This is a genomic window from Fundidesulfovibrio sp. (genome assembly GCF_058402725.1).
The window spans coordinates 1-46,362 of the sequence record NZ_JBZVFJ010000009.1 but is presented as its reverse complement, the minus strand read 5'-3'; the positions used below and the strand labels follow the sequence as shown (position 1 = coordinate 46,362).

46 protein-coding genes and 1 pseudogene are annotated in these 46,362 nt (G+C 69.8%); 27 read left to right on the top strand and 20 right to left on the bottom strand.

Going from position 1 to position 46,362, the window contains the following annotated elements:
• Positions 1-243, bottom strand: a 243-nt coding sequence (locus tag ACV4UX_RS02625) for a hypothetical protein (protein ID WP_491591778.1), incomplete at its 3' end; no start/stop codon positions are given.
• Positions 244-321: 78 nt separating this feature from the next.
• Positions 322-801, bottom strand: a complete 480-nt coding sequence (locus ACV4UX_RS02620) for a hypothetical protein (protein ID WP_491591777.1) — start codon at positions 799-801, stop codon at positions 322-324.
• A 124-nt stretch (positions 802-925) separates the two neighbouring features.
• On the opposite strand from ACV4UX_RS02620, the gene ACV4UX_RS02615 reads away from it, so the two are divergent.
• The 3 genes from ACV4UX_RS02615 to ACV4UX_RS02605 are packed head-to-tail and all read left to right on the top strand — an operon-like array spanning position 926 to position 3,037.
• Positions 926-1,441: a toxin-antitoxin system YwqK family antitoxin gene (locus ACV4UX_RS02615; RefSeq protein WP_491591776.1), complete on the top strand. Its 516-nt coding sequence runs from the start codon at positions 926-928 to the stop codon at positions 1,439-1,441.
• Between the two features lie 8 nt (positions 1,442-1,449).
• The gene (locus ACV4UX_RS02610) at positions 1,450-1,803 is read left to right on the top strand and encodes a hypothetical protein (RefSeq protein WP_491591775.1); all 354 of its coding nucleotides are present in this window, start codon (positions 1,450-1,452) and stop codon (positions 1,801-1,803) included.
• Positions 1,804-1,807: 4 nt separating this feature from the next.
• Positions 1,808-3,037, top strand: a complete 1,230-nt coding sequence (locus ACV4UX_RS02605; RefSeq protein ID WP_491591774.1) for a CgeB family protein — start codon at positions 1,808-1,810, stop codon at positions 3,035-3,037.
• A gap of 141 nt (positions 3,038-3,178) precedes the next feature.
• On the opposite strand, the gene ACV4UX_RS02600 is transcribed toward ACV4UX_RS02605, so the two are convergent.
• The 6 genes from ACV4UX_RS02600 to ACV4UX_RS02575 all read right to left on the bottom strand — a co-directional run bounded on the left by ACV4UX_RS02600 (position 3,179) and on the right by ACV4UX_RS02575 (position 9,064).
• Positions 3,179-3,475, bottom strand: a complete 297-nt coding sequence (locus tag ACV4UX_RS02600) for a hypothetical protein (RefSeq protein ID WP_491591773.1) — start codon at positions 3,473-3,475, stop codon at positions 3,179-3,181.
• A gap of 96 nt (positions 3,476-3,571) precedes the next feature.
• Positions 3,572-4,456 (bottom strand): M23 family metallopeptidase, encoded by an 885-nt coding sequence (locus ACV4UX_RS02595; protein WP_491591772.1) that lies wholly within the window; start codon positions 4,454-4,456, stop codon positions 3,572-3,574.
• Complete coding sequence (locus tag ACV4UX_RS02590; protein WP_491591771.1) at positions 4,453-5,892, bottom strand: DNA integrity scanning protein DisA nucleotide-binding domain protein; 1,440 nt, start codon at positions 5,890-5,892, stop codon at positions 4,453-4,455. Before ACV4UX_RS02590 ends, ACV4UX_RS02595 begins: the two co-directional genes overlap by 4 nt.
• A 189-nt stretch (positions 5,893-6,081) precedes the next feature.
• A complete protein-coding gene (locus ACV4UX_RS02585; protein ID WP_491591770.1) occupies positions 6,082-6,531 on the bottom strand; it encodes an ATP-binding protein in 450 nt (149 codons plus the stop codon).
• On the bottom strand, positions 6,528-6,887 hold the full coding sequence (locus ACV4UX_RS02580) for an STAS domain-containing protein (protein ID WP_491591769.1): 360 nt from the start codon (positions 6,885-6,887) through the stop codon (positions 6,528-6,530). The genes ACV4UX_RS02585 and ACV4UX_RS02580 overlap by 4 nt, the downstream gene beginning before the upstream one ends.
• Positions 6,884-9,064 carry a SpoIIE family protein phosphatase gene (locus ACV4UX_RS02575; protein WP_491591768.1) on the bottom strand — a complete coding sequence of 727 codons (2,181 nt, stop codon included), beginning with the start codon at positions 9,062-9,064 and terminating at the stop codon, positions 6,884-6,886. The genes ACV4UX_RS02580 and ACV4UX_RS02575 overlap by 4 nt, the downstream gene beginning before the upstream one ends.
• Before the next feature lie 106 nt (positions 9,065-9,170).
• On the opposite strand from ACV4UX_RS02575, the gene ACV4UX_RS02570 reads away from it, so the two are divergent.
• From ACV4UX_RS02570 to ACV4UX_RS02555, 4 genes are read left to right on the top strand one after another with little or no spacing between them, the layout of a single operon-like run.
• Positions 9,171-9,809, top strand: a complete 639-nt coding sequence (locus tag ACV4UX_RS02570) for a hypothetical protein (protein ID WP_491591767.1) — start codon at positions 9,171-9,173, stop codon at positions 9,807-9,809.
• Positions 9,806-10,651 (top strand): flagellar motor stator protein MotA, encoded by an 846-nt coding sequence (gene motA / locus ACV4UX_RS02565; protein WP_491591766.1) that lies wholly within the window; start codon positions 9,806-9,808, stop codon positions 10,649-10,651. The genes ACV4UX_RS02570 and motA (ACV4UX_RS02565) overlap by 4 nt, the downstream gene beginning before the upstream one ends.
• Positions 10,652-10,654: 3 nt before the next feature.
• The gene (locus ACV4UX_RS02560) at positions 10,655-11,413 is read left to right on the top strand and encodes an OmpA/MotB family protein (protein WP_491591765.1); all 759 of its coding nucleotides are present in this window, start codon (positions 10,655-10,657) and stop codon (positions 11,411-11,413) included.
• Positions 11,414-14,710 (top strand): response regulator, encoded by a 3,297-nt coding sequence (locus ACV4UX_RS02555; RefSeq protein ID WP_491591764.1) that lies wholly within the window; start codon positions 11,414-11,416, stop codon positions 14,708-14,710.
• Between the two features lie 248 nt (positions 14,711-14,958).
• Here ACV4UX_RS02555 and ACV4UX_RS02550 read toward each other — a convergent pair whose 3' ends face one another.
• From ACV4UX_RS02550 to rplU, 5 genes are all read right to left on the bottom strand, one after another.
• Complete coding sequence (locus tag ACV4UX_RS02550) at positions 14,959-15,384, bottom strand: response regulator (RefSeq protein ID WP_491591763.1); 426 nt, start codon at positions 15,382-15,384, stop codon at positions 14,959-14,961.
• Between the two features lie 3 nt (positions 15,385-15,387).
• Positions 15,388-16,248: a flagellar motor stator protein MotA gene (motA, locus tag ACV4UX_RS02545; protein WP_491591762.1), complete on the bottom strand. Its 861-nt coding sequence runs from the start codon at positions 16,246-16,248 to the stop codon at positions 15,388-15,390.
• A 21-nt stretch (positions 16,249-16,269) separates the two neighbouring features.
• Positions 16,270-17,244: a flagellar motor protein MotB gene (locus ACV4UX_RS02540; RefSeq protein ID WP_491591761.1), complete on the bottom strand. Its 975-nt coding sequence runs from the start codon at positions 17,242-17,244 to the stop codon at positions 16,270-16,272.
• Positions 17,245-17,459: 215 nt separating this feature from the next.
• The gene (gene rpmA, locus ACV4UX_RS02535) at positions 17,460-17,729 is read right to left on the bottom strand and encodes a 50S ribosomal protein L27 (RefSeq protein ID WP_173083973.1); all 270 of its coding nucleotides are present in this window, start codon (positions 17,727-17,729) and stop codon (positions 17,460-17,462) included.
• A 10-nt stretch (positions 17,730-17,739) separates the two neighbouring features.
• On the bottom strand, positions 17,740-18,051 hold the full coding sequence (rplU, locus tag ACV4UX_RS02530) for a 50S ribosomal protein L21 (RefSeq protein WP_173083975.1): 312 nt from the start codon (positions 18,049-18,051) through the stop codon (positions 17,740-17,742).
• A 190-nt stretch (positions 18,052-18,241) separates the two neighbouring features.
• On the opposite strand from rplU, the gene ACV4UX_RS02525 reads away from it, so the two are divergent.
• Positions 18,242-19,987: a carbamoyltransferase C-terminal domain-containing protein gene (locus tag ACV4UX_RS02525; RefSeq protein WP_491591760.1), complete on the top strand. Its 1,746-nt coding sequence runs from the start codon at positions 18,242-18,244 to the stop codon at positions 19,985-19,987.
• An 80-nt stretch (positions 19,988-20,067) separates the two neighbouring features.
• Here the strand turns inward: ACV4UX_RS02525 and ACV4UX_RS02520 are convergent, their stop codons facing one another.
• The 4 genes from ACV4UX_RS02520 to ACV4UX_RS02505 all read right to left on the bottom strand — a co-directional run bounded on the left by ACV4UX_RS02520 (position 20,068) and on the right by ACV4UX_RS02505 (position 24,801).
• Positions 20,068-20,826, bottom strand: coding sequence for a DUF268 domain-containing protein (locus tag ACV4UX_RS02520; protein WP_491591759.1), 759 nt, complete (start codon positions 20,824-20,826; stop codon positions 20,068-20,070).
• Positions 20,827-20,830: 4 nt separating this feature from the next.
• Positions 20,831-22,408 carry a Gfo/Idh/MocA family oxidoreductase gene (locus ACV4UX_RS02515; protein WP_491591758.1) on the bottom strand — a complete coding sequence of 526 codons (1,578 nt, stop codon included), beginning with the start codon at positions 22,406-22,408 and terminating at the stop codon, positions 20,831-20,833.
• A gap of 53 nt (positions 22,409-22,461) precedes the next feature.
• Positions 22,462-23,646 carry a hypothetical protein gene (locus ACV4UX_RS02510; RefSeq protein WP_491591757.1) on the bottom strand — a complete coding sequence of 395 codons (1,185 nt, stop codon included), beginning with the start codon at positions 23,644-23,646 and terminating at the stop codon, positions 22,462-22,464.
• Between the two features lie 177 nt (positions 23,647-23,823).
• The gene (locus tag ACV4UX_RS02505; RefSeq protein WP_491591756.1) at positions 23,824-24,801 is read right to left on the bottom strand and encodes a hypothetical protein; all 978 of its coding nucleotides are present in this window, start codon (positions 24,799-24,801) and stop codon (positions 23,824-23,826) included.
• Between the two features lie 107 nt (positions 24,802-24,908).
• Between ACV4UX_RS02505 and ACV4UX_RS02500 the strand changes: the two genes are divergently transcribed.
• From ACV4UX_RS02500 to ACV4UX_RS02485, 4 genes are all read left to right on the top strand, one after another.
• On the top strand, positions 24,909-25,601 hold the full coding sequence (locus ACV4UX_RS02500; RefSeq protein WP_491591755.1) for a class I SAM-dependent methyltransferase: 693 nt from the start codon (positions 24,909-24,911) through the stop codon (positions 25,599-25,601).
• Positions 25,602-25,605: 4 nt separating this feature from the next.
• Positions 25,606-26,868 (top strand): glycosyltransferase family 4 protein, encoded by a 1,263-nt coding sequence (locus ACV4UX_RS02495; RefSeq protein WP_491591754.1) that lies wholly within the window; start codon positions 25,606-25,608, stop codon positions 26,866-26,868.
• A 155-nt stretch (positions 26,869-27,023) separates the two neighbouring features.
• Positions 27,024-28,205 carry a glycosyltransferase family 4 protein gene (locus ACV4UX_RS02490; RefSeq protein WP_491591753.1) on the top strand — a complete coding sequence of 394 codons (1,182 nt, stop codon included), beginning with the start codon at positions 27,024-27,026 and terminating at the stop codon, positions 28,203-28,205.
• Positions 28,205-29,287, top strand: coding sequence for a glycosyltransferase (locus ACV4UX_RS02485; RefSeq protein ID WP_491591752.1), 1,083 nt, complete (start codon positions 28,205-28,207; stop codon positions 29,285-29,287). Before ACV4UX_RS02490 ends, ACV4UX_RS02485 begins: the two co-directional genes overlap by 1 nt.
• Before the next feature lie 129 nt (positions 29,288-29,416).
• Here ACV4UX_RS02485 and ACV4UX_RS02480 read toward each other — a convergent pair whose 3' ends face one another.
• The 3 genes from ACV4UX_RS02480 to ACV4UX_RS02470 are packed head-to-tail and all read right to left on the bottom strand — an operon-like array spanning position 29,417 to position 33,206.
• Complete coding sequence (locus ACV4UX_RS02480; RefSeq protein WP_491591751.1) at positions 29,417-30,631, bottom strand: glycosyltransferase; 1,215 nt, start codon at positions 30,629-30,631, stop codon at positions 29,417-29,419.
• 9 nt (positions 30,632-30,640) lie between these two features.
• Complete coding sequence (locus ACV4UX_RS02475) at positions 30,641-31,732, bottom strand: methyltransferase domain-containing protein (RefSeq protein WP_491591750.1); 1,092 nt, start codon at positions 31,730-31,732, stop codon at positions 30,641-30,643.
• Positions 31,722-33,206: a hypothetical protein gene (locus ACV4UX_RS02470; protein ID WP_491591749.1), complete on the bottom strand. Its 1,485-nt coding sequence runs from the start codon at positions 33,204-33,206 to the stop codon at positions 31,722-31,724. The genes ACV4UX_RS02475 and ACV4UX_RS02470 overlap by 11 nt, the downstream gene beginning before the upstream one ends.
• A 135-nt stretch (positions 33,207-33,341) precedes the next feature.
• On the opposite strand from ACV4UX_RS02470, the gene ACV4UX_RS02465 reads away from it, so the two are divergent.
• The 15 genes and pseudogenes from ACV4UX_RS02465 to ACV4UX_RS02395 all read left to right on the top strand — a co-directional run.
• Positions 33,342-34,499: a DegT/DnrJ/EryC1/StrS family aminotransferase gene (locus ACV4UX_RS02465; protein ID WP_491591748.1), complete on the top strand. Its 1,158-nt coding sequence runs from the start codon at positions 33,342-33,344 to the stop codon at positions 34,497-34,499.
• A 7-nt stretch (positions 34,500-34,506) separates the two neighbouring features.
• Positions 34,507-35,697 (top strand): N-acetyl sugar amidotransferase, encoded by a 1,191-nt coding sequence (locus ACV4UX_RS02460; protein ID WP_491591747.1) that lies wholly within the window; start codon positions 34,507-34,509, stop codon positions 35,695-35,697.
• 14 nt (positions 35,698-35,711) lie between these two features.
• Complete coding sequence (hisH, locus tag ACV4UX_RS02455) at positions 35,712-36,329, top strand: imidazole glycerol phosphate synthase subunit HisH (protein WP_491591746.1); 618 nt, start codon at positions 35,712-35,714, stop codon at positions 36,327-36,329.
• Entirely contained in the window at positions 36,329-37,093 is a 765-nt protein-coding gene (locus tag ACV4UX_RS02450; RefSeq protein WP_491591745.1) for an AglZ/HisF2 family acetamidino modification protein, read from the top strand. The genes hisH and ACV4UX_RS02450 overlap by 1 nt, the downstream gene beginning before the upstream one ends.
• A 13-nt stretch (positions 37,094-37,106) precedes the next feature.
• Positions 37,107-38,927, top strand: coding sequence for an asparagine synthase (glutamine-hydrolyzing) (asnB, locus tag ACV4UX_RS02445; protein WP_491591744.1), 1,821 nt, complete (start codon positions 37,107-37,109; stop codon positions 38,925-38,927).
• A gap of 82 nt (positions 38,928-39,009) precedes the next feature.
• Positions 39,010-40,041, top strand: a complete 1,032-nt coding sequence (locus ACV4UX_RS02440; protein WP_491591743.1) for a DUF354 domain-containing protein — start codon at positions 39,010-39,012, stop codon at positions 40,039-40,041.
• Positions 40,042-40,802: 761 nt separating this feature from the next.
• Positions 40,803-41,213: an NADH-quinone oxidoreductase subunit A gene (locus ACV4UX_RS02435; RefSeq protein ID WP_173084027.1), complete on the top strand. Its 411-nt coding sequence runs from the start codon at positions 40,803-40,805 to the stop codon at positions 41,211-41,213.
• Positions 41,183-41,728: an NADH-quinone oxidoreductase subunit B gene (locus ACV4UX_RS02430; RefSeq protein ID WP_491591742.1), complete on the top strand. Its 546-nt coding sequence runs from the start codon at positions 41,183-41,185 to the stop codon at positions 41,726-41,728. The genes ACV4UX_RS02435 and ACV4UX_RS02430 overlap by 31 nt, the downstream gene beginning before the upstream one ends.
• 1 nt (position 41,729) lies before the next feature.
• Entirely contained in the window at positions 41,730-42,401 is a 672-nt protein-coding gene (locus tag ACV4UX_RS02425; RefSeq protein WP_491591741.1) for an NADH-quinone oxidoreductase subunit C, read from the top strand.
• Positions 42,398-43,516 (top strand): NADH-quinone oxidoreductase subunit D, encoded by a 1,119-nt coding sequence (locus tag ACV4UX_RS02420; protein WP_491591740.1) that lies wholly within the window; start codon positions 42,398-42,400, stop codon positions 43,514-43,516. Before ACV4UX_RS02425 ends, ACV4UX_RS02420 begins: the two co-directional genes overlap by 4 nt.
• Before the next feature lie 15 nt (positions 43,517-43,531).
• Positions 43,532-44,527: an NADH-quinone oxidoreductase subunit NuoH gene (nuoH, locus tag ACV4UX_RS02415; protein ID WP_491591739.1), complete on the top strand. Its 996-nt coding sequence runs from the start codon at positions 43,532-43,534 to the stop codon at positions 44,525-44,527.
• A 2-nt stretch (positions 44,528-44,529) separates the two neighbouring features.
• On the top strand, positions 44,530-44,970 hold the full coding sequence (locus tag ACV4UX_RS02410; protein WP_491591738.1) for a NuoI/complex I 23 kDa subunit family protein: 441 nt from the start codon (positions 44,530-44,532) through the stop codon (positions 44,968-44,970).
• On the top strand, positions 44,967-45,497 hold the full coding sequence (locus ACV4UX_RS02405) for an NADH-quinone oxidoreductase subunit J family protein (protein ID WP_491591737.1): 531 nt from the start codon (positions 44,967-44,969) through the stop codon (positions 45,495-45,497). The genes ACV4UX_RS02410 and ACV4UX_RS02405 overlap by 4 nt, the downstream gene beginning before the upstream one ends.
• Positions 45,494-45,820: an NADH-quinone oxidoreductase subunit NuoK gene (nuoK, locus tag ACV4UX_RS02400; RefSeq protein ID WP_173084041.1), complete on the top strand. Its 327-nt coding sequence runs from the start codon at positions 45,494-45,496 to the stop codon at positions 45,818-45,820. The genes ACV4UX_RS02405 and nuoK overlap by 4 nt, the downstream gene beginning before the upstream one ends.
• Before the next feature lie 18 nt (positions 45,821-45,838).
• Positions 45,839-46,362 (top strand): annotated as a pseudogene (locus ACV4UX_RS02395) (monovalent cation/H+ antiporter subunit D family protein); the annotation flags it as partial.

Below are 46,362 nucleotides of genomic sequence, written 5' to 3'. Positions count from 1 at the left end.
AAAGTCGATTCTTGCAGCCTGTTCGAAAAACTTGCTGGCAAGGCGCAGGGGAAAGACCGTGCTCCCGCCTCCGCTGCGCGGCGCGGTGAGCGCGCGAAGCGGAGGCGGGAGCACGGTCTTTACCCTGCGCTTCCCCCTGGCGGACGGGGACGGGCGCTGACAGGCCGCTAGAAGCCCGTTGATAAAGTCGATTCTTGCAGCCTGTTCGAAAAACTTGCTGGCAAGGCGCAGGGGAAAGGCCAAGCCCGAAGCATATTTCCCATATGTGAGGGTTTGGCTTTTTCCCTGCAACGCAGCCAGCGAGGATTTTCCAACAGGCTGCTAGAAGCCCTTGTTGCGCTTGCGCTCCTCGAAGCGGCCCACCACGAAGCCCAGGAAGATGCCGAGCACGCACGACGTGATGCACATGATCCCGGAAAAACCCACCAGGGCGTTGATCTCGCCCACCTCGCGCATGCCGAAGAGCATGCCGAAGAAGGCGTAGACGATCCAAAGGATCATGCCCGCGTGGAAGCCGTAGAAAAGCCCGTCCATGATGCGGTCGTGCACGTCGGAGGACTCTATGTAGCGGTAGCACAAGAGCTGGCTGATCACGCCGAAGAGCGTGATGGAGCCGAACGAGGCCAGAAACTGGATGAGGATGGTGATGAACGAGGCGTAGAGCGGGTCCTTCTTGAAAACCGAAATGAGAAACGCGGGCACCAGGCTGACGACCCAGATGCACACCACGAAGAGATCGCCTCGGTGGGGGGAGAAGAAGGAGGTGGATTTGTCGCGCTTTTGGGTCGGTGGCAGGCTCATGACGGTGGAGGCTCCCGGATTCGCGGGCAAGGCCGCGTCTGGGGAAGCTAATGCCAACTTCCCTGGAAAGCAAGCAGGGCTTGGCCCTTGCCAGCCAATTCGTCTTGAGGGTATCAAGGCTTCGATGCGCGTCCTTTTCCTCCTCCTGCTTCTGGCCTTCAGCGCCGTGTCGGCCCGGTCCATGGACCAGCCTTCCGTCTCCCCGGAGGAGATGGAGGAGCGCGGCGGGCTCATCCACAAGGCCGGGGACAACGCCCCCTTCACGGGCCTCGTGCGCGACCTGCACGCCTCCGGCAAGCCCCGCCTGGAGGCCCGCTACGAGGCCGGCAGGCTGGCCTGGAGCAGGCTCTGGTACGAATCGGGCCAGCTGGCCGAGGAGGTGACGGTGGCCCAGGACACCTGGACCATCAGGCGCTACGCCGAGAACGGGCGCATCGAGGAGGAGACCGTGGCCCGCTTCCGCGACGGCCGCAAGTTCTCCGAGCAGTCCAAACTGTGGGACGAATCCGGCGTGCTGCGCACGGAGGCCGGGTTCCAGGGCGGCAAGCTGCAAGGCCCCCTCAAGGAATACGCCCCGGACGGAGCCCTCGTGCGCGACGAAGTCTACGAACAGGGCAAACTGGTCCGCAAAAACAAATAGGGACCCCCATGCACTCCACCCCCAAGACCCTCGCCACCCCCCTGGCCCTCGCCCTGATCCTGGCCCTGCTGCCGCCCGTCCTGGGCGGCTGCTCCGGTGAAGACCTGAAAAAACAGCTCGAACAGAAGAACCAGCTCCTGGCCGCGCAGGAAGGCGAAATCAAGAAGCTCAAGGAAGACATGGCCGCCCGCGACCTGGACCTCAAGAACCAGTGCGAGCAGCGCATCCAGAAGCTCACCGCCCAGAACAAGCACCAGGTGGACGCTCTCAACGCCCGGGTGGCCGAACTCTCCCGCAAGAAGGAACAGGACCGCTCCCAGAAGGCCGAACCCGACAAGTCCAAATCGAAATCGAGGCGCTAGGCCCGTGGCCGGCCAAGCCGCAAGCGGCTTCTGGGAGGCCGTGCGCAGGCCGCGCTTCCGCTCGCCCCAGCCCCGCGCCCTGGTGCTCACCAGCGGCTATTTCCTCCAACGCGAGGCGCTTTCGGCCATGGAGCGCCTCGGCTGGCGCTCCATGGCGCTCAGCCTCCCCCTCGGGGAGCGCGTCAGCGGCGCCTACGTGGAAGCCCTGCTGGAGGCCGCCTTCACCTTCAGGCCCGACTTCGCGCTCACCGTGAACCACCTGGGGCTCGACCGCCAGGGCGAGATCATGGCCCTGTTCGAGAAGATGGCCCTGCCCCTGGCCACCTGGTTCGTGGACAGCCCCCGGCTCATCCTGCACGAATTCCCCGGCCTGGCGAGCCCCTGGTGCCAGGCCTTCACCTGGGACCGCGACACCCTGCCCTTCCTGTCTGGGGCCGGTTTCCACGATCCCCGCTGGCTGCCCCTGGGCTGCGACACGGCGCTCTTCGCCCCAGGCGCTCACGGCAAAGCGGCCTGGGAGCGCGACGTGAGTTTCGTGGGCGACTCCATGGCCCAGCCCTCGGCCCGGCTGTCCAGTCGGCTCCGCAAACACCCGGGCGCGGCCCTGGCCGCCCGAGCCGCCGCGCCGGACTACGCCCTGGCCCCCGAGCGCGACGCCATCTCCTTCTTCCGCGCCAGACGCCCCGACCTGCTGGCCCTTTGGAAATCCCTGGACGATCCCCTGGCCCGGCTGGACCTGGAACAGCTTGTCACCTGGGAGGCCACGCGGCTCTACCGCCTGGACTGCGTGAAACGGCTCGCGCCCTTCGCGCCCCTGGTGGCCGGGGACGACGGCTGGCGCAAGCTCCTGCCGGGGGACGGCTTCAGCTTCCACCCGCCGCTGGATTACCGGGAGGAACTGCCGGGCTTCTACCCGCGCAGCAAGGTGAACTTCAACGCCACCAGCCTCCAGATGAAAGGCGCGGTGAACCAGCGGGCCTTCGACGTGCCCGCGTGCGGGGGGTTCCTGCTCACGGACCGCCGCGAGCAAATGGACGAACTCTTCGAGCCGGGAAAGGAGTCGGCCACCTACGCCGACCCGGGGGAGATCGAGGACCTGGCCCGCCACTTCCTGGCCCGCCCGGCCGAACGCGAGCGCGTTGCCCTGGCCGCCAGGGCCCGGGTGCTGGCCGGACACGACTACACCCACCGTCTGCGCGCGGTGCTCAAGGTTCTGCGGCGGCGCTACGCCTGATGCGCGCGGTGCGGGCGCGGGGGCCGTTCCGACGGGCGTCGGCCGGAATGGACCGGCCGAAGCGACCGCCCGGACCGGACGAACCGCGTCGACAGCGCGGACGGTCCCTCCCGGGGCGGCGAGGGGCAGGCCGCGAAGCGGCTACCAGGTGCGGTTGCGCCGCCTGTCTTCCGAGGTGATGGAACGCTGCTTGGTCTCCATGTCCTTCAGGCGCGCGCGGGCTTCCTTGATGCGCTGGGGATCGCCGGAGGCCTCGGCCTGGGCGAACTGGACCTGGGCGACGCCCAGGTCGCGGGCCACGGCTTCCTTTTCCATCTGGTAGATGGTGGGGTTCATGTACTGCAGATTGCGGTCGTAGACTTCCAGCTTGCTGCACGCGCCCAGGCCGAAAGCCGAAAGGAGCAGCAGCGCGGAAACGAGGCGTAGGGTTTTCGTCATGGTTCTTGGACCTTTGGACTTAGAGCTTCCGGGGATGGGGCTGCATACGCGTTTGAGCGTCCAGCGTAAAGCAGGACGGCCCAACCTGAACAAAGCTTAATTGACCATGAAAGGCATGGGGTCCACGGGCTGTCCGTTCACGCGCACCTCGTAATGCAGGTGCGAGCCGGTGGTGCGCCCGCTCATTCCCGAGTGGGCGATGCGCACCCCGCGCCGCACCTCCTCGCCCGGCGCCACCTCGGCCGAACGCAGGTGGGCGTAGGCGGTGCTCACGCCGCTGCGGTGCTCGATGACCACCATGAGCCCGTAGCCGGACTCGTACCCCACGAAGGACACCGTGCCGTCGGCAGGGGCCGACACGGGCGTGCCCACGGGCACGCCGATGTCCACGCCGTTGTGGAAATCGCGCGCGCGCCCCATGAAGCGGTAGCCGAAATCGGAGTTGAGCGCGCCGCGCACGGGCCACAGGGAGGGCCGTCCGGCCAGCTCCGTGGCGCGCTCGCGCAGGATGGAGGCCAGCAGGCGCTGGCGCGCCTCCTGGAAGGCCATCTCCTCCAGCAGGGCGCGCGAGGTGGCGGCCAGCTGGCGGCTCAGACGCATCTCGTCGGCGAAGCCCCCCTCCACCTGCCCCGCCGAGCCCATGGACCGCTCCGGACCGCGCGCCGGGGGCAGCTTGACCACGGAGGCAAGGCCCGCGTTGAAGCCGGCCGAGGCGTCGAGCTCGCGGGCCAGGGCGGCAAGGCGGCCGTGCTGCGCCAGGAGCGCCTCGCGCCAGGCCTGGCGCGAGCCTTCCTCGCCGCGTTCCAGGACATCCAGCCCGGCGAGCCCGGCCAGGTCGGGCAGCCTCCAGGCCAGATGGACCGTCCCCGCCGCAGCCGCCAGAACCGCCAGGCCAAGGACCCATGCGGGCAGGCGCAGGCCGCGTCGCAGGCTGCCGTCGCGGCGGCGCACGTAGAGCACCCAGGCGGTGGAACGTCTCACTGGCCCTCCAGCCAGTCGGCCAGGGCGGGAGGGGTCAGGTCCAGGTCGTCCTCGTGGCCCAGGTCGCACATGGCGTTGAGCTGCACGCCGCCCTGGAAGATGAACACCGGCGCGTCGGCCGAGACCACCACGGCGATGATGCCCCGGTGCATGGCCGTGAACCGCAGGGCCGAATTGAAGCGCGCCCCGCGCGAGCGGTCTTCGGATTCCACGCCCTTGCCGTCGAGCAGGCAGGCGAAGGCCGCCAGGTTCGACCCCCCCGTGAGGTGGAGCGCGCCGTCGAGCTTGGCCAGGGACTTGGCCAGGTCCAGGTTCTGGGGGTCGTCCAGGTCCAGGGGCGGGTCCACGTGCTGTCCGGCCATGGGCGGGAGCGAGCCCTCGGGGTCGAGCACGAGGGAGCAGCCGAAGCCGCGCCGCCGGGCCTCGTCCACCACGGCGGTCACGATGTGGAAGAGGCGGCTGGCGTCGTCGGGAGAGAGGTTCGATTCGAGCAGGGCCTCTTCCAGGAGCACCAGGTTGGGCTTGCGCGTGCTGGACTGGTAGGCCCCGTCCACGAAGCTGCACACGGGGCGTCCGCCCAGGCGCAGGAAGCCGAAGCGGTCCTGGAAGTCGGCGGTGAGACGCGCCGCCAGGTGCCCCGCCGGGGCGCTGATGCCCAGCACCCGCTCGCCGTCGCTGACCAGGCGGCGGGTGGAGTCCTCCACGGCCAGCAGGAGCTTGCGCACGTGCTTGGCGTTGGAGAGCGAGGGGCGCTCGGTGGCCGGGAAGCGCACCAGCCAGGGGATGTCCTGGGCGTCGCGCGGCTCCACGAAGATGATGCGCCCGGAGGGGGCCTGGCCCTCCTCGCGGGTGGAGGAGACGGCCAGCACGGCCTCCAGGATGGGATAGAGCGGCACCTGGGGCGGGCGGCCCAGGGTGCGCGACATCTCGGTGAAGAGGTGGTTGCGCACGGCGTGCTGCTCGAAGGCCTCCAGGGCGTGCTTGGAGGCCGAGGTGAAGAACGCGCCCTCCGAGGCGTAGTCGTGGGCCAGCAGCCAGGAGGCGTGCTCGAGCCAGCGTTCGGTGGGGCCGGTGGAGCACATGTTGGGATGGAGTTCGGTGAACCACATCTGGTAGAAGAGAGGCTGGGAATAGCCCCCCGAGCAGATGAGCCCGGTGAGGTGCAGCTTGGGCGCCCACACGGCCTGGCCGAAAGGCTTCATGGACAGGGTGTCCGGGGCCTGGGAGCGCCACTCGTCGGATTCCAGGAAGACCTTGGCCAGCTTGGGCTCGTGGCCGCGCAGGAGCCTGCGGGGGTCGTGCACGGTGAGGGGCGAGGCCGGGCTCTCGGCCATGATGAGCGCCGCCCGGCAGATGCCGGAAAAGCGCGTGAGCCCCTTGCGCAGCCCTTCCAGGACGTTTCGCGCGCTCAGCTGTTTGGCGGTGTTCTGGATCATTCCCGGCGGACGCGTCGACGCGGGGAATCCCTCCCGGCGGGAGGGACGGTTCGTTGGGTCATGGTTCGGGAAGAGGCTGCGTCAGGTCCCCGACGGGCGTCCTTTCTGACGTGTATGCCATGCCCGCGCCTTTGGCAACCGCCCCCCGCCAGCCGACTCCGGCCCCCGCCGCCCGGGGCCGCAAGCGTTTCAGGCCTCCCCGGACACGGCCGCGCCCCAGGACCGGGACATGGTGAGGGTGTTGCGCCCCTCCTCGCTACGGTAGTCCACGTGCTCCATCACCTGGCCGATGATGCGCAGGCCCCAGCCGCCCAGGGGCACGTCGTCCAGCTCCCCGGCGTCGGGCATGCCCGGCAGCGTTTCCGGGAAGGCCTCGAAGGGCCTGCCCCTGTCGGCCACGCGCACTTCCAGGCGGCCCGCGCCCAGCGTGAGCGACACCTCCACGGTCTGGCCCGGCCTGCGCCCGTAGGCGTGGATCACGGCGTTGTTCACGGCCTCGCACACGGCCAGCTCCACCAGGGCGGCATCCTCCGCGGGGCCTTCCTCGCGCTCCAGGAGGCCGCGCAGTGCGTTGCCCACCAGGGAGACGTTCTCCAGCGAGCTGTCGATGGTCATGGTCAGGTTTCGCAGCGGTTTCACGGCCTGGCCTCCCGCCCTTGGGCCAGCACTCTGGCGGCCGTTTCGGCGTCCGGGTGGATGTCCAGGAGGCCCTGGTCGAGCTTGGTCACTTCCAGGAGCTTGCGCACCCCCGCGCCCGCGCCCGCGCAGGCCAGGCGGCCGCGCCCGGCCAGGGCGCGCAGGGCGCGCAGGATGGCCGAGAGCCCCGTGGAGTCCATGAACTCCACGGCCGAGAGGTCCACCACCACCAGTTCGTGCCCCCTTTCCAGCACCTGCTCGAGGCGGTCCCGGAAGGCGGCGCACGAGGCCGCGTCCAGGCGGGGGGTCAGGGGGGTCACCACGGCCACGGGGCCAAGCATGTTTTCCATGACGTTCATCCGGTCTCCTTGCGGGGAACCCCTCCCCCGGGAAAGGTGATGAGCAGCACCGAGAGGTCGTCCTGGGGACCGGCGGGGCCTCCGAACGTCCCGATCTCGGCGGACAGGTGCTCCAGAGCATCGGCCGCCGCCATGCCCCTGGAGCGGCGAAGCCAGGCGCGCACGCGCTCCATCCCGAAAGGGCGGCCTTTGCGGTCCTCCAGCTCGGTGAGCCCGTCGGTATAGATGAGAAGCGTGTCCCCCGGCTCCAGGGCGACCTCGCCCGTGGTGAAGGGCAGCAGTCCGCCCAGGCCCACCACGGTGCCGCCTTCGTCCAGTTCCTGGATCTCCCCGCTCCTGGCCAGCAGCGCGGGCGGGTGTCCGCCGTTGCAGTGGCGCAGGCGGCCCCTGGCCAGGTCCACGCTGCAATAGAAGAGCGAGAAGTAGCGGTCGAAGCGTTCCAGGGGGAATTCGCCGTCCAGTGCGGCGAGCACCCGGTCCGGGGCCGGGGGCAGGCCCGAGGCCGCGTCCTCGCGCGAGTGCAGGAGGATGGCCTGGGCGGCGGCGGCGGCCACCAGGGCCGAGGGCACGCCGTGGCCGCTCACGTCGAGCATGTAGGCGTCCATGCGGTCCGGAGCGGGCGCGAGGATGTTGAAGATGTCGCCCCCGATGGCGGCGCTGGGCCGGAAGAGCCAGCCCGCCTCGTAGCGCGGGTCCGGGGCCAGGCGGGAGGGGAGCAGGCTTTTCTGGATCTCGGCGGCGGCCTTGAGGTCGCGCTCCAGGGCGGCCTGCTGCTCGGCCAGGCGACGGGTGTAGAGCCGCTGGGCCTCCTGGGCCTTCACCCGGGCGGTGATGTCGCGGGCGATGCAGATGCACAGCCGCCTGGAGGGCAGATCCACGGCCGAGACCGTGAGCTCCATGGGAAAGGCCCCTCCGTCCAGGCGGCGCCCGGCCATTTCGCGGGTCTTCACGGCGCAGCCCGGAGCGGGTTTGCGCGCGCGCCGCGCGGGTCTTTCGGCAGGAAGGGCGCACAGGCCCTCCAGCCGGACCTTGGGGGCCACCTCCGTCAGGGGGCGTCCGGAAAGGCCTCCGGGAGCGGCCCCGAACATCTCCTCGGCGGCGCGGTTGGCCGATTCGATGCGCCCGTCCTGATCCACGGCCAGGATGCCGTCGCCTGCGCCGTCCAGCACCGCCCGCAGCCTGGCCTCGCGTTCGGCCATGGCCTCCTCGGCGGCCTTGCGGCCCGAAACGTCCACGGCCACCAGCAGGTAGCCCTCGGCCCCCTGAGCCCCCTCGATGGCCGAAAGCACCACCTCGGCGGCGAAGCGCGAACCGTCCTTGCGCACGAGGGTCCACTCGCCCAGGTCTCGACGGCCGGAGCGGGCCAGGGCCATGAGCACGGCGAGACCGGCCGGGCGCTCGCCCCCTGCGGCCGCCAGCTCCCGTCCGCGCCGGGCGATCTCGTCGGGGTCCAGAAATGCCAGGGGGGTCTCCAGGCCCACCATGGCGGCAGGCTCGTACCCCAGAAGATTGGCCGCGCCGGGGTTGAACACGCTGATCACTCCGGCGGGGCTGGTGGCCACGATGGCCACCCGCGAGGCGGCCTCCAGCACGCCGCGCAACCGCCCGGAGAGTTCCTCCAAGGCCTGGAGCGCCGCCTGCCTGGCGGCGGACTCCCGGCGCAGGTCGGCGTTGAGGCGGATCACGTCCAGCGCGCCCCGGCGCAGCTTCTCCACCTCGCGGCGCTCCTCGGTCACGTCGCGGGCGAGCACGGCCACGGCAGGCCCCCCGGGCGCGGCTTCGGGAACAGGATGCGCCGACAACGCGACCGAACGCGGCTCACCGCCCCCGGCAGGTTCGAAGGAGACCGCCTCGACGCCTTCCAGGCCCGGCGACACGGCCTGGGCCGCAAGTTCCCGGAAGCGCTCCCTGGCGACGCCCGTGAGCATCTCGGCGGCTTGCAGGCCCTGGCGCGGCGGGGCATCCAGGCCGAAGACTCCCTCCGTGGCCGGACTCGCCTCCAGCACGCGGCCCTGGGAATCCAGGAGGAGGCTGGCCAGCTGGCTGCCGGAGAACAGGGCCGACGCCAGCGCCAGGAGGCCTTCCGCCGGGGAAGCGGACGCATCCCGCGCGGGGGCGTCGCCGGATTCGGCGTCCGGTCCTGAAAGCTTTCTCGGGGGGGCGTGTGAGTGGGTCATGGCGGTTTCCAGCGCTACCATAGCCTCCGGCGTCCGTTGTTACAACACCCCGAGCGCAGCCGCACGCGGCCTTGCGCGGCGAGCCGCCACGTGGTATTCATGGAGGATGGAGCAACCCGGCGAGTCTGTCAGCGCGGGAGATGCCTCCAACCGGCGCGCAGACTACCGGGTGGAGGTGCCCGCCTCCCACCTGCGGGAGTTGGCCCTGTGGCCCGGCCCCGCCGAAGAGAGCGCGCGCGTGACCCCCGCCTGCCTTGGCAGGCCGAGGCTGACCCTCTCGCGCCTGGGCCACGGCCGCCTGCTGCTGACGGACCTCTCCATCAGAGGGCTCGGCGTGCTCCTCCAACTGCGGCCCGAAGACGCCGACTGGCTTCGGCAGACCTGCAAGGTCTACATCTACCTCCAGCTTTGGGACCCGACCCAGGACGACCCCTTCGGGGTGCTCTCGGTGTTCACCTGCTGCCATCTGGTGCGCGTGGCCGACACGCCGCACGGACTCTTCGCCGGGGCGCGCTTCCTGCGCTTCGCCGTGGGATCGCGACTGGAGAAGGCCCTGGAGTTCCTGGACGCGCGCCAGGCGGGCGTGACCGCCCTGGCCCGCTGGTGCGACAACATCGCCCGGGGCGGACTGCCCGTGACCGAACGGAGGAACCCCGGCCTGGACCTGGACAACCTCCTGGCCGAGATCGAAAACGCCCTCGCGGGATCTTCCCCCTGCGTTCCCGAGGGCAGGGAGACGCAATGATCGCGATTTTTGGCATTCTCGTCGTGGTGGCCTGCGTGGCGGGGGGCTACTGGGTGGCGGGCGGCAAGTTCGGCGTGCTCTTCCAGCCCGCCGAGGTCCTGGTGATCGGCGGCGCAGCCCTGGGTTCGCTTTTCATCGGCTCCACCCGCACCACCCTCACGCTGATCGGCCGCAACCTCCTGGACGTGTTCTCCTCCAAGCACTACGCCCGGGAGGACTACCTGGAGCTCCTGAGCCTCCTGGCGCGCCTGCTCATCAAGATCCGGCGCGAGGGGCTCTCCAGCGTGGAGCAGGACATCGAGCACCCCGAGTCGAGCATCATCTTCAGCCAGCACCGCCGCATCCGGGAGGACGCCTCCGTGGTGCGCTTCATCTGCGACACCTTCCGGGTCTATCTGGTCACGGGCGAGCCCGCCGAGATCGAGGGCATCATGCACGCGGACATGGAGTCCATGCACGCGCTCTCCCATCTGCCGGCGCACAACCTCTCCAAGGTGGCCGAGTCGCTGCCGGGCCTGGGCATTGTGGCCGCGGTGCTGGGCGTGGTGCTCACCATGCAGAAGATCACGGCCCCGCCCGATGAACTGGGCCACTCCATCGGCGCGGCCCTGGTGGGCACCTTCCTGGGCGTGCTGCTCTGCTACGGCTTCGTCGGCCCCATGGCCACCAAGCTCGAAAACCGCGCCCAGGAGCGCGACGCCTTCTTCGGCGTGATCCGCGCCACCATCTCCGGCACAGCCCACGGGGCCACTCCCATGATCGCCCTGGAGTTCGGACGGCGCTCCGTGCCCGAGGTCTACCGCCCCACCTTCGAGGAGCTGGAGCGCATCATCCGAGGCTAGACCATGAAGCCCAAATCCGCAGCCCCCCGGGTGTTCCGGTCCCGCAGGAGCCTGCCGTCGCACCACGGCGGCAGCTGGAAGGTGGCCTACGCCGACTTCGTCACGGCCATGATGGCCTTCTTCCTGCTCATGTGGATCCTCAACATCGTGCCCAAGGACGTGCAGAAGGCCATCGAGACCTACTTCAAGGCCGACACAAAACTCGGCAAGGTGGTGGAAGACCCCAACTCCGCCCTCACCGGCGACCCGGACCAGGCCCGCAAGGAACTCACCGAGGACCAGGCCGCGCGATTCGCCATCGCCATGCGCTTCAAGAAGATCATCACCGACGACCCCTTCCTCAAACAGAGTTCCGGCGTCAGTTCCGATGACTCCGGCGTGCTCCTGCGCGTCAACAACGACGTCATGTTCAAGCCAGGCTCCGCCGAGCTGGCCCCTCAGGCCGACAGGGTGATCAAAGAGGTGCGCGAGGTGCTCAAAAGCTTCAACCTCAACCTCATGGTGCGCGGCCACAGCCTGCCAGGCGAACAGGCCGGAGGCCCCTTCCCCTCGGTATGGGAGCTCTCCGGCGCCAGGGCCGGGGCAGTGGTGCGCGCCCTCCTCCAGGACCGGGCCATCGCCCCGGGCCGGGTGCGCGCCGTGTCACTGGGCGACACCCTCCCCCTCACCCCCGCCTTCGACGCGGCCAGCGCGGCCCAGAACCGCCGGGTGGAATTCTACTTCCACCGGCCCGACGTTTCCTTCCAGCGCGTGGTGAACTAGGTGGGACTCCCGCGCGGCCTCTCCCTGCAGGCCCGGACCATCCTGCTCGTGACCGTGCTCGCCGGCGCCTCCGCGCTGACCGCCCTGAGCATCGCCCGGCACAAGACGGCCCAGGTGCTCTCCGACCAGAGCGCCGAGCGGGCCGTGCAGGCCCTCTCCCAGGCCGCCCTGCTCGTCCACGAACGCAACGAGGACATCCTGGACCTGCGCCGGGAGGCCGTAGATTCCCTGCGCTCGCTGCACAAGACCTTCCTGAACCTCTTCACGTCTCTCCTCGACCAGGAGCGCCAGCGCGGCGTCCAGGGGGAGCGGGCGGCCGCCGCCGCGCTCCAGTCCCTGTCCGGAGCGGCAAGGGAGGCAGGCGTCAGCCTGTTCGTCCTGGACGCCGCAAGCATCTTCACGGTCCACACCGAGCCCGGCCTGGCCGGAACCTCCTGGTCCCGCCTCTGGCCCCCCGGGGCGCGCCCCGGGGCCGCGCCGCAGCCCATGGAATCCATGGTGGTCTGGTGGCCGGGCGAGGAGGCCGCGCAGAACCGCAAACACCTGGCCAGCCTCGTCCGTTACGAGCCCTGGGGCTGGACCGTGGGCGTCAGCACCTCCTTCGGGCGCATCGAGAGCCGATCCCTGGAGCTCGCGGGCCAGATGAACAACGAAGTGCAGGAGGCCCTCTCCGCCGTGCGCTTCGGCCGCGAGGGACGCCTATTTCTTCTGGCGCGCGAAGGCCAGGAGCCCCTGCTCGTCCCGCCCCGCTTCAAGGACCTGCTGGATGCCCACGCCCGGGAGATCGCCCAGGCGGCGTCTCCGGCCGGAGCCCCCGCGCGTCTGCGCTTCCAGGGTCCCTGGGGCGACGCCACCGTTTTCACCTCCTTCCTGCCCCACGCCGACCGGACCCTGGGCCTCGTCCTCGACACCGCCGAACTCCGGGGAGACACGAACAGCCTGGACGGAGGGCTCCACGCCGCCCTGGCTGCCCTGGTTGCCGCCGGAGCGTTCCTGGCATGGCGCTTCACCCGGCGCGTTGCCGGGCCCCTCGCCGAATTGTCCCGGCTGGCCGGACGGGAACCGACCGCCCCCCCCTTGAACGGCGCCCAGGCCGACGCCCCCCGCGCCGAACTGGACCGGCTGGCCCGGGCGCCCCGGGAAGCGGGAGCGCTGGCCAGAACCCTGCGCGATTCCCGGGACGCCCTGGAAATCGCCGCGCTTCAGCGCGACCAGGCCCAGGCGGAAGCACGGTCCGCCGCCGAACGCCTCGAGGCCGTCACCAAGGACCTGGACACCCTCAAGCAGGACCTGGAACACCGCGTGGCCCTGCGCACCGCCGCCCTGGAAGCGGCCAACCACCGTCTCCACCGCAGCGAAGCGCGCTTCCGCAGCCTCTTCGTGGCCTCCCCCGTGCCCTTTCTGGAACTCGACGTGGCCCCCCTGATCCGGTTTCTGGCCTCCCCCGAAGCCGCGCGGGCAAAGGGCTCGCTGGACATGGCCGGACCGGAGCTCCTGCTCGACTGCCTGCGCCTGGTGCGCCTGCAGGACGCGAACCCCGCCGCCCTGGCCTTCTTCGGCGCCTCGGGCAAGGAAGGGCTGGCCCGCACCCTTCCGACGGTCCTCGCGCCCATGGCCGACATCTCCCTGGACACCCTGCGCTCCGCCCTGCTCACCGGCCATATCCCCCATGCCATGTGCCGTATACGCACCCATTCCGGCCTCCTGCGCCACGCCGTGGCGGGCGTGCGGCCCATGCCCGGCCACGAGCAGTCCCGCAACAGGCTCCTTGTCTCGCTCCAGGACGTTAGCCGCCTCTACGAGAGCGAAGAACGCCTGCGCGCCGCACACGACCGACTCCAGGCCGCCAACCGCGCCAAAAGCGAGTTCCTGGCCAACATGAGCCACGAAATCCGCACGCCCCTCACCGCCATCCTGGGCCTTGCCGAGCTTTCAACCCGGCAGACAGGCCAGGAACGCTCCTCGCAACACATGCGCATGATCGCCGACTCGGCCCAGACCCTCCTGGACATCGTCGGGGACGTTCTGGATCTCTCCCGCGTGGAGGCCGGCAAGCTCGTGCTGGACCGCAAGCCCTTGCGGCCCCGCGACGTGCTGGACAAGGCCATGGCCCCCCTCCTGGTCCGCGCCGGGGCCAAGGGACTGGAGTTGTCGGCGCAGGTTGCTCCCGACGTGCCCGACACCCTCCTGGGAGACCCGCTGCGCCTGGGACAGGTGCTCTCCAACCTGATGGACAACGCCGTGAAGTTCACCGCGCAGGGCGCCGTGCGCGTGAGCCTCGTCGTGGCCGGCCGCATGAGGAAGGACGTGATCCTGGGTTTTTCCGTGCAGGACACGGGCATCGGCATCCCCCCGGACTCCATGGACTCCATCTTCGACAGCTTCCGGCAGGCGGACTCCTCCTTCTCCAAGGCCTACCAGGGGGCGGGTCTCGGCCTGGCCATCTGCCGCGAACTCACGCTGCTCATGGGCGGCGACATCTCTGTGGAGAGCGTCCAGGGTCAGGGCAGTTCCTTCCGCTTCACGGCCGTTCTGGAACAGACCGACCGGGATGCACCCCTGCAAACGTCCGTCAGCCGCCCTTCCGAGGCCCGCACGGCAGGCCTTCGCATCCTCGTGGCCGAGGACAACCCGCACAACCGCCACGTCTACCGCGAGTTCCTGGCCTCCCAAGGGCACCACGTGGAAACGGCGGCAGACGGCGAACAGGCGCTGGAACTCCTGCGAAAGCAACCTTTCGACCTGGTGCTCATGGATGTGCAGATGCCGCGCATGGACGGCCTGGAGGCCGTACGCAGCCTGCGCGACGGCGCGTGCGGCGAGGAGGCCGCACGCACCCCCGTGCTGGCCCTGACCGCCTACGCCATGCGCGGCGATCGCGAGCGTTTCCTCCAGGCCGGCATGACCGACTACCTGCCCAAGCCCGTCTCCCTGGACGACCTGGCCAAGGCCGTGGACCGGCTGGGCGGCGCGCCCCCCGCACCTGAAGCTGCCCGGTCCGCCCAGGCCGTCTTCGACAGGAACACCCTGGAACAGACCGCCCTCTTCCTGGCCGAACGCTGCGCCCAGGCCCGGGCGCACCTGGACCAGGGCGACCTGGAAAGCCTCGCCAAAGCCGCCCACGACGTGAAAGGCACGGCCATGCTCTTCCGCTTCGCTACAGTGAACGAGGCCGGGGCGCGCCTCCACGAGGCCGCCCGGGACGCCAACCCGGAACTGGCCCGGGAAGCCATGGACCGGCTGGACGAAGCCCTGGCGGCATTCCGGCGGGAACTCGCCGGTCGACCCGTCGGCTGAAGCGGTTCGCGGCAGTGTGGGAAGAACGGGCAGAACGGGCAGAGCGGGAAGAGCGGCGAAGCCTCCGGCGGCCAGGGCTTCGCCCTGGACCCACCAGGGGGAGAGCCTCCCCCTGGACCCGGCAATTGCTTCGCGTCAACGTGAGTTTCGTCGCAGCAGGACGGGAAAAGGCTCGTCGCACGGCAACGGAAGGTTCGTCGGAGCAGGAGGGGGCGTGCCGAGCGCTTGCGCCCGCCCCCGGGGGGCGATCAGACGCCTTGCAGCCGGGCCTCCAGGCGCTGGGGCACGAAACGCTGGCCCCGGGCCACGGCGCGCACTCCCTGGGCCAACTCCTGGGGCTGGGCGTCCTTGAGCAGGAAACCGTGCGCCCCGGCCTCCAGGGCCGCACGGACCAGGGCGGGATCCTCATGGCCGGTCAGGGCCAGGATGCCCGTGCCGGGCAGAAGGGGACGGATCAGGGCGATGGCCTCCAACCCGTCCAGCACGGGCATGGAGAGGTCCATGACCACGGCGTCGGGTTTGAGCTCCAGGGCCTTGTCCACGGCCTCCCGACCGTCGGCGGCCTCGCCCGCCACCACGATGTCCGGAAAGCCCGCCAGGAGCATGCGGATGCCCAGGCGAAGCACCGGCACGTCTTCGGCCAGAAGCACCCGGATCAGCGGCTCGCGGGCCATCCGCTACTTGCCCTTGGAGGCCTTCACCGCTTCTTCCAGCTCCGCGAACGAGGGGCGGTGATGGTTGGGGATGGCCCTGCGCCCGGCTTCCAGAGCCACGGGGGGCGGGTTGCCGCCCACGAAGGCCCCCAGCGCGCACTTGACCACGATGAGGCAGTGCTCGCCCTCGCGGGCCTTGGTTTCCATGTTGGCCGCGATGGGGCCGATGACGCCGTAGCACATGAGCACGCCAAGGAACGTGCCCACCAGCGCCGCGCCGATGTGGTGGCCGATCACCTCGGGGGGCTCCGAGATGTAGCCCATGGTGATCACCACGCCCAGCACCGCCGCCACGATGCCCAGGCCAGGCAGCGCGTCGGCCATCTTGTTCACGGCCTGTGCCGGGGCCACGGCCTCGTGGGAGTAGGCCTCGATGTCGGCCTCCATGATGTTCTCGAACTCGTGCTGTTCGATGTTCACGGTGGAGAACACGCGCATGGTGTCGCAGACGAAGTCCACGATGAACTTGTTGGACTTGTTCTTGAGGAAGGCCGAGAAGATCTGGCTCGATTCCGGGGCCTCGATGTCCTTCTCGATGGCCACCAGGCCTTCGCGGCGGATCTTCATGAAGAGCATGGAGAGCATGATGAGCATGTCCAGGAAGAAGGCCTTGCTCGTCTTGGAGGCCCCGAAAGCGCCGCCCAGGCCCTTGAGCGCCCCGATCACCACTTCCTTGGGCGATCCCAGGATCAGCGAACCGAAGGCCGCCCCGAAGATGATCACCAGCTCCGCAGGCTGCCAGAGCACCGCGAAGTTGCCCTTCTCCAGGGTGTAGCCCAGGATGACCGCGCCCAGGACCGTGACGATGCCGATGATGGCGAACATGCTCTGAAGTATCCGTGCCGTTTAGGGTTGCTTGCCTTTGATGGTCTCGTCGTAAAGCCTTTCGATCTGCCGGTCCAGCAGTTCCCGCTTTTCCTGAGGGATGGGCGAGGGCGGCGGCGCGGGCGGCTCCTGGGGCTTGGCGAAGATGTTCTCCTTGCCCTTGGGGGACGCGGCGGCGGGCTTGGCCTGGGGGGCCTCCTGGGGCTTGGGGGTCTCCATCACCAGGCGGATGCGCCGGTTCTTGGGGTCGAAGGGGTTCTCGGGCACGAACGGCCGCGTGGCCGCGAACCCGGTCACCTGGCCCACGGCGTCCTGGGCCACTCCGGCCTTTTCCAGTTCGCGCCGTGCGGCCGCCGCGCGCTCGGTGGAGAGCTCCCAGTTGGTGAAGCGCTCGCCCGCGTAGGTGTAGGCGTCGGTGTGTCCCTCCACGACCAGGCGGCCCTTGCCCGCCTTGGCGAACTGCGGGGCCACGGCGGCCAGGGCGCGGCGCGCGTCGGGGGTGAGGTCGGAGCGTCCCAGGGCGAAGAGGGGCTTGCCCTTGGCGTCCTCCACCACCTCCACGATGAGCCTGTCCGCCTCGGTCTTGACGATGATCTGGTCCTTGAGGTCGGGCACCTTGGCCTCGACGGCCTCCTTGACGGCCTCGGCGGCCTTCTCGGCCTCGGACTTCTCCTTGGCAGGCCCCGAGGGCGTCTCGGAGAGCGGCTCCACGATGGAGGGAGGATTCTGGGGCTGGGCGATCTGGGAGAGGTCCGTGGCCGGGATGAGGCCCGGTTTGCCGCCGGTGTCCAGGAGGCTGAAGGATTGGAAATACTGCGCGATCTCCTCGCGCTTCTCCTTGGGCAGGGAGTTGACCAGCCACATCACCAGGAAGAAGGCCATCATGGCCGTGACGAAGTCGGCGTAGGCCACCTTCCAGCTGCCGCCGTGGGCGCCGCCGTGGCCTCCCTTCTTCACCTTCTTGATGATGATCTTCTTGTGTTCCTTGTCCGCCATGGCGCTCCCTTCCGGGTTGCATGCCATGCAAACGCCGGACCATGCAAGGGATTCCCACCTTCGTACAGCGGGTGGGAACACCAGGCCGGGGCGCGGGGACAGGCTCGCGGCCGGGCGCGGCAGGCTGCGACCCGGTCAATCGGCTGGGGGGCTCCGGACAGAGCGCAAAAAAAGGCGGCCCCACGGAGGGGCCGCCCGAATTCCGTGCCTGCGGGCTAGGCCGCGGCGGGAACCACGTGGATGCGGGTCTTCACCTTGCGGTTGCGGGTGTACTTCTCGAAGACCACCGCGCCGTCCACCAGGGCGAAGAGAGTGAAGTCCCGGCCCAGGCCGACGTTCTCGCCGGGGTGGAACTTGGTGCCCAGCTGGCGCACCAGGATGTTGCCGGCCTTCACGGCCTGACCGCCGAAACGCTTCACGCCGCGGCGTTGTCCGGCGCTGTCGCGGCCGTTGCGCGAACTGCCGCCTGCTTTTTTATGAGCCATGAGAAGCCTCCTAGGCCGTGATCGCCTTGATCTTCAGGGTGGTGAGATCCTGGCGATGGCCGGTCTTCTTGTGGGAGTCGTTGCGACGCCACTTGTGGAAGACCACCACCTTGGGGCCGCGCAGATGCTCGACCACTTCGCAGGTCACCTTGGCGCCGCCCACGTAAGGAGCGCCGACCTTCAGGCCGCCTTCGGCTCCCACGAGCAGGACCTTTTCCAGGGCCACTTCGGCGCCAGCCTCCACCGGGAGCTTCTCCACGGTGATCTTGGCGCCTTCCTCGACACGGTACTGCTTACCGCCGGTTTCAACAATCGCGTACATGAATAGACCTCCGCAAACGGGGAAGCCGTTCTTACGGAGCCCGCAGTTTTTTGTCAACCCCGTTCCCGCGTTTTTTCCTCCCGTCCCCTCCGTTGACAACTCCCGACGCCCCATGACAGACCCGGAACGCGCGTGAACACGCGGCGTCCCGCGCGCGCTCCGACCGCGCGCGACCAGATAAGGACATTCCATGAACATCCTCGCGATCCAGATCGGCATCGGCGCCTCCGTCTGCCTGCTCCAGGACGGCAAGATCGTCCTGGCTGTGGAGGAGGAACGCCTCTGCCGCCAAAAAGGCTTCATGGGCTTTCCCGCCCAGGCCCTGGCCTACCTCAAGACCCGCCACCCGCGCGAGCTGGCGTCCCTGGCCCTCTGGGGCATCCCCGGCCGCGACGACGTGCTCCACTCCAAGGCCGAGTTCCAGGCCCGCTACGACGCCCGCCTGGAGCCCGCGCGCAAGCCCACCCTGGCCCAGTCCTGCAAGGGCCTGGCCTGCCGCGCCCTGCCCGACGAGGTGAAGGCCCTCATCAAGCCCTCCCTCAAAAAGCCCTCGGTGGCCCGCATGGTCCGCGAAGCGCTGGAAGAGTTCCAGCTGCCCGAGAAGAACCTGCGCCGACCCGGCCACCATCTCTGCCACGCGGCGGCCGCCTACTACGGGCTGGGCCGCGACCATGAGCGCCCCTATCTGGTGCTCACCCTGGACGGCGGCGGCGACGGCGTGTGCGCCACCGTCTCCATAGGACGCCAGGGACGCCTGGAGACCGTGGCCGCCACGCCCACCGGGCACTCGGTGGGCAATCTCTATTCCAACATCACGCACCTGCTGGGCTTCACGCCCCACGAGCACGAATACAAGCTCATGGGCATGGCCCCCTACGTGCCCGAGCGCCACACCGCGCGCGTGCGCGACATCCTGGCCGGGTACGTGGGCCTGGACCCGGCCAACCCCATGCTCTTCAAGCGCCTGATCCCCGAGAGCACCACCATCTGCAACAAGCGCCTCGCCCGCGACCTGCGCCGCCAGCGCTTCGACAACGTGGCCGGGGGCCTGCAGCGCTTCACCGAGGAACTGGTCACCGACTGGGTGAAGGCCTGCATGGAGCGCACCGGCATCCGCGACCTGCTCTGCTCCGGCGGCGTGTTCATGAACGTGAAGCTCAACCAGCGCCTGAGCCGCCTTCCCGAAGTGCGCTCCATCAACGTCTTCCCCTCCTGCGGCGACGAGACAAACGCCCTGGGCTGCGCCTTCCTGCTGCACAACGAGGCCTCCGGCGGAGGATTCCCCGACTTCAAGGCCTTCACCCTGGGGCCGGACCCCGCCTACGACCTGGAGGAGGCCAAGGCCCGCTACGCCGGAGACTGCACCTTCGAGAAGCTTGAAGACCCCCACCAGAGGGCCGCCGAACTGATCGCCTCGGGCAGGATCCTCGCGCGCGTGGCCGGGCCCATGGAGTTCGGGGCCAGGGCCCTGGGCAACCGTTCCATCCTCTGCGACCCGAGCCGCCTGGAGATGGTGGAGCGCGTGAACTTCCTCATCAAGCAGCGCGATTTCTGGATGCCCTTCGCTCCGGCCATCCTGCGCGAGGACGCCGAGCGCTACCTGGCGGCGCCCCCCACCCTGCCCCCGGAACTCTCGCCCTACATGATGTTCACCTTCGACACCACCGAGGCCCGAGAGGAGATGGTCGCCTGCCTGCAACGCGCCGACCGCACGGCCCGCGCCCAGGTGGTGAACCGCGACTACAACCCCGGATTCCACGAACTGCTCACCCGCTACAAGGCCCTCACCGGGCGCGGCGCGGTGATGAACACCTCCTACAACATCCACGGCCACCCCATCGCCATGGGCTCCATGGACGCCCTGGAGATTTTGGTGAACTCCAGCCTGGACCACGTGCTCATCGAGGACGTGCTGGTGGGCAAGCGCCAGGCCTGAGCCGGGCCGCCACGGCGAAAGGAAAGAGCCCCCCGCGCTCCGGCGCGGGGGGCTCTTTTACGTCTGATGCGGGCGTATCGTCAGGGTTTCCGGAAGGCGTAGCAGCCGTAGGCGTAGGGCCGCCCCAGGCGGTCGAACTCGTCAAGGGAGCAGATGCGGTCGCCCAGGGCGTAGCGCTCGTCCACGAGGTCGAGCCCCGCGAAGAGCGACCGGGACGACTCGGGCGTTAGCACCCGGTGGGCGTTGTAGACGATCCGGTCCTCGCGCCCAGCCGGGAAGGCCGCCAGCACCAGCCCGCCGGGGCGGACCACCCGGGCCATCTCCCGCGCGGCCCGGGCCATGCCGTGCACGTCCGGGGCGTCGCCGTAGCGGCCCAGGCCAACGTGCTCCAGCACTGAAAGCGAGCTGACGAGCGGGACCGAGCCGTCCCCGAAGGGCAGGGCCAGGATGTCCGCCTTGAGGGCCGTGAAATTCTCCATGCCCCCGTCCACGTTGCGCAGGTCCACGGAAACCACCCGCGCGGCCTGGGCGGCGAAGCCCACGAAGTAGCGCGAGGAGGCCACGTCCGCCATCCACTCGGGGCGTTCGCGCAGCACGTGGGAGAAGGCCCAGGAGTCCTGGTAGATGTAGCGCCCGAAGCGGCCCGAGGACTCGGTGCGCTCTCCCAGGCAGGGACGCTCGGCCGCAAGCGGCGTGCGCAGGCCCGAGGCGGCCAGCTGGCGTCGCAGTTCCCGGGCAGTGGCGAAGTAGTCGCGCCATTCGAGCCAGAGCGCCTTGAGGCAGCGCTCCCTGGCCAGCACGTTCAGCGAGGGCAGGACGTAGCGGTCGATGAGCCCCATGGTTCTACTGCCTGGGCACGAGGCCTTCGGGGCCTTCCTGGTAGGTCTGGCCGCAGTCGGGGCAGGCCAGGGTTTCGTCCAGGCGGCCGCCGCAGGCGCACATCCAGCCGATGCGCCGGGCCGGGTTGCCCACCACCAGGGCGTGGTCGGGCACGTTGCGCGTGACCACCGAGCCCGCGCCCACGAAGGCGTAGCGGCCCACCGTGCGGCCGCAGACCACCGTGCAGTTGGCCCCCAGGGTGGCCCCCTTGCGGATGAGCGTGGAGCGCAGCTCGTGCATGCGCGGGATGTGCGCGCGCGGGTTCATGATGTTGGTGAACACCATGGAGGGGCCGCAGAACACGTCGTCCTCCAGCGTGACGCCCTTGTACACCGAGACGTTGTTCTGGATCTTGCAGCCCGAGCCCACGCGCACGTCCGGCCCGATCACCACGTTCTGGCCCACGTTGCAGCGCTCGCCCACCTCGGAGCCCGAGAGCACGTGGGAGAAGTGCCAGATCTTCACATTTTCGCCCAGCGCCACGCCTTTGTCCACCACGGCTGTCTCGTGCACGAAGACCCCGGCCGGGAAGCGGCCGGGGGTCCCGGCTCCGGGGCGCACGGCCTGCCCGGTGTCCAGGGAGCGCTGCCCCGCGTTGAGGATGCGCAGCACGCGCAGGCCTTCCTCGGAGTCGGTGACGGGACGGCTCCCCGTGGCCAGGCAGTCCAGGAAGTGCTGGCACTCCATGCGCAGGGGCTCGCCCTGCTCCAGGGGCACGCGCTCGGGCTGGGCCTTGGCGGGCACGGGCACGTTGCCCTCCCAGCGGATCTCGTGGGGGAAGAGCAGGAGCTTGTCCTCCCAGGGGAGGGTGTCGTCGAACACGGCCATCTTGCGCTCGCCCACCACCACGAGCTTCTGCTCCTTGAAGGGGTGCAGCCAGGAGACGAAGATGTGCGCCTTGAGCCCGGAGGGGAAGTCCAGATGGGTGGTGGTCACGTCGGCGATGCGCCGGTGGAGGTAGTTGCCGCCCGTGGCGAAGACGCTCTCGGGCTCCTCCCCGGCCAGGGCCAGGATCATGGAGATGTCGTGGGGCGCGAAAGACCACAGGATGTTCTCTTCCCGGCGGATCTTGCCCAGGTTCAGGCGGTGGGAATAGATGTAGTTGATCTTGCCCAAAGCCCCGGAGCGCACCAGGTCGGCCAGGGCGTTGAAGGCCGGGTGGTAGCGCAGGAGATGCCCCACCATGAGCGTGAGCCCCTGGGCGTCGGCCAGCTCGGCCAGCTCGCGGCCCGAGGCCTCGTCCAGGGCCAGGGGCTTTTCCACGAAGAGGTGCTTGCCCGCCAGGAGCAGCTCCTTGGCCACGGGGTGGTGCGTCTCGGCCGGCGAGGCGATGACGGCGGCGTCGATGTCGGGGTCGCGCAGGAGTTCGTTGAGGGCCATGCAGGTGCGCACGCCGGGATACTGCCTGCGCACTGCCTCCAGGCTTGCCTCGTCGCGGTCGCACACTGCGGCCAGCACGCCCAGGGCCGCGAAGTTGCGCACGAGGTTTCGGCCCCAGTAGCCGGAGCCGACGACGGCCACGCGCGGTTTTGTCGGATTCATGGGATGTATTCCTTCTGCGCCGGGGCCGCGTCCAGGGCGGCTGTTCCGGGCGGTTAGCGTTCGATCTGCCGGACGAACCAGCGGCAGAAGCGTTCCATGCCAGCGGGCGAGACCGTGTCGCGGTAGGCCTCCTGCCCCCTGCGCGCCAGGGCGACGCGGGCCTTGTCGTCGCCCAGCAGGCCCAGCACCACGTCTTCCAGGTCGCTGAAGTCCCAGCGGTAGGGGGCGTAGGTCTCGTGGGGCACGAAGATGTCGGGCCAGGTCTCCATGTGGGAGATGTCCGGGCGCACCAGGGCCGCGCCCAGGATCATGGTTTCGTATTCCTTCACGTTGAGCTCGCCCCAGCCGAAGGGGCCGAAGCTCAGCTTGGAGCCTGCCAGCTGGCGGCGGTATTCCGCGATGCCCGGCAGCCCGGGCAGCCAGTTGAAGGCCTTGTGGCGCAAAAAGGGGAAATGCTTGCGATAGCCCGCCACGGGGAGCTGGCCGCGCACCGAGCCCGTGAGTTCCGGCCGGGCCTTGAGCAGGGCGTCCAGGCGTTCGATGAGGGTCTTGCGATCGAAGGAGACGCTCGCGCGCCCCATGTCGGCGGTGGTGCGCAGGAAAAAATCCTGGGGACGGGGCGACGCGGGGTCCACGAAGGGCGCGGCGTAGCGCGGGGGCAGGAGGTCCGGGAGCTGCCTGCGCAGGGAGCTGTAGCGCGTGAAGCCGTTGAACACGTCGCCCATGCCGATGTTCCAGGAGAGGTGCACTTTGGGCCAGTCGGCTTCGTCCAGGGGATGGAACTGCTCGAAGGGGGCTGCGTCCTCCACGCCGAAGACGCGGTGGTAGTAGTCGGAATAGATGCGCCCGCCCACGAAGGGCTTCTTGTAGAGCGCGCGGTCCTTGAGCAGCTGCTTCTTGAGGTAGAGGTCCACATGGGGCAGGAGCTCGAAGTGCGTGACCCCCGTGCTGTCGGAAAGGTCGAACCAGACGAGCTTGGATGCCCGCCTGCGGCACTCGCCCAGGAAACGGATCAGCCTGCCTTCGGGCTCGAAGAAGGCGGCGCGCTCCCCGGCCAGGTCCATGACGGGCTTGGAGACCAGGCAGAGGATGTCGCTTTCCAGCCCGGCGGGCGAGGCGTCGTGGCGGAAGCGCACGTCGTGGCCCAGCTCGCGCAGGCGGCGGCGGTTGTGGCGCACCGGGGTGGCCAGGTAGTCGGAGATTTTGTCCTTGGCTGTGAGGAAGACGACCCGTTTCACGGGAGGACTCCAGGGCGGGCCGGTCCGCCGCTCTTGCCGGCCCCTGCGGGACCTGGGATGTGTCGCCGGGACGTGGAGCGGTCCTGGCGCTTGGCGCGTGCCTGGTCCGGCGGTTTCCGGACCCCCCGGTCCTTAGTGAGAATCGCCTTGTGCGTCAAGGAAGTCGCCCGGTTGCCTTCAGCGGATGAAGCGCCGCAGGGGGGAGCGGTCCATGGCCCGGAGGATGGCGGCCGTGCCCAGCACGGTGCAGGCGAAGAGCGCCAGGAGCTGCGGGTTGGAGGGCGCGGCCGCGGCCTGGGGCGAGGTCAGTGCCGCCAGGGCCATGTGCGCCACGCTCTGGGGGATCTTGTGCACGGCGAAGACGCCCAGGCTCAGACGCGAGAGCGTCTCCACCGCGCGCTGGCGGGGGAGATCCCAGGAGAGCGCAAAACCCATGAGCGCCAGAGCCCCGCAGATGTTGGAGTAGCGGCAGTAGGTGCGCACCTCCAGGCCGTGGACCGCGATCAGCCAGGACTCCAGGCAGGCGAAGGCGAACCAGGCCAGGGCGAAGGCGCGTCTGTGGCGGGCCAGTTCCTTGGCGTGAAAGGCCGCCGGCACGTAGAGCACGAAGAATTCAAGCCCGATGTAGCTGTTGATGCCGTAGGCCTGCTCCAGGGCCACGAAACCCGTCGCGAACCCGGCGATGGCCCAGCCGACCCTTGCGCGCCAGACCGGGCTCAGGCGCGCATAGCCCTCAGCCAGCGCGGTGAGCGCCAGGAGATCGACCAGGAAGTAGAAGACCGAGCCCCCCACATAGGGAAGACCCGGCCCGCCCTGGAGCACGTACGAGAAGGTCAGCGGCGCGAGTTCTCCGGTGAAGGCCCAGGACGTCAACCACTGCGCGCCCGCCCAGAACAGGTAAAGCCCGGCCAGGCGCGCCATGCGCCGGCCGAAGGAGCCCGGCTTCGCCTCGCGGCCCTGAAGATAGAGATAGAGCGACACCAGAAGGAACGTGGGCACGGCCAGGGTGGTCACATGGAAATAGAAGAAGCCGAAACACGCCCTCGCCAGGAAGGGGGCCTGGGCGTCCAGCAGCCAGGGCCTGGCGTGCCACACCACCACGAACGTTATGAGAAGCGCCTTGAGCCAGTCCAGGGATGCCCGCCGTTCAGCCATGGCCCACGGCCTAACCCATCGCACCGGGCGAGGCAAGGCGCGCCGTTTGACCAGCCCCCGGACTTTGGCCTAAGCTGGAGCACACCTTCGGAGAACCAGGAGCCCCCGTGAAACGTGCCGTCGAAACCCGCTTCGACCAGCGCCTGGCCGCCCAGGCCAAAGCCGCCTACCGCTTCGACGCCGCGAGCCTGGGCCACAAGGACCGCGCCATCGCCGCTTTCCTGCGCGCCCTCTCCCTGCCCGGCAAACGTTGCCTGGACGTGGGACCCGGCACCGGACGCTGGCTGTCCTTCCTCCAGGCCGAGGGCGCGGGGCCCCTGTGCGCCGCCGACATCTCCGCCGAGGCCCTGGCCCTGGCCGCGCCCCTGTGCGAGAAGGTCCAGAAGCTCGACCTGGAGCGCGACGCGCTGGACTTCCCCGACGCCTCCTTCGACCTCTGCGTCTCCTTCGAGGTGCTCGAACACCTGGCCGACCCGGACAACTACATGCGCGAACTGCGGCGCGTCACGCGCCCGGGCGGGACCCTCCTCCTGAGCGTGCCCAACGTGGTCTCCTTCATCTCCCGGGTGCGCGTGGCCCTGGGCGGGCTGCCCCCGGCCATCAGCCAGGACCCCACCCACCTGCGCCACTACCGCCGCAAGGACATCGCCGCCCTGCTGGCCCGCCACGGCCTCTCGGCGCGCTTCATCCCCACCTCCTTCTCGCTCAACCCCCTCGACCCCAAATGCCGCGTGCGCGTGCCCCCCTGCGCCCTGCTGGCCGGGTTCGACGACAGCCTCGTCTTCCACGCCGCGGTCTAGGCCCATGCCCGGCGCGCACCGCCCCGTGAACGTGCTGGTGGCCAGCTCCAAGTTTCCGCCCGAGTACGCGGGCTCGGCCCTGCGCGCCCACGCCACCTACCGCCGCCTCGCCGCCTCCGGGGCCGCCGACTACGAAGTGCTCACGAGTTCCGTCACCCACAACGAGTGCCTCGCCTACGTCCACGAGGGCTCGCGCGTGACGCGCATCGCCCGCAAGGTGAGCGGCCTGCATCAGGGCGACCCCGGCGAGGACCGCCCCGTCTCCCGCGCCCGCTACCTCTTCAACGTGGCCGCCTCCCGCGCCGACTACCTCCTGGAGGCCACGGCCGTCTGGCGCTGGCTCGCGCCCAGGAGCGCGCGCTTCGACGTGTTCCACGTCTTCGGCAACAACCACGTCACGGCGGCGGCGCTCACCTGGGCCAAGCTCAAGGACAAGCCCTGCCTGGTGGAACTGGTGAACCTGGCCGACGACCCGCGCCAGTACGAGCCCTGGATCGTCTCCCGGCTGCTGGGGCCGGGCTTCCCCCGACGCTCGCTCATGGTGTGCATCTCGCCCTTGCTGGCCGACGTATGCCGCCGCCACGGCATCCCCGAGGAGCGCATCTGGTGCCGCCCCAACCCCGTGGACGAGGCGCGCCACCGTTTCGACCTCTCCGACCGTGACGCGCTGCGCCAACGCGCCTGGCCCGGCATGGCTCCGGGGGACGCGCTGCTGGTCTACGTGGCCAAGTTCCGCAAGCTCAAGAACCAGCGTTTCCTGTTGGACGTGCTGGCCAGGCTGCCGGAGCGCTTCCGGCTGCTCCTGGCCGGGCCGCTGGTGGAGACGGGGCCGCTGGCCCAACGCCAGCAGGCCTATTTCAGGGAGATCGAACGCGACGCGGCCGCCATGGGCCTTGCGCACCGCGTGAGCCTGCGCCCGGGCTTCGTGGAGCGCCCGGAGGACCTCTACCGCGCCGCCGACGCCTACCTGATGCCCAGCACCTACGAGGCCCTGGGCACCCCGGTGCTGGAGGCCCTGGCCTGCGGCACGCCCTGCGTGACCAACTCCATCCCCGGCGTGTTCGACCGCTGGGTGCGAGACGGCGTGAACGGCTTCGTGCGGCCCCTGGAGCCCGAGGCCTGGGCGCGCTGCGTTCAGGACTGCCTGGCGTTCACCCCCGAGGCGCGCGGAAGGGCCTCCCGGGACATCCTGGACCAGGCCGCCACGCGGGTGATCGACGCCCAGTACGTGGAGCGGCTGCGCGAAGCGGCAGGGATGTCCGGCTAGTCCCGCGACACGGCCCGGGCCCCGCGCCCGCGCAAAGCCCCCGGGCGACCAACTGGTCTGGACCGCCGCAGACACCCAGGCCCCGCGCCCGCGCGAAGCCCCCGCGATTTACACCCCGCCGGGGCTGTGCCATAAGCCCGCCCCAGGCAAGCACCGTGAAAATCGCCCAACTCTGCCACCACTTCGCCGACAGCCTGGGCGGCCTGGAAGTCTGCGTGCACAACGTCTCGCAGCGCCTGGCCCTGGCCGGGCACCACGTCAGCCTCTACTGCTGCGGCCCGGGCCGCCTGCCCTTCCGTCCGCCCTACCGCCTGCGCGCCTTTCCCCGGCTCTACAAGGTCCGCCAGACCTACCCCCTGAGCAAGTGGGCCGTCTGCGCCTTCGTGGCCGCCGAGCAGCTGCGCCTGCGCTACGACGTCTGGCAGGTCAACGGCGGCTACCCCTACGGGGCCTACCTCTCCGGGCTCTTCGCCCGCCTGGGCGTGCCCGCCGTGCTGCGCTGCTCCGGCGAGGACATCCAGGCAGAGCCCGACATCGGCTACGGCTACCGCCTGGACCCCGCCCTGGCCCGGCTCATCGAGCGGGGATACCCCCGCTACGACGCCCTGGTGGCCATCAGCGAGACCGTGGCCCGCGAATACCTGGCCCTGGGCGCGCCCGGGGAGCGCATTGCGCGCATCCCAAACGGCGTGGACGTGGAGCGCCTGGGCGCGCCGCGCGACAGCCAGGCCGTGCGCGCCGCCCACGGCATCCCGGGGGACGCCAAGGTGCTCCTTACCGTGGGGCGCAACCACCCCAAGAAGAACTACCGGATCATTCCCGGGCTTCTGGACGGGCTCCTGGACGCCGGACACGACGCATGGTGGGTGGTGGCAGGACGCGGCGTCTCGACCCTGGACGCCTCCGCACTGGCCCCGGAGCGCCGCCGCAGGCTGGTGCTCGTTGAGGAGCTGGGCGCGCCGTCCAGGGACTTCTCCCTGCCCCCCGACGCCCTGCTCGATCTCTACAAGGCCGCCGACGCCTTCGTGATGACCTCGCTCCTGGAAACCTTCGGCATCGTGCTCCTGGAAGCCCTGGCCGCCGGGCTGCCCCTGGTCTGCTTCGACGCCCCGGGCGTGCGCGACGTGGCCCGCCCCGGCGTGGCCCGCGTCTGCCCGCTGGGCGACGAGGCGGCCATGGCCCGCGCCCTGCGCGAGACCCTCGGCGCGCCCGACGCCCCCGAGGCGTTGCGCGCGCGCCTCGACTTCGCCAGGGACCACTCCTGGGACCGCGTGGCCCGGGACTACGCCGCGCTCTACGCCTCCCTGGCCCGGGGCGCGCGGGAGAAAACGACCTGATGGCCCGCAAGATCCTCTTCTTCATCCCTTCCCTGGACATCGGCGGGGCCGAGCGGGTGTTCACCGTGCTCCTGCCCCGCCTGGACCGCGCGCGCATAGACCCCCTGCTGGCCCTCACCGTGCGCCGAGGCCCCCTGCGCGACGCCCTGCCCCCGGACTTCCCCGTGGTGGAGATGGGCTGCAAGAACCACGCGACCGCCCCCCCGGCCATGATCCGCCTGATCCGCCGCGTGCGCCCCCACGCCGTGATGGCCACCCACAGCCACCTGAACCTGCTCCTGGGCCTGTGCAAGCCCTTCCTGCCCCGGGGCACGCGGCTCATCGGGCGCGAAACCTCGCTCTTGAGCCATTCCCACCAGGAGCTGCGCTTCCCCGGGCTCTTCGACGCCCTCACGCGCCGGGTCTACCCGGTCCTGGACCTGATGGTCTGCCAGTCCCTGGACATGAAGGACGAGTTCGTGCGCGACTACGGCCTGGACCCGACGCGCATGCGCGTGCTGCCCAACCCCGTAGACGTGGACGGCGTGGCCCGCGCCGGGCGCGAGGCGGTCCCCGGACTGCCCGGCGAACCCTTCGTCACGGCCGCCGGACGCTTCGCCCTACAGAAGCGCTTCGACCTGCTCCTCAAGGCCTACGCCCTGCTGCCGCGCGACTTCCCCCGCCTGGCGCTCCTGGGCGACGGCCCCCTGCGCCCTTCCCTGGAGGCCCTGGCCCGCGATCTCGGCATCGCCCACCGCGTGGACATGCCCGGCTTCGCGGCCAACCCCCACGCCTTCATGGCCCGCGCCCGGGCCGTGGCCCTCTCTTCCTCCTACGACCCCTTCCCCAACGCCCTCCTGGAGGCCGGGGCCTGCGGCGCGCCCGTGGCGGCCTTCCGCTGTCCGGGCGGCGTGCGCGAGATCGTGGAGGAGGGCGTGACGGGCTTCACCGCCGCCCCGGGAGATCCCGAGGCCCTGGCCCGCGCCCTGCTCCGGGCCGTGGAACACCCCTTCGACCGCGAGGCCGTGCGCGAAAGCGTGCGGGCTCGCTTCGACGTGTCGGCCGTGGTCCCGGCCTACGAGCGGGTGCTTCTGGAAGAGTGAGGAAAGGTCGGCGAGGCGTGTCCGGGTTCACCGGGCTGACGATCCCCAGTGCGGGGCGTCCGGACGCTGCGGGGCGAACGATACGCGAAACTGGGCCGACGGCGGAGGGCCGGCGGCGGAAAGATCGGGTCAGCGCGGGGCGTCAGGGTCCCCGGCTTCGGCGCGCAGCCGGTCGTAGAGCGCCTCGAGATGCCGCTCCCGGTCCTCGAGCCGCAGGTGGTCCACGGCGTGGCGGCGCGCGGCCCGGCCCAGGGAGCGCCTCAGTTCCGCCGAGGTGAGCACCCGGGCCAGGGCGTCGGCCAGGGCGTCCACGTCCCACTCGCGCACCAGGAGCCCGGTGCGCTCCGTCTCCACCACGCTGGGGATGCCCGCGTGGCAGGTGGAGACCACGGGCAGCCCCGAGGCCATGCCCTCGATGAGCGCTCCGGGGATGCCCTCCTGCACGTTGTCGGGGGTGGTCACGCTGGTGTGGCAGAGCACGTCGGCCTGGCGGAACTCCTCCATGAAGGCCCCGGAGGCGTACTCCAGCATGCCCAGCATGGTCACGCGGTCCTCCAGGCCGTTTCGCGCCACGAAGTCCCGGATATCTCCCGCCAGCTCGCCGTCGCCCAGGATGCGCAGGCGGAAATCGGGACCGCCCGAGGCCGCGAGCTTCGCCAGCGCCTTGAGCAGGAAGAGATGCCCCTTGTAGGGCTGGAGCGAGGAGACCGTGAGGAGCACCGGGGCCTCGCGGACGGGGCGCTCGAAGTCCTCGGGCAGGAGGAAGCGGTCCACGTCGGTGCCGTAGTAGTGCACCACGATCTTCTCTGGAGGACACCCCGCTTCCAGGAGCAGTCGCTCCATGTCCCGGCTCATGGCCAGCACCCGCGTGGCGTGCCGGAACACCGTGGCCCGCAGGAACCGGCCGCCGTAGCCCCAGAGCATGCGCGGGAACGAGCTGCAGTCGTAGCCGTAGAAGGAGGCCACGCTGGGCAGGCCCGAGCGGCGCATCACCTGGGCGTACATGCCCGCGTCGGTGCCGTAGTGGAAGTGGAGCATTGTGGCGTTGCTGGCGCGCAGGAACTCCAGGGCGCGGTCCACGTCGCGGCGGCCGATGCGGAAGAACCGCCGGAAAAGCTGCTCCTCCAGCCAGGTGTGGCCTGGGCTCAGGTCCAGGCAGGGGAAGCCTTCCAGGTCGAAGGCGGCGAAGCCGCCGTCGTCGCGCCGGGAGAGTTCCCGGAAGGCCAGCACGGGGCGGTAGCGCCGGTGGCTCTCCACCTGGTTCTTGATGAAGCTGGCCCGGAAATGGGTGGACTTGCGCACGAAGTGCGCCACCACGGGCCTGGGGTCGTCCGCCTGGATCATGGGAGAGCCCTACCGCCAGCGGCGACGCCCCGAGCGCCCCTGGCCGTAGTTGACGCCGGGGGTGCGCTCCTGGGGGACGCGCCGGGCGGCCATGCCGAAGCCGTTGTGGTTGTCCCAGTGGGTGAGGGCCGCCGGTCCGTAGCCGTTCTCGAAGAACCAGCAGGCCAGTTCCGTGGGCGTGTGGCGTCGGGCGTGGCGGGGGGTGATGGAATCGTAGACGCTCACGAAGAACTCGTCGCGGCTGCGCTTCTGGTAGTCGCCCGCCAGCCTGAGGGCCGGGGCCGCCAGGGCCGTGAAGGCCGCCACGGCGCGGCGCTGCCAGCGCTCGGGCAGGCGGCTGACCACCAGGCGCAGGGCCTCGGTGACCGCGTTGTAGGCGAAGGGCAGGGGCTCCAGGGTCCAGCGGTAGAGGAAGACGTAGAGCAGGCCGCCGGGCCGGGCCAGGGCGGCGATGCGCCGGAAGGCCTCGCGGGTGTCCGGGGTGTGGTGGAGCACGCCGCTCGAATAGACCAGATCGAAGGCGTCGGGGGCCAGGGGCGGGGCCAGCACGCTGCCGCGCACGAAGTGCACGTCGGGCGACTGCCTGCGCGCCTCGGCCGCGAAGAGCGACTCGGAGTAGTCGAGCCCCACGGTCACCGCGCCCAGGGAGGCGAAGCCCCCGGTGAGCAGGCCGTGGCCGCATCCGGCGTCCAGCACGGTCTTGCCCGGGAAGAAGGCCTCGTCCACGCCGGCCTCCAGGAGGGCCATGGAGAGCCGCTCCGTGGTGAGCCAGCCCCACGTGCGCGTGACGCCGCGATCGAAGAACTCGCGCCACTCGCCCGAGAAGGAGAAGCCTTCGCCCGGGGCGCTCAGGCAGGCCCGGCAGGCTTCGCGGTCCGCCCCTTCAAGGGAGGCGCGCTCCAGAAGCTCCGGGGGCACGCTGCCCGGGAGCATCACCGGCACGCCCGCCAGCACGGGATAGAAGCGTCTGGCCCCGGCGGAGCGCAGCAGGCCGAAGGCCACGTCGCCGGGTTCCCTGTCGCGGGAGTGCTCCACGGGCAGCAGGTCCAGGGTCGAGCCGTCCTCGGGACAGCGCAGGAAGGCAAGCAGCTCAGGACGCACGGCGCCCTCCTTGGGGCGCATCGCCCTCCGGCGCGCGGGGGACGGTGCGGAAATACAGATAGAGGAAGGCCGTGCAGAACAGCAGGAAAGCCCCCTGCACGGCGTAGTCCGGGGTCTGCATGTAGTAGCCGGTGCTGTCGGTGAAGCGCGGCCAGAACACGGGATTGACCTCGCCGGAGACGGTGGTGTCCACGTTGTAGTTGATGCGGTACCACACCTTGGAGAGCAGCAGGCCCAGCAGGGTGAGGCCCGCCAGGAACCACCGCCCCGGACGCAGCCCCTCCAGAGCCAGCACGGCCAGAAGCGCCAGGAACGGCAGGATGACGATGCACTGGCGCGTGAGCGGGTTGACGGCCTGGAAGCCCAGGAGCGTCACGGCCAGGGCCATGCCCCAGCCCAGGCGGGCCACGCCCGCCCCGGCGCGCAGGGGCATGCACAGCGCGACCAGCCACACCGGCCCCAGGTAGAGCGTGTGGGCCACCAGGAACTCCAGGGGCCTGCGCGAGCCGTGCAGGAGGACCTCCCGCGCGTAGTTCTTGAGCGCCCCGCCCGTCCCCGGAGCGTACCGGGCCATCAGGAACAGGCACGCCCCTCCCAGGGCCAGTAGCAGGGCGGCCCGGCGCATCTCCCGGCCCGAGCGCGAGGCGTCCAGGAGCCCCGGCGCCCCCCAGACGGCCAGCAGCAGGCAGCCCAGATAGGCAAACGACAGCGCGAAGGTCAGCGGGAGGATCGTGTAGAACACCTGCTCGATCCCCTCGATATTGAGGGGCCACGCGTTCAGCGTCGCCGCGCCCAGGCCCGCCAGGGCGGCCGCGCCCCCCAGCCAGGGCCGGGCTTCCCCTCCGGAGAGATCCCGCCGGGGGAAGAGGAGCAGGCACGCCCCCGCCAGAAGCAGCACCGGCCAGACGAAAAGGCCCGCCGCCGAGACAAGCGCCAGCGTCCAGCGTCGCCCGGACACGTAGGCCCAGAGCATGAACGTGGCGAAGGCCAGGCCGTGGGTGTCCGTGAGCGTGGGATAGTAGAAGGAGAACTTGAGCACCGCGTAGTTGACGAACAGGAACACGAACCCCGTCCAGCGCCCCCGCAGGCCGATGCCCAGGGTGTTGGCGACGCCGTTCCAGGCCAGGGCCATCAGGGCGTAGAGCGCGATGTTCACCGCCTGGAACGCCGCGATCACGCCCGGCACGGTCATGGCCGCGCCTGCGGCCTTCATGGCCAGGAAGACAAGCGCGCTGGGCAGGTAGCGGAAATAGCTCACCGGATAGGGCGTCGCGCCCGTGGCCAGGAATTCGTCGAAGCGCAGGGCCAGGTGGGCGTAGACCCCGCCGTCCCAGCCCAGGCCGTTGTTCACGTAGATGCGCTCCGAGAAAGCCGCCAGGAGCGCTCCGGCCGCCACCACCAGGGCCGCCTGGAGCCACATGTGGACGCCGGGACGCCGGAACAGATCCTCCAGGGACGCACGATCGGTTCGCATGGGCCGGTCTTTGACCTCATAGCCCCCGCCGTGTCAATGAGCGCCGGGCCCGTCCCTTCCGGGAGCACTTGACCGGGGCCGCGCGCCGGGCTTAGATGTGCGCGCGCCGCACGCGCCCAAAAGGAAGCTCCCGCCATGATCCCCTTCGTCGACCTCAAAGAACAGTTCCGGCGTCTCGAAGCCCGCATCCGCGAGCGCATGGACGCCGTCCTGGCCCACGGCAAATACATCTCCGGCCCCGAAGTGGCCGAACTGGAAGAAAAACTGGCCGCCTACGTCGGGACCAAGGCCTGCGTGGGCGTTGCCTCGGGCACAGACGCCCTGCTTCTGCCCCTCATGGCCCTGGGCGTGGGACCCGGCGACGCCGTGTTCACCACCCCCTTCACCTTCATCGCCACCGCCGAGGTGGTGAGCCTGCTCGGGGCCACGCCGGTCTTCGTGGACATCGACCCGCGCACCTTCAACATCGACCCCGACGCCCTGGAGCGCGCCGTCACGGCCCTCAAGACCGGCGACGCCAAGGCCCACCCCCTGCCCGCGCAGGCCCGGGAAGGGCTCACGCCCAAGGCCGTCATCGCCGTGGACCTCTTCGGCCTGCCCGCCGACTACCCGCGCCTCAACGCCGTGGCCAAGGCCCACGGCCTGACCGTCATCGAGGACGCGGCCCAGGGCCTGGGCGGCGAGCTGGACGGGCGCAAGGCCTGCTCCCTGGCCCACGTGGGGGCCACTAGCTTCTTCCCGGCCAAGCCCCTTGGCTGCTACGGCGACGGCGGCGCAGTGTTCACCGACGACGCGGAACTGGCCAGGGTCTTCAAGTCCCTGCGCGTGCACGGCGCGGGCTCGGACAAGTACGACAACGTGCGCATCGGCGTGAACGCGAGGCTCGACACCCTCCAGGCCGCCATCCTGCTGGCCAAGCTGGAGGCCTTCCCCGCCGAGGTGGAACTGCGCCAGGCCGCGGCCGCCCGCTACGACGCGGGCCTGGCCGGAACCGGCGTGACCGTCCCCTGCATCCCCAAGGGGTACAGGAGCGCATGGGCCCAGTACACCGTCCTCACGGAGCGCCGCGAGGCCCTGCAGGCCGCCCTGAAGGAAGCGGGCGCGCCCACGGCCGTCTACTACCCGCGCCCCCTGCACCTCCAGACGGCGTTTGCCCGCCTGGGCCACAAGCCGGGCGACTTCCCCGTCTCCGAAAAGGCCAGCGCCCAGGTGCTCAGCCTGCCCATGGGGCCGTATCTCACGCCGGAAGACCAGGACATCGTCTGCGCCGCCGTGCGCAAGGCCGCGAGCTGAGGCCCCGTTGAGCGCCGCTGCCGCCCCCGCCGCCGTCCCTGTCCCCTCCGCCGCTCCGGTCTCCCCGGAGGGGCTCAGGGTCTGTTCCCGCTGCGTCTACGACACCACCATCCCCGAAATCGTCTTCGACGACGAGGGGGTCTGCCAGTTCTGCCGCATCCACGAGGAAATGGAGCGCCAGTACCCCGCCGGACCCGAGGCCCGGCGACGCCTGGAGCAGCTGGTGGAGCGCGTGAAGGCCCAGGGCAAGGGCAAGGACTACGACTGCATCGTGGGCGTCTCCGGCGGCGTGGACAGCACCTACACCCTCTACCAGGCCGTGAAGCTGGGGCTGCGCCCCCTGGCCGTGCACTTCGACAACGGCTGGAACTCCGAAGTGGCGGTGCGCAACATCGAGAACTCGGTGAGCCGCCTCAACGTGGACCTGCACACCCACGTGGTGGACTGGGAAGACTTCAAGAAGCTGCAGATCTCCTTCCTCAAGGCCTCGGTCTCGGACGCGGAGATTCCCACGGACATGGCCATCCACGCCGTGCTCCACCAGATGGCCGACGCCGAGGGCGTGAAGCACATCCTCATCGGCCACTCCTTCCGCACCGAGGGCATCGTCCCCAAGACCTGGACCTACTTCGAAGGCTCCTACATCCGCAGCGTGCACAAGCGCTTCTCGGGCTCGTCGCGCACGAGCGTGCCCGTGCTCTCCCTGCCCGGGCTCTTCTACTACATGGCCCTCAAGCGCATCAAAGTCTCCCCGCTGCTCAACTACTTCGACTACGACAAGAAGAAGGCCGGGGAGCTCCTCGCCCGCGAGGTGGGCTGGGAAGACTACGGCGGACACCACCACGAGTCGCTCTACACCAAGTTCTTCCAGTCCTACCTGCTGCCCTTCAAGTTCGGCATCGACAAGCGCAAGCTCTCCTTCTCCGCGCGCATCCGCTCCGGGACCATGGAGCGCGCCGAGGCCCTGCGCATCCTGCGCGAGGAGCCCTACCCGCTGAACATGGACATCGTGGAGTACACCATGGAGAAGCTGGGGCTCTCCATGGCCGACTTCGAGGCCATCATGGCCGCGCCGCGCCGCTCCTTCCAGGACTATCCCACGCTCTACCCCTGCATGCGCGCCCTGAAGACGCCCATCACCCTGGGCTTCAAGCTGGGGCTGGTGCCCAAAATCCTGTACTACAAGTACATCTACTAGCCCCGGAACGCGCCATGGTGGTCATCGTCAACTACGGACTCGGCAACCTGCGCTCGGTGCTCATGAAGTTCCACCGGCTCAAGATCGAGGCCCGCATCAGCGACTCCCCCGAGGACGTGGCCCGGGCCGACAAGCTCGTGCTGCCGGGCGTGGGCTCCTTCGGCGCGGGCATGAAGAACCTGCGCGAGCGCGGCCTCGTGGAGGCCCTGCGCCACGCCGTGCTGGCCCGCGGCGTCCCCATCCTGGGCATCTGCCTGGGCATGCAGCTCTTCACCGAACGCAGCGAGGAAGGCGAAGGACCGGGCCTGGGCTTCATCCAGGGCGCGACGCGGCGCTTCGACTTCTCCCGGGCCCCCGAGAAGCTGCGCATCCCGCACATCGGCTGGAACAAGGTGGAGCGCCGGGGCGACTCCGTGCTCTTCACGGACATCGACCCCGCCCTGCGCTACTACTTCGTGCACTCCTACGCCGTCTTCCCCGACCGCCCCGCCGACGTGGCCGCCTGGTGCGACTACGGGCAGCGCTTCGCCGCCGCCGTGGAGCAGGGCAACGTGCGCGGCGTGCAGTTCCACCCCGAAAAGAGCCACCATCACGGACTGCAGATGCTCAAGAACTTCGCGGAGCGCGCCTGATGCTCCTTGCGCGCGTCATCCCCGTGCTGCTGCTCTCCGGGCGCGGCCTCGTCAAGGGCGAGCGCTTCTCCGGTCACCGCTACCTGGGCGACCCCATCAACACCGTGAAAATCTTCGACGCCAAGGAAGTGGACGAGCTGATCATCTTAGACATCGACGCCACCCGCGAACACCGCCTGCCCCCCCTGGAACTGGTGCAGCAGGTGGCCGACCAGTGCCTCATGCCCTTCGGCGTGGGCGGCGGCATCCGGAGCGTCGAGGACGCCCGGCGCATCCTGGAGGCCGGTGCCGAGAAGGTCTGCCTGAACACCCACGCCCTGGAAAACCCGGACCTCGTCTCCGCCATCGCCCGCGACTTCGGCTGCCAGTCGGTGTGCGTGAGCCTGGACGTGAAGAAGAACTGGTTCGGCAAGCCCGAGGTGCGCACGCGCTGCGGCTCCAAGGCCGTTTCCAAAGACCCCGTGGAGACCGCGCGGCGCATGGAACAGGCGGGCGCGGGCGAGATCATGGTCCATTCCGTGGACCGCGACGGCACCATGCAGGGCTACGACATCCCCCTGATCCAGAGCGTGGCCCGCGCCGTGGAGATCCCCGTCATCGCGGCCGGAGGGGCGGGCTCCACCCAGGACCTCAGGCAGGCCCTCGCGGAAGGCGGAGCCTCGGCCGCAGCCGCCGGGGCCATGTTCGTCTTCCACGGCAGACGCCGCGCCGTGCTCGTCAGCTACCCCTCCAAAGAGGAGCTGCGGGAGATCAGGGGCGAATGAGCCGGACAAGACCATGTGCGGCATAAGCGGCGCGTTCAACCCCCGCGGGCTGCCCCCGGAGCACGCGGACCTGGTGGCCCGCTTCGGCCAGGCCATGCGCCATCGCGGCCCCGACGACGAAGGCCTGTTCTCCGACGGCGTCTGCGCCCTGGGACACCGCCGCCTGGCCATCATCGACCTCTCCCGCGACGGCCGCCAGCCCTTCGCATCCCCCGACGGCCGCCATCAGATGGTCTTCAACGGGGAAATCTTCAACTACATCGAGCTGCGCCAGGAGCTGGCCGCCCTGGGCCGGACCTTCCGCACCCGCACCGACTCCGAGGTGCTCCTGGCCGCCTTCCTCCACTGGGGGCCGGACTGCCTGCACCGCCTGAACGGCATGTTCGCCTTCGCCGTCTACGACAGCCGGGACAAGTCGCTCTTCCTGGCCCGCGACCGCATGGGCGTGAAGCCCCTCTACTACGCGGTCCAGGACGGCACGCTCTTCTTCGCCTCCGAGACCAAGGCCCTCCTGGAAGTCCCCGGCCTCTCCCGGAGCGTGGACCAGCAGGCCCTCTTCGACTTCCTGGTCTTCAACCGCACCGACGTGCACGACGAAACGTTCCTGGAGTCCGTCCGGCGCATCCCCAAGGGCTGCCGCGCCACGGCCGACGCCTCGGGATTGCGCGCGGACGCCTGGTGGGACCCGCGCGACTTCCTGGACAAGGGGACCGAGACCGACCCGGAGCGCGCCGCCCGCGCCGTGGAGGAGCTCTTCGTCTCGGCGGCCCGGCTCAGGATGCGCTCCGACGTGCCCGTGGGCTCGTGCCTCTCGGGCGGGCTGGACTCCTCGGTGCTCACGGGCGTGCTCTTCGAGCGCCTGGACGCCCCCCGGGGCTACCCCTGCTTCACGGCCGCCTACCCGGGCCACCCCGTGGACGAGACCGGCTTCGTGGACGCCCTCAACCGGCGCTTCCCCTTCAGGAGCCTGCGCGCCTTCCCCACCGGGGCCAAGGCCCTGGCCGACCTCCACGACTTCGTGCGCGCCAACGACGAGCCCACCACCGGCCCCTCCTTCTACGCCCAGTACGAGGTGATGCGCCTGGCCCGCCAGCACGGCGTCACCGTGCTCCTGGACGGCCAGGGCGGCGACGAGAGTTTCGCGGGCTATCAGTATTTCCACGGCTTCAACCTCTACGGACTGCTCAGACGCCTGAAGCTCGGCCGCTTCACCCGGGAGCTGTGGCACGTGCTCACGCGCCGCCAGCACCTCTCCGCCGTGCAGACCCTGGCCTTCCAGGCCCTGCCCGGCCCCGTGCGCAAGGCCCTCCTCCACAAGGCCAGCCCCCTGGTGGACCGGGGCTTCTTCGAAGCCCACATCGAGAAGAGCCGCATCTACCGGGAATTCTTCGCGGTCAACGGCCTCAACGAGAGCCTCTGCGCCCACTTCCGCTTCAAGCTCGAACACCTCCTGCGCATGGAGGACCGCAACTCCATGGCCTTCTCCCTGGAGGCCCGCGTGCCTTACCTGGACTACCGTCTGGTGGAATACTGCCTGGGCCTGCCCGAGGAGCTGAAGATCGACCGGGGCGAGACCAAGCTCCTTCAGAAGCGCGCCCTGGGCCGCTACACCATCCCGGAGATCCTGGGCCGCAAGGACAAGCTGGGCTTCGCCACCCCGGCCGAACAGTGGATGGCCGAGCCCGGCTGGCGCGACCTCACGGCACGCAGCTTCGAGGATGTCCGCCGCCTCTTCCCCGGCGTGATCGACCCCATGGCCCAGCCCCCCTCCGGGGCCGAGGCCGCCTGGAAGACCTGCCAACTGGCCGCCTGGCGCGGCATCTTCGCGCCGTGACCGCCGCCCCGGCCCCCGGCGCGCGCCCGCGAAGCCTGGCCGTGACCCTCATCCGGCCAGCAACGCCCCACGGGAGCGCCCCATGAACATCCTGGTGGACCTGGGCCACCCCGGGCACGTGCACTTTTTCAGGAACCCCGCCGTCATCTGGCGGGAGCGCGGCCACCGGGTGCTCTACACCTCCCGCGACATGCCCATCGTGGCCCGGCTCCTGGCCGCCCAGGGCGACGCGGCCCGGGTGATCGGGCGCAGGCGGCCCGGCGCGGCGGGGCTGGCCCTGGAGCTGGCCCGGCGCACCCTGGCCCTGGCCCCGCTGCTCGTGCGGGAGCGGGTGGACGTGTGCGCGGCCATCGGCGGCGCGCTCACGGCCCCGGCCGCCCGGCTGGCCGGAAGGCCCTGCGTGGTCTTCGACGACACGGACACCGCAGGCCTGGAGAACCGCGTGAGCCACCCCCTGGCCAGCGTGATCGCCACGCCCCAAGGCTACCCGCGCGACCTGGGCCCCAAGCAGGTGCGCTACCCGGGCCTGCACGAACTCTCCTACATGCACCCGGCCCGCTTCGCGCCCGATCCGGCCGCGCCCGCCCGCTACGGGCTCGACCCCGGCGCGGGCTACGCGGTGGTGCGCTTCTCCTCCTGGGAGGCCGGGCACGACCTCAAGGCCCGCACGGCCAGCCTGGAGACCAAGCTCGAACTCGTGCGCCTGCTTCAGGGGCGCGGCCGCGTGCTCGTGGTGCCCGAGGGCAACCCGCCCGAAGAACTGCGCCCCCTGGCCCCGGCCATCGCGCCCGAGGACTTCCACCACATCCTGGCGTTCGCGCGCCACGTGGTCACGGAGGGGGCCACCACGGCCTCGGAAGCCTGCATCCTGGGCGTGCCCTCGCTCTACATGAACCCCTCGCGCCCCTTCTACATCTTCGAGCTGGCCCGCGCAGGGCTCCTGGACGCGGGCATGCCCGGCCGGGACGACCTCCCCGCCCTGCTCCGCGCCCAGTTGGAACGCTTCGCCGACCCGGCCACGGGCAAGGAAATGGCCCGGGCCTTCACGGCCGGACGCGCCGACGTGGCCCTCTTCGCCGCCGACCTGGTGCAGGGCGCGGCGCGGCGCGCCTGACGCGCGGCGTCGGCTCCCTGAGACAAGCGCGAGCGGATCTTCGCGTGCGCGCCGCCTCCCCGCGCGCACGGGGAGCCCCACCACCTTGCCGAAGACGCAGTAGCCCCAGCCTGCGCCTCCCCGCGCGCACGGGGAGCCCTCCGGACGCCTGGGAGCCTGCCCAGGTCGAGCATGCGCCTCCCCGCGCGCACGGGGAGCCCGCTTTGCAGTGCCCGCGTCCCGGCGAGCCCCCCCCGGCACGCTCCCGAGCGCCCCTCGGCCAAGCCTGCCATAGCGATTTTTCTCAGCCCTTCCGCGTCACGCCCATTGGATCATCCCGACACAGCCCGCGCCCTCACGTCCCGGACCGGAGCCTTCCGAGAGAGCCCCCGGGCGTTCGCCCGGGCGGATTTCGCCCAGCGCCTGCCTTGCCTCCCGGCACTGTTTCAGTCTGTCCGGGGGGTGTGTCAAAACGGAAGGTTGCGATAAAATGTGAATTTCTTGTTGCATAACCCATGGTCCTGGTGCATGCTTCCATTTAATACCTGCTGAGAAGACAAAGCGCCCCTGCTCCGGAGCCCGTCGCGTTCTCCCACGCGACGCACCCGGCGGACGCTTGCCCATATCTCTTTCACGGATTGTAAGGCGTTTGGAAGCGAACCGGACCGGCAAGCGTGCTCTTGCCGTGTGGAATCGTGTTGCCTGAATCCTGCTCTGGATTATGATCATCCGTTTGCAGGCCACTGCCTCCGCAACGGGATGCAGCAAAGGAGCGATGCGCCGTGACGCAACAGGAAACCCTGGACCTTCTCTACATCGCAGCCTTCTTTCTCGGAGGCGTCGGCTTTGCGCTGGGGCCGTTCGTGGTGGCCCACCTGCTGGCCCCGCGTTCCACGCGCAACACCGTGGGCCGCACGCTCCAGCTGGTGGAGTGCGGCATTCCCCCCATCGGAGACGCCTGGATACGCTTCGGCGCGGTGTACTATCTCTACGCCCTCATGTTCGTGGCCTTCGCGGTGGACGTGCTGTTCCTCTTCCCCGTGGCCCTGGTCTACAACAAACCCGGACTCGTGGGCGACCTGCAGGCCTTCGTCGAAATGTTCCTCTTCGTGGGCATCCTCTCGCTGGTCATCGTCTACGCATGGAAAAAGGGAGTGTTCCGGTGGCAACGCAAGACGTTCTCCAATCGGTAGTCCAATTCTCCCGGCTCGACCGGCTGCTGGACCTCTGCCGGGCCAACTCGCTGTGGCCCATGACCTTCGGCCTGGCCTGCTGCGCCATCGAAATGATGGCCACCGGGGCCTCGCGCTTCGATCTGGCGCGCTTCGGTGCCGAGGTCTTCCGGCCCTCGCCGCGCCAGAGCGACGTGATGATCGTCTCGGGCACCATCAACCGCAAGATGGCCCCGGCCGTGCAGACCCTCTACGACCAGATGCCCGAGCCCAAATGGGTGATCGCCATGGGCAACTGCGCCATCTCCGGCGGCCCCTTCGTGTTCAAGGGCCAGTACGCCGTGGTGGAGGGGGCCTCCAAGCTCTTCCCCGTGGACGTGGTGATCCCCGGCTGCCCGCCCAGGCCCGAGGCCCTCATCGAGGGCATCCTCAAGCTGGAGGAGAAGCTCACCGGCACGCGCCGCTGGCCCCGCGTCACCCCCGAATCGGCCTGGAAGACCGCCGCGCCCCAGGCCACCGAGCAGGAGAGCGCCTGACATGGACACCGCCCAGCTCGAACAACGCCTCGCCGCCCTGCCCGGCGCGAAGATCGCCCGGAAGGACCACGCCCGCCAGGGAGTCCACCTGGAGGCGGCCCTGACCCCGGAAACCCTGGTGGAGGCCGTGGAGATCATGGATTGCGCGGGCTACTTCCTGGAAACCGTCACCGGCATCGACTGGCTGGGCGAGCAGGAGGCCCTGCGCAAGGAGATCCTGGCCGCGCGCGAGGCCAAAGCCAAGGCCCGGGCCAAGGCCGCCGCCGAGAAGGCCAAGGCCGCCAAGGAGGCCCATGACGCCGCGGTGGAGGCCGCCCAGGCCGCAGGAGAGACGCCCCCGCCCGCGCCCGAGCCGGAACCCGAGCCCCAGGCGGCCCCCGAACCGGAGCTCCCCGTGCTGGAGGACTCCATGGAGGCCGTCTACGACTTCAACCGCTACCCCGGCGCGGACGGCTGCCGCCAGGGGCTGCACCGCGTGGCCCTGCGCGTGCGCGTGCCGCGCTCCAACCCGGAAGTGCCCACCATCCAGCACATCTACCCCGTGGCCCACTGGCACGAGCGCGAAACCCATGATTTCTTCGGCATCCGCTTCGCCGGACACGGCTACCTGATCCCCCTGCTCCTGCCCGAGGACGCCGACTACCACCCGCTTCGCAAGGATTACGGCGCATGAACCAACTGGCCCAGAGCCCCGGCGACGAGCGCTTCGTCCTGAACCTGGGGCCGCAGCACCCCGCCACCCACGGCGTGCTGCGCGTGAAGCTCGTCATGGACGGGGAGTACATCGTCGAGGCAGAGCCCGTGCTGGGCTACATCCACCGCATGCACGAGAAAATGGGCGAGAACCGCTCCTGGGCCCAGTTTCTCCCCAACACCGGGCGCATGGACTACCTCCACGCCCTGGCCTACAACCTGAACCACTGCTGCCTGGTGGAGCGCGCCCTGGGCATCGAAGCGCCCGAGCGCGCCGAGTACCTCCGGGTGATCATGACGGAGCTGAACCGCATCTCCAGCCATCTGCTCTGGTTCGGAGCCTTCGTGCTGGACCTGGGCGGCTTCTCCCCCCTGCTCTACGCCTTCGACGACCGCGAGCAGATCCTCGACCTTCTGGAGACCGCCACCGGCTCGCGCCTCACCTACTGCTACTTCCGCTTCGGCGGCCTCTACAACGACGTGGACGAGAACTTCGTGCCCGGCGCGCGCGCCTTCGTGGCGCGCATGCGCGAACGCATGCCCATGTACCACGCGCTGGTCACCAAGAACATCATCCTGGTGAAGCGGCTGAAGGACATCGGCTTCGTGGACGCCGAAATGTGCCGCAAGTACGGGGCCACCGGCCCCGTGGCCCGAGGCGCGGGGCTGGCCTACGACGTGCGCCGCCACGAGCCCTACTCCGTCTACGACCGCTTCGATTTCGACGTGCCCGTCTACCACGAGGCCGACTCCATGGCCCGCTACATGGTGCGCATGGACGAAATCATCGAAAGCCTGCGCATCATCGAACAGGCCCTGGACGGCCTCCCGGAAGGGCCGGTGATGGCCCCCAAGGTGCCCAAATCCGTGAAGCCCCCCAAGGGCGACTACGTGCACGCCGTGGAGACCGCCCGGGGGCTTTTGAGCTTCCGCGCCGTGAGCGACGGCTCCGCCACGCCCTGGCGGCTCAAGCTGCGCACGCCCTGCTTCTCCAACCTGCTGGTCTTCGGCGAGGCCTGCCGGGGCATGCTCCTGCCCGACGCCCTGGCCCTGATGGGAAGCCTGGACCTTGTGATCCCGGACATCGACCGCTGAGCATGAGGACGCGCCATGACCATGCCTGATCCGGAACTGTTGCGCCTGGGCGCCTACCTGCTGGGCTTCATCGGCTTCATCGCGTTCAACGCCGCCTATCTGGTCTGGCTGGAGCGCAAGGAGGCCGGACACATCCAGCGCCGCATCGGCCCCAAGGAAGTGGGGCCCTACGGCCTCTTCCAGCCCGTGGCCGACGGCCTCAAGCTCATGAGCAAGCAGCTCCTGGTCCCCGAAGGGGCCGACCGCTTCCTCTTCCGCGTGGCCCCCGTGCTGGTGATGACCCCGGCCGTCATGAGCTTCGTGACCATCCCCTACTCCGACAGCCTGGCCGCCAGGAACCTGGACCTGGGCCTGCTGGCCGTGTTCGCCTTCGCCTCGGTGAACGTGCTGGGGCTCTTGCTGGGCGCGTGGGGCTCGCGCAACAAGTACGCCGTGATCTCGGCGGCGCGCGTGGTCTCCCAGAACGTGGCCTACGAGATCCCCATGCTCGTGGTGGTGGTCACCGTGGTGATGATCACGGGAACGCTCAACCTCCACGAAGTGGCCATGGCCCAGGCCGGGGGCTTCTGGCACTGGAACGTGCTGCGCCTCTCGGCCAGCCCGCTCATGCCCGTGGCCTTCCTGATCTTCTTCACCTGCATGCTGGCCGAGACCAACCGCGCCCCCTTCGACATGGCCGAGGCCGAGTCCGAGCTGATCGCCGGGGCCTTCACCGAATACCCGGGCATGGGCTTCGGCGTGTTCTTCATGGGCGAGTACGCCAACATCGTGGTGGGCGCGAGCCTGGCCACCGTGCTCTTCCTGGGCGGGTGGGGCTGCCCCTTCGGGCTCTTCCCGGGGCTGCACTGGTTCCTCATCAAGCTCTACGCGATCATCTTCACCGTGATCTGGATCCGCTGGACCTTCCCGCGCACCACCTTCTACGGACTGCTCAACCTCTCCTGGCAGGTGCTCATCCCCTTGTCCTTCGCCAACCTGATCCTCACTAGCGCCCTACTCAAGGTGTGGTAGCCATGAACGCCTACTTCAGGGACATCGCCCTCGGCCTGTGGAGCCTCCTGGCAGGCATGGCCATCACCATCCGGTACTTCTTCCAGCCCGTGGTCACGCTCCAGTACCCCCACGAGGCCGTGCCCATGACCCCGCGCTACCGGGGACACATCGACCTGGTGTTCGACGAACGCACCGGAACCAACAAGTGCATCGTCTGCAACGCCTGCCAGAAGGCCTGTCCCTCGGGCTGCATCTCCCTGGACGGCGAGAAGCGCGAGGGCCAGAAGCAGAAGTCCCTCACCCGCTACGAACTCGACTTCACCAAGTGCAGCCTCTGCGGCCTCTGCGTGGAGGCCTGCCCCACCGAGGCCCTCATGTTCTCCAAGGATTACAACCTCGCCGCCTTCGACGAGGACGACTGCCGCTTCGACCTCATCAAGCGTCTGGAGGAGCGCCCATGACCACCCCCGGCTCCGCGCAGGACGCCCTCGCGGGCGTTCTCTTCCTGGTGTTCGCCCTGGCCGCGCTCTTCGGCGCGGGCGTGGCGGTGGGCGCGCGCAGGCTGGTGCGCGCCGTCGCGGGCCTGGCCCTCAGCTTCCTGGGGGTGGCCGGGCTCTACTACTTCCTTTCCAGCCCGTTTGTGGCCTTCATGCAGGTGCTCATCTACATCGGGGCCGTGTGCGTGACCATCGTCTTCGCCGTGATGCTGGCCGACACCTCCGAAGCCGCTTCGGAGTCCCCCAAGGGCAAACTCCTCACGCTCACGGGGGCCGTTTGCAGCGCGGGCGTGGCGGCGGCGCTGCTCTTCGCGGCCTCCACGGCCCAGTGGCACCATCAGCCGGCACAACCCGCGCCGGGGACTCTCGAGCGCGTGGGCGTGTCGCTTCTCACCACCTATTCCATGAGCTTCGAGCTGATCTCCGTGGTCCTGCTCGTGGCCATGCTCGGCTCGCTGGTCCTGGCGCGCCGGGGGAGGGACAGGCAATGAACCTCCTTGGCCTGAGCCAGCACCTGGAGACCTACCTGGTCCTGGGGGCGCTGCTCTTCGCCTTCGGGCTCTACGGCATGGCCCTGCGCCGCACCTTCATCGGCATGCTCATCTCCTCGGAGCTGATCCTCTGCGGCGCGAGCGTGAACTTCATGGCCTTCGGCCGCTTCGTGGCCCCGGACCAGACCACCGGCCAGATCGTGGCGCTCTTCGTCATGGCCATCGCGGCGGCCGAGGCGGCCATCGCGCTCTCCATCATCATCGCCGTCTACCGGGACTTCCGCTCCATCGAGACGGACGCCCCGGCGGACCTCAAGGGCTAGGGGGTAGGAGGGATGTCCATGGAAATCGTCGAATCCGCCCGGCCCCTTTACGCCATCCTGGCCGCCCTGACGGGGGCCATGCTCGTGATGGTCTCCGGGCGCAGGCCCGACGTGCGCGAGGGCTGGTCCTGCCTGGCCTCGCTGGTGATGTTCGCCGTCATCGCCTCCATGGTCCCGGACGTGGCCCCCGCGCCCGTGGGCCGGGGCGTCACCCTGCACCAGACCCTCTTCTCCATCCTGCCCGGCGTCTCCGTGAGCTTCCGGGCGGACGCCTTCTCCATGGTCTTCGCCCTGGTGGCCTCGTTCCTCTGGATCATCGCCGTGTTCTACTCGGCCGGGTACATGAGGGGCCTCAAGGAACACGCCCAGACGCGCTTCAACACCTGCTTCGCCCTGGCGCTCTTCGGGGCCATGGGCGTGGCCTTCGCCGACAACCTCTTCACCCTCTACCTCTTCTACGAGATCGTGAGCGTGTGCACCTACCCCCTGGTGGCCCACCACCAGGACGAGGAGAGCTACACCGGCGCGAGAAAGTACATCGT

Excerpts from the sequence above, each read along its gene's own strand:
- ACV4UX_RS02620 (WP_491591777.1), bottom strand. The coding sequence starts at position 801 with ATGAGCCTGCCACCGACCCAAAAGCGCGACAAATCCACCTCCTTCTTC.
- ACV4UX_RS02615 (WP_491591776.1), top strand. The coding sequence starts at position 926 with ATGCGCGTCCTTTTCCTCCTCCTGCTTCTGGCCTTCAGCGCCGTGTCG.
- ACV4UX_RS02610 (WP_491591775.1), top strand. The coding sequence starts at position 1,450 with ATGCACTCCACCCCCAAGACCCTCGCCACCCCCCTGGCCCTCGCCCTG.
- ACV4UX_RS02600 (WP_491591773.1), bottom strand. The coding sequence starts at position 3,475 with ATGACGAAAACCCTACGCCTCGTTTCCGCGCTGCTGCTCCTTTCGGCT.
- ACV4UX_RS02590 (WP_491591771.1), bottom strand. The coding sequence starts at position 5,892 with ATGATCCAGAACACCGCCAAACAGCTGAGCGCGCGAAACGTCCTGGAA.
- ACV4UX_RS02580 (WP_491591769.1), bottom strand. The coding sequence starts at position 6,887 with ATGAACGTCATGGAAAACATGCTTGGCCCCGTGGCCGTGGTGACCCCC.
- ACV4UX_RS02575 (WP_491591768.1), bottom strand. The coding sequence starts at position 9,064 with ATGACCCACTCACACGCCCCCCCGAGAAAGCTTTCAGGACCGGACGCC.
- ACV4UX_RS02570 (WP_491591767.1), top strand. The coding sequence starts at position 9,171 with ATGGAGCAACCCGGCGAGTCTGTCAGCGCGGGAGATGCCTCCAACCGG.
- motA (WP_491591766.1), top strand. The coding sequence starts at position 9,806 with ATGATCGCGATTTTTGGCATTCTCGTCGTGGTGGCCTGCGTGGCGGGG.
- ACV4UX_RS02560 (WP_491591765.1), top strand. The coding sequence starts at position 10,655 with ATGAAGCCCAAATCCGCAGCCCCCCGGGTGTTCCGGTCCCGCAGGAGC.
- ACV4UX_RS02550 (WP_491591763.1), bottom strand. The coding sequence starts at position 15,384 with ATGGCCCGCGAGCCGCTGATCCGGGTGCTTCTGGCCGAAGACGTGCCG.
- motA (WP_491591762.1), bottom strand. The coding sequence starts at position 16,248 with ATGTTCGCCATCATCGGCATCGTCACGGTCCTGGGCGCGGTCATCCTG.
- ACV4UX_RS02540 (WP_491591761.1), bottom strand. The coding sequence starts at position 17,244 with ATGGCGGACAAGGAACACAAGAAGATCATCATCAAGAAGGTGAAGAAG.
- rpmA (WP_173083973.1), bottom strand. The coding sequence starts at position 17,729 with ATGGCTCATAAAAAAGCAGGCGGCAGTTCGCGCAACGGCCGCGACAGC.
- rplU (WP_173083975.1), bottom strand. The coding sequence starts at position 18,051 with ATGTACGCGATTGTTGAAACCGGCGGTAAGCAGTACCGTGTCGAGGAA.
- ACV4UX_RS02525 (WP_491591760.1), top strand. The coding sequence starts at position 18,242 with ATGAACATCCTCGCGATCCAGATCGGCATCGGCGCCTCCGTCTGCCTG.
- ACV4UX_RS02520 (WP_491591759.1), bottom strand. The coding sequence starts at position 20,826 with ATGGGGCTCATCGACCGCTACGTCCTGCCCTCGCTGAACGTGCTGGCC.
- ACV4UX_RS02515 (WP_491591758.1), bottom strand. The coding sequence starts at position 22,408 with ATGAATCCGACAAAACCGCGCGTGGCCGTCGTCGGCTCCGGCTACTGG.
- ACV4UX_RS02505 (WP_491591756.1), bottom strand. The coding sequence starts at position 24,801 with ATGGCTGAACGGCGGGCATCCCTGGACTGGCTCAAGGCGCTTCTCATA.
- ACV4UX_RS02495 (WP_491591754.1), top strand. The coding sequence starts at position 25,606 with ATGCCCGGCGCGCACCGCCCCGTGAACGTGCTGGTGGCCAGCTCCAAG.
- ACV4UX_RS02485 (WP_491591752.1), top strand. The coding sequence starts at position 28,205 with ATGGCCCGCAAGATCCTCTTCTTCATCCCTTCCCTGGACATCGGCGGG.
- ACV4UX_RS02480 (WP_491591751.1), bottom strand. The coding sequence starts at position 30,631 with ATGATCCAGGCGGACGACCCCAGGCCCGTGGTGGCGCACTTCGTGCGC.
- ACV4UX_RS02470 (WP_491591749.1), bottom strand. The coding sequence starts at position 33,206 with ATGCGAACCGATCGTGCGTCCCTGGAGGATCTGTTCCGGCGTCCCGGC.
- ACV4UX_RS02465 (WP_491591748.1), top strand. The coding sequence starts at position 33,342 with ATGATCCCCTTCGTCGACCTCAAAGAACAGTTCCGGCGTCTCGAAGCC.
- hisH (WP_491591746.1), top strand. The coding sequence starts at position 35,712 with ATGGTGGTCATCGTCAACTACGGACTCGGCAACCTGCGCTCGGTGCTC.
- ACV4UX_RS02450 (WP_491591745.1), top strand. The coding sequence starts at position 36,329 with ATGCTCCTTGCGCGCGTCATCCCCGTGCTGCTGCTCTCCGGGCGCGGC.
- asnB (WP_491591744.1), top strand. The coding sequence starts at position 37,107 with ATGTGCGGCATAAGCGGCGCGTTCAACCCCCGCGGGCTGCCCCCGGAG.
- ACV4UX_RS02440 (WP_491591743.1), top strand. The coding sequence starts at position 39,010 with ATGAACATCCTGGTGGACCTGGGCCACCCCGGGCACGTGCACTTTTTC.
- ACV4UX_RS02425 (WP_491591741.1), top strand. The coding sequence starts at position 41,730 with ATGGACACCGCCCAGCTCGAACAACGCCTCGCCGCCCTGCCCGGCGCG.
- ACV4UX_RS02420 (WP_491591740.1), top strand. The coding sequence starts at position 42,398 with ATGAACCAACTGGCCCAGAGCCCCGGCGACGAGCGCTTCGTCCTGAAC.
- nuoH (WP_491591739.1), top strand. The coding sequence starts at position 43,532 with ATGACCATGCCTGATCCGGAACTGTTGCGCCTGGGCGCCTACCTGCTG.
- ACV4UX_RS02410 (WP_491591738.1), top strand. The coding sequence starts at position 44,530 with ATGAACGCCTACTTCAGGGACATCGCCCTCGGCCTGTGGAGCCTCCTG.
- ACV4UX_RS02405 (WP_491591737.1), top strand. The coding sequence starts at position 44,967 with ATGACCACCCCCGGCTCCGCGCAGGACGCCCTCGCGGGCGTTCTCTTC.
- nuoK (WP_173084041.1), top strand. The coding sequence starts at position 45,494 with ATGAACCTCCTTGGCCTGAGCCAGCACCTGGAGACCTACCTGGTCCTG.